Source organism: Antarcticimicrobium sediminis, assembly GCF_004348975.1.
Lineage (GTDB): Bacteria > Pseudomonadota > Alphaproteobacteria > Rhodobacterales > Rhodobacteraceae > Antarcticimicrobium > Antarcticimicrobium sediminis.
The window spans coordinates 170,497-227,611 of the sequence record NZ_SMFP01000003.1; the positions used below are offsets into that span (position 1 = coordinate 170,497).

Annotated in this window: 55 protein-coding genes (1 of these 55 cut by a window edge); 22 read left to right on the plus strand and 33 right to left on the minus strand. The window is 63.8% G+C overall.

All coding sequences use genetic code 11. The features are described from left to right. Window positions 1–1,121, plus strand: partial view of a D-alanyl-D-alanine carboxypeptidase family protein gene (locus E1B25_RS06345; RefSeq protein WP_245510624.1) — the 3' portion only. The gene continues 397 nt to the left of window position 1, outside the view; the window shows 1,121 of its 1,518 coding nt (coding positions 398–1,518); its start codon lies off the left edge, out of view; the stop codon is at window positions 1,119–1,121. A gap of 94 nt (window positions 1,122–1,215) precedes the next feature. Here E1B25_RS06345 and E1B25_RS06350 read toward each other — a convergent pair whose 3' ends face one another. From E1B25_RS06350 to coxB, 12 genes are all read right to left on the minus strand, one after another. Beyond that, window positions 1,216–4,350 carry an efflux RND transporter permease subunit gene (locus E1B25_RS06350; protein WP_132827924.1) on the minus strand — a complete coding sequence of 1,045 codons (3,135 nt, stop codon included), beginning with the start codon at window positions 4,348–4,350 and terminating at the stop codon, window positions 1,216–1,218. A gap of 1 nt (window position 4,351) precedes the next feature. Further along, complete coding sequence (locus E1B25_RS06355) at window positions 4,352–5,692, minus strand: efflux RND transporter periplasmic adaptor subunit (RefSeq protein WP_132827925.1); 1,341 nt, start codon at window positions 5,690–5,692, stop codon at window positions 4,352–4,354. Between the two features lie 129 nt (window positions 5,693–5,821). Next, window positions 5,822–7,237 (minus strand): FAD-binding oxidoreductase, encoded by a 1,416-nt coding sequence (locus tag E1B25_RS06360; protein WP_132827926.1) that lies wholly within the window; start codon window positions 7,235–7,237, stop codon window positions 5,822–5,824. A 198-nt stretch (window positions 7,238–7,435) separates the two neighbouring features. Further along, window positions 7,436–8,020 (minus strand): GNAT family N-acetyltransferase, encoded by a 585-nt coding sequence (locus E1B25_RS06365; protein ID WP_132827927.1) that lies wholly within the window; start codon window positions 8,018–8,020, stop codon window positions 7,436–7,438. A 20-nt stretch (window positions 8,021–8,040) separates the two neighbouring features. Next, a complete protein-coding gene (locus tag E1B25_RS06370) occupies window positions 8,041–9,303 on the minus strand; it encodes a M16 family metallopeptidase (protein ID WP_132827928.1) in 1,263 nt (420 codons plus the stop codon). Beyond that, window positions 9,300–10,688, minus strand: coding sequence for a threonine synthase (thrC, locus tag E1B25_RS06375; protein WP_132827929.1), 1,389 nt, complete (start codon window positions 10,686–10,688; stop codon window positions 9,300–9,302). Before thrC ends, E1B25_RS06370 begins: the two co-directional genes overlap by 4 nt. 5 nt (window positions 10,689–10,693) lie before the next feature. Next, the gene (locus E1B25_RS06380; RefSeq protein ID WP_132827930.1) at window positions 10,694–11,365 is read right to left on the minus strand and encodes an SURF1 family protein; all 672 of its coding nucleotides are present in this window, start codon (window positions 11,363–11,365) and stop codon (window positions 10,694–10,696) included. Between the two features lie 96 nt (window positions 11,366–11,461). Continuing rightward, the gene (locus E1B25_RS06385) at window positions 11,462–12,271 is read right to left on the minus strand and encodes a cytochrome c oxidase subunit 3 (protein WP_132827931.1); all 810 of its coding nucleotides are present in this window, start codon (window positions 12,269–12,271) and stop codon (window positions 11,462–11,464) included. Between the two features lie 22 nt (window positions 12,272–12,293). Further along, entirely contained in the window at window positions 12,294–12,872 is a 579-nt protein-coding gene (locus E1B25_RS06390) for a cytochrome c oxidase assembly protein (RefSeq protein ID WP_132827932.1), read from the minus strand. After that, complete coding sequence (locus E1B25_RS22105) at window positions 12,872–13,042, minus strand: hypothetical protein (protein ID WP_165937562.1); 171 nt, start codon at window positions 13,040–13,042, stop codon at window positions 12,872–12,874. The genes E1B25_RS06390 and E1B25_RS22105 overlap by 1 nt, the downstream gene beginning before the upstream one ends. 1 nt (window position 13,043) lies before the next feature. After that, window positions 13,044–13,985, minus strand: a complete 942-nt coding sequence (cyoE, locus tag E1B25_RS06395) for a heme o synthase (RefSeq protein ID WP_132827933.1) — start codon at window positions 13,983–13,985, stop codon at window positions 13,044–13,046. Window positions 13,986–14,031: 46 nt separating this feature from the next. After that, window positions 14,032–14,919 carry a cytochrome c oxidase subunit II gene (gene coxB, locus E1B25_RS06400; protein WP_132827934.1) on the minus strand — a complete coding sequence of 296 codons (888 nt, stop codon included), beginning with the start codon at window positions 14,917–14,919 and terminating at the stop codon, window positions 14,032–14,034. Window positions 14,920–15,096: 177 nt separating this feature from the next. On the opposite strand from coxB, the gene tldD reads away from it, so the two are divergent. Both tldD and dprA read left to right on the plus strand, forming a co-directional pair. Further along, a complete protein-coding gene (tldD, locus tag E1B25_RS06405) occupies window positions 15,097–16,518 on the plus strand; it encodes a metalloprotease TldD (RefSeq protein ID WP_132827935.1) in 1,422 nt (473 codons plus the stop codon). A 120-nt stretch (window positions 16,519–16,638) separates the two neighbouring features. Beyond that, the gene (gene dprA, locus E1B25_RS06410; RefSeq protein WP_132827936.1) at window positions 16,639–17,826 is read left to right on the plus strand and encodes a DNA-processing protein DprA; all 1,188 of its coding nucleotides are present in this window, start codon (window positions 16,639–16,641) and stop codon (window positions 17,824–17,826) included. A gap of 145 nt (window positions 17,827–17,971) precedes the next feature. On the opposite strand, the gene E1B25_RS06415 is transcribed toward dprA, so the two are convergent. After that, window positions 17,972–18,415 (minus strand): hypothetical protein, encoded by a 444-nt coding sequence (locus E1B25_RS06415; protein ID WP_132827937.1) that lies wholly within the window; start codon window positions 18,413–18,415, stop codon window positions 17,972–17,974. 163 nt (window positions 18,416–18,578) lie between these two features. Between E1B25_RS06415 and topA the strand changes: the two genes are divergently transcribed. The 3 genes from topA to E1B25_RS06430 all read left to right on the plus strand — a co-directional run bounded on the left by topA (window position 18,579) and on the right by E1B25_RS06430 (window position 22,855). Next, window positions 18,579–21,224 (plus strand): type I DNA topoisomerase, encoded by a 2,646-nt coding sequence (gene topA / locus E1B25_RS06420; RefSeq protein ID WP_132827938.1) that lies wholly within the window; start codon window positions 18,579–18,581, stop codon window positions 21,222–21,224. A 299-nt stretch (window positions 21,225–21,523) separates the two neighbouring features. Beyond that, entirely contained in the window at window positions 21,524–22,228 is a 705-nt protein-coding gene (locus tag E1B25_RS06425) for a CoA transferase subunit A (RefSeq protein WP_132827939.1), read from the plus strand. 3 nt (window positions 22,229–22,231) lie between these two features. Beyond that, window positions 22,232–22,855, plus strand: a complete 624-nt coding sequence (locus E1B25_RS06430; RefSeq protein ID WP_132827940.1) for a CoA transferase subunit B — start codon at window positions 22,232–22,234, stop codon at window positions 22,853–22,855. 114 nt (window positions 22,856–22,969) lie between these two features. Here E1B25_RS06430 and E1B25_RS06435 read toward each other — a convergent pair whose 3' ends face one another. Continuing rightward, on the minus strand, window positions 22,970–23,809 hold the full coding sequence (locus E1B25_RS06435; RefSeq protein ID WP_132827941.1) for a lytic transglycosylase domain-containing protein: 840 nt from the start codon (window positions 23,807–23,809) through the stop codon (window positions 22,970–22,972). A gap of 354 nt (window positions 23,810–24,163) precedes the next feature. Between E1B25_RS06435 and E1B25_RS06440 the strand changes: the two genes are divergently transcribed. The 13 genes from E1B25_RS06440 to E1B25_RS06500 all read left to right on the plus strand — a co-directional run bounded on the left by E1B25_RS06440 (window position 24,164) and on the right by E1B25_RS06500 (window position 36,357). After that, entirely contained in the window at window positions 24,164–24,361 is a 198-nt protein-coding gene (locus E1B25_RS06440; RefSeq protein WP_132827942.1) for a hypothetical protein, read from the plus strand. 217 nt (window positions 24,362–24,578) lie between these two features. Further along, a complete protein-coding gene (locus E1B25_RS06445; protein WP_132827943.1) occupies window positions 24,579–24,761 on the plus strand; it encodes a hypothetical protein in 183 nt (60 codons plus the stop codon). Between the two features lie 140 nt (window positions 24,762–24,901). Then, window positions 24,902–25,759, plus strand: a complete 858-nt coding sequence (gene cpaB / locus E1B25_RS06450) for a Flp pilus assembly protein CpaB (protein ID WP_132827944.1) — start codon at window positions 24,902–24,904, stop codon at window positions 25,757–25,759. 214 nt (window positions 25,760–25,973) lie between these two features. Further along, window positions 25,974–27,395: a type II and III secretion system protein family protein gene (locus E1B25_RS06455; RefSeq protein WP_132827945.1), complete on the plus strand. Its 1,422-nt coding sequence runs from the start codon at window positions 25,974–25,976 to the stop codon at window positions 27,393–27,395. 15 nt (window positions 27,396–27,410) lie between these two features. Then, a complete protein-coding gene (locus tag E1B25_RS06460; RefSeq protein WP_132827946.1) occupies window positions 27,411–28,070 on the plus strand; it encodes an OmpA family protein in 660 nt (219 codons plus the stop codon). Window positions 28,071–28,268: 198 nt separating this feature from the next. Beyond that, the gene (locus tag E1B25_RS06465; RefSeq protein ID WP_132827947.1) at window positions 28,269–29,507 is read left to right on the plus strand and encodes a CpaE/TadZ family protein; all 1,239 of its coding nucleotides are present in this window, start codon (window positions 28,269–28,271) and stop codon (window positions 29,505–29,507) included. A gap of 21 nt (window positions 29,508–29,528) precedes the next feature. Then, window positions 29,529–30,983 (plus strand): TadA family conjugal transfer-associated ATPase, encoded by a 1,455-nt coding sequence (locus tag E1B25_RS06470; RefSeq protein ID WP_132827948.1) that lies wholly within the window; start codon window positions 29,529–29,531, stop codon window positions 30,981–30,983. Next, window positions 30,983–31,951 carry a type II secretion system F family protein gene (locus E1B25_RS06475; RefSeq protein WP_132827949.1) on the plus strand — a complete coding sequence of 323 codons (969 nt, stop codon included), beginning with the start codon at window positions 30,983–30,985 and terminating at the stop codon, window positions 31,949–31,951. The genes E1B25_RS06470 and E1B25_RS06475 overlap by 1 nt, the downstream gene beginning before the upstream one ends. A 9-nt stretch (window positions 31,952–31,960) precedes the next feature. After that, on the plus strand, window positions 31,961–32,941 hold the full coding sequence (locus E1B25_RS06480) for a type II secretion system F family protein (RefSeq protein ID WP_132827950.1): 981 nt from the start codon (window positions 31,961–31,963) through the stop codon (window positions 32,939–32,941). A gap of 5 nt (window positions 32,942–32,946) precedes the next feature. After that, window positions 32,947–33,537 (plus strand): tetratricopeptide repeat protein, encoded by a 591-nt coding sequence (locus E1B25_RS06485; RefSeq protein WP_132827951.1) that lies wholly within the window; start codon window positions 32,947–32,949, stop codon window positions 33,535–33,537. Window positions 33,538–33,568: 31 nt separating this feature from the next. Beyond that, window positions 33,569–34,417 carry a tetratricopeptide repeat protein gene (locus E1B25_RS06490; RefSeq protein WP_132827952.1) on the plus strand — a complete coding sequence of 283 codons (849 nt, stop codon included), beginning with the start codon at window positions 33,569–33,571 and terminating at the stop codon, window positions 34,415–34,417. 4 nt (window positions 34,418–34,421) lie between these two features. Then, window positions 34,422–34,916: a prepilin peptidase gene (locus E1B25_RS06495; RefSeq protein ID WP_132827953.1), complete on the plus strand. Its 495-nt coding sequence runs from the start codon at window positions 34,422–34,424 to the stop codon at window positions 34,914–34,916. Between the two features lie 133 nt (window positions 34,917–35,049). Next, window positions 35,050–36,357: an ATPase gene (locus E1B25_RS06500; RefSeq protein WP_132827954.1), complete on the plus strand. Its 1,308-nt coding sequence runs from the start codon at window positions 35,050–35,052 to the stop codon at window positions 36,355–36,357. Here E1B25_RS06500 and E1B25_RS06505 read toward each other — a convergent pair whose 3' ends face one another. Then, window positions 36,358–37,944 carry an MDR family MFS transporter gene (locus tag E1B25_RS06505; RefSeq protein ID WP_245510626.1) on the minus strand — a complete coding sequence of 529 codons (1,587 nt, stop codon included), beginning with the start codon at window positions 37,942–37,944 and terminating at the stop codon, window positions 36,358–36,360. 183 nt (window positions 37,945–38,127) lie between these two features. Here E1B25_RS06505 and E1B25_RS06510 point away from each other — a divergent pair, with 183 nt between their 5' ends. Next, the gene (locus tag E1B25_RS06510) at window positions 38,128–38,736 is read left to right on the plus strand and encodes a MarR family winged helix-turn-helix transcriptional regulator (RefSeq protein WP_245510627.1); all 609 of its coding nucleotides are present in this window, start codon (window positions 38,128–38,130) and stop codon (window positions 38,734–38,736) included. A 91-nt stretch (window positions 38,737–38,827) separates the two neighbouring features. Further along, window positions 38,828–39,490 carry a ligase-associated DNA damage response endonuclease PdeM gene (pdeM, locus tag E1B25_RS06515; RefSeq protein ID WP_245510628.1) on the plus strand — a complete coding sequence of 221 codons (663 nt, stop codon included), beginning with the start codon at window positions 38,828–38,830 and terminating at the stop codon, window positions 39,488–39,490. Window positions 39,491–39,510: 20 nt separating this feature from the next. On the opposite strand, the gene E1B25_RS06520 is transcribed toward pdeM, so the two are convergent. Beyond that, complete coding sequence (locus tag E1B25_RS06520; RefSeq protein WP_165937563.1) at window positions 39,511–40,269, minus strand: LytTR family DNA-binding domain-containing protein; 759 nt, start codon at window positions 40,267–40,269, stop codon at window positions 39,511–39,513. Window positions 40,270–40,529: 260 nt separating this feature from the next. On the opposite strand from E1B25_RS06520, the gene E1B25_RS06525 reads away from it, so the two are divergent. Continuing rightward, a complete protein-coding gene (locus E1B25_RS06525; RefSeq protein ID WP_132827957.1) occupies window positions 40,530–40,946 on the plus strand; it encodes a PaaI family thioesterase in 417 nt (138 codons plus the stop codon). Between the two features lie 30 nt (window positions 40,947–40,976). On the opposite strand, the gene folD is transcribed toward E1B25_RS06525, so the two are convergent. The 17 genes from folD to ruvC form a co-directional block, all read right to left on the minus strand. Then, the gene (folD, locus tag E1B25_RS06530) at window positions 40,977–41,894 is read right to left on the minus strand and encodes a bifunctional methylenetetrahydrofolate dehydrogenase/methenyltetrahydrofolate cyclohydrolase FolD (RefSeq protein WP_132827958.1); all 918 of its coding nucleotides are present in this window, start codon (window positions 41,892–41,894) and stop codon (window positions 40,977–40,979) included. Between the two features lie 13 nt (window positions 41,895–41,907). Further along, on the minus strand, window positions 41,908–42,459 hold the full coding sequence (locus tag E1B25_RS06535) for an invasion associated locus B family protein (protein WP_132827959.1): 552 nt from the start codon (window positions 42,457–42,459) through the stop codon (window positions 41,908–41,910). Beyond that, complete coding sequence (locus tag E1B25_RS06540; protein ID WP_132827960.1) at window positions 42,459–44,135, minus strand: formate--tetrahydrofolate ligase; 1,677 nt, start codon at window positions 44,133–44,135, stop codon at window positions 42,459–42,461. Before E1B25_RS06540 ends, E1B25_RS06535 begins: the two co-directional genes overlap by 1 nt. A gap of 181 nt (window positions 44,136–44,316) precedes the next feature. Further along, the gene (locus E1B25_RS06545) at window positions 44,317–44,892 is read right to left on the minus strand and encodes an MOSC domain-containing protein (protein WP_132827961.1); all 576 of its coding nucleotides are present in this window, start codon (window positions 44,890–44,892) and stop codon (window positions 44,317–44,319) included. A gap of 232 nt (window positions 44,893–45,124) precedes the next feature. After that, complete coding sequence (ftsH, locus tag E1B25_RS06550) at window positions 45,125–47,041, minus strand: ATP-dependent zinc metalloprotease FtsH (protein WP_132827962.1); 1,917 nt, start codon at window positions 47,039–47,041, stop codon at window positions 45,125–45,127. A gap of 76 nt (window positions 47,042–47,117) precedes the next feature. After that, window positions 47,118–48,371: a tRNA lysidine(34) synthetase TilS gene (gene tilS, locus E1B25_RS06555; RefSeq protein ID WP_132827963.1), complete on the minus strand. Its 1,254-nt coding sequence runs from the start codon at window positions 48,369–48,371 to the stop codon at window positions 47,118–47,120. Beyond that, window positions 48,368–49,195, minus strand: coding sequence for a tol-pal system protein YbgF (gene ybgF, locus E1B25_RS06560; protein WP_132827964.1), 828 nt, complete (start codon window positions 49,193–49,195; stop codon window positions 48,368–48,370). Before ybgF ends, tilS begins: the two co-directional genes overlap by 4 nt. Window positions 49,196–49,209: 14 nt before the next feature. After that, on the minus strand, window positions 49,210–49,719 hold the full coding sequence (gene pal / locus E1B25_RS06565) for a peptidoglycan-associated lipoprotein Pal (protein WP_132827965.1): 510 nt from the start codon (window positions 49,717–49,719) through the stop codon (window positions 49,210–49,212). A gap of 96 nt (window positions 49,720–49,815) precedes the next feature. After that, window positions 49,816–51,138, minus strand: coding sequence for a Tol-Pal system beta propeller repeat protein TolB (gene tolB / locus E1B25_RS06570; protein ID WP_132827966.1), 1,323 nt, complete (start codon window positions 51,136–51,138; stop codon window positions 49,816–49,818). Further along, a complete protein-coding gene (locus E1B25_RS06575; protein WP_342635585.1) occupies window positions 51,135–52,175 on the minus strand; it encodes an energy transducer TonB in 1,041 nt (346 codons plus the stop codon). Before E1B25_RS06575 ends, tolB begins: the two co-directional genes overlap by 4 nt. Window positions 52,176–52,208: 33 nt before the next feature. Further along, window positions 52,209–52,682 (minus strand): protein TolR, encoded by a 474-nt coding sequence (gene tolR, locus E1B25_RS06580; protein ID WP_132827968.1) that lies wholly within the window; start codon window positions 52,680–52,682, stop codon window positions 52,209–52,211. A gap of 3 nt (window positions 52,683–52,685) precedes the next feature. Further along, on the minus strand, window positions 52,686–53,381 hold the full coding sequence (gene tolQ / locus E1B25_RS06585; RefSeq protein ID WP_132827969.1) for a protein TolQ: 696 nt from the start codon (window positions 53,379–53,381) through the stop codon (window positions 52,686–52,688). 101 nt (window positions 53,382–53,482) lie between these two features. Then, window positions 53,483–53,872: a tol-pal system-associated acyl-CoA thioesterase gene (gene ybgC / locus E1B25_RS06590; RefSeq protein WP_132827970.1), complete on the minus strand. Its 390-nt coding sequence runs from the start codon at window positions 53,870–53,872 to the stop codon at window positions 53,483–53,485. After that, on the minus strand, window positions 53,869–54,492 hold the full coding sequence (locus E1B25_RS06595; RefSeq protein ID WP_132827971.1) for a hypothetical protein: 624 nt from the start codon (window positions 54,490–54,492) through the stop codon (window positions 53,869–53,871). Before E1B25_RS06595 ends, ybgC begins: the two co-directional genes overlap by 4 nt. A 104-nt stretch (window positions 54,493–54,596) precedes the next feature. Next, window positions 54,597–55,622, minus strand: a complete 1,026-nt coding sequence (ruvB, locus tag E1B25_RS06600; RefSeq protein ID WP_132827972.1) for a Holliday junction branch migration DNA helicase RuvB — start codon at window positions 55,620–55,622, stop codon at window positions 54,597–54,599. Between the two features lie 40 nt (window positions 55,623–55,662). Beyond that, on the minus strand, window positions 55,663–56,349 hold the full coding sequence (gene ruvA / locus E1B25_RS06605; protein WP_132827973.1) for a Holliday junction branch migration protein RuvA: 687 nt from the start codon (window positions 56,347–56,349) through the stop codon (window positions 55,663–55,665). Next, on the minus strand, window positions 56,346–56,849 hold the full coding sequence (gene ruvC / locus E1B25_RS06610) for a crossover junction endodeoxyribonuclease RuvC (RefSeq protein WP_132827974.1): 504 nt from the start codon (window positions 56,847–56,849) through the stop codon (window positions 56,346–56,348). The genes ruvA and ruvC overlap by 4 nt, the downstream gene beginning before the upstream one ends. Window positions 56,850–57,115 lie beyond the last annotated feature (266 nt).

Here is a 57,115-nt window from a genome sequence, read left to right on the forward strand (position 1 = left end):
TGACGCGCACCGCCAAGGCGCTGGGGATGACGAGCACCACCTTCAAGAACGCCCATGGGCTGACGGCGACCGGGCATCTGTCGACCGCGCGGGACATGACCATTCTGGGGCGGCATCTGCTGTATGATTACCCGGAATATTACAACCTGTTCTCGCGCAAGAGCACCAGCGCCGGGATCAAGACGGTCACCTCGCACAACCGCATTCTGAACAGCTACAGGGGCGCGGACGGGATCAAGACCGGCTATACCCGCGCCGCCGGGTTCAACCTTGTGGCCTCGGCACAACGTGGCAACGAACGGGTGATCGCCACGGTGTTCGGCGGCAAATCCTCGACCTCGCGCAACGCACGGGTGGCCGAGCTTTTGGATCTGGGGTTCCAGCGGGCGCCATCAAAGGCGCCTTTGCGCAAACCCACACGGCCGCTTTATGCCGGCAACGCCACGTCGGGCGGTGCTGACAGCGGGACGACGGGCCGGGTCGTGCGCCTGACCGGGGTCGTCAAGAGCAGCCCGCGCCCGATGCACCGGCCCAACCGCGAGGCGGTTCAGGTGGCCGAGGCCGAGGTGCCCGTGGTGGACGACGTCAAGGCCGAGGTGATCGCCGCCGCCGTGGCCGAGGCCATGACAACCGCCGTTCCGGTGTTGGCCGAGAGCGAGGCGCCGGTCGCAGAGTCGATTGCAGAGCCGGTTGCAGCCCCAAGCGAGGCGCCCCGCCCGGTCCTGCGGCCGCAGGATTTGGCGGTGACGATCACCGAGGCCTCGCAGCCCGCGATAGAACCCGAGCCCGCATCCCTGTCCGAGCCCGTGCCCGAGCAAGTGGCCTTGTCTGTGTCCGAGCCCGAAGATCAGGAGATCGTCACCCGGCTCTCGACCTCGGGCGAGCGGCACTGGGGCATCAATGTGGGGCGCTATGCCAACCGCTATCAGGCGGAAAAAACCCTGCTGCGCACCGCGCTGTCGGAAATGGAGACGCTGGACGGCACCCTGCGCAAGGTGGTGCGCAGCACGCGCGGGTTCGATGCCAATTTCATGGGCATGACCGAAGAGACCGCGGATCTGGCCTGCCGCCGGCTGAAGGCGCGCAACGTGGACTGCAAACTATTGGGGCCGTCCTCCTGAGCTGAGGACGCCGCAGGGGAAAGACCAAAGGCGTGACCTGAGGGGCACGCCTTTTTTGTGGCCTATGCGCCAACGCCCCCTCCCCCGGCGGCGGTTATCCCGGCTTTTGCGGGCTGGGCTGCTTTGCCGCCTCCGCGTCGCTGTCGCGGAACTTGCTGATCCAGCGGCGCAGGGAGAAGATGTCGAAATAGATCGCCAGCAGCGACGGGAACACCAGCACCACCAGAATCATCGAGGCCAGCAGCCCGAAGGCGACCGAGACCACCAGCGGCACCATCGTCTGTACCTGCGGGGAAGTGTCGAACATGATCGGCACCAGACCGGCGAATGTGGTGGAGGTGGACAGCAGGATCGGGCGGAACCGGTCGCGCACCGCGTTGAGCGCGGCAGAGACATAATCGTCGCCCTCAAGATGGGTCTGGAAAAAGGTCAGGAACAGGATCGCGTTGTTGACCACGATGCCCGACAGCGAGGCAAAGCCGATCATCGAGGGCATCGACATGTCCAGCCCCATTGCCAGATGCCCCAGCACCGTGCCGATCAGCGCAAAGGGGATCGACAGCATCACGATCAGCGGCAGGGAATAGGAGCGGAACTGGAACGCCAGCACCAGATAGACCCCGACCAGCCCCAACAGCAGCGAGCGCATCATGGATGTCTGCGATTTCTGCTGTTCCTCGGTGGCGCCGCCGATGCGGATGGTGATGTCAGGATAGGCCTTGCGGATGCTTGGGGCCAGCTCGTCCATCGCCACGGCAGAGATCCGGGTCGAGGTGGTGGCGGCACGGTCGATCTTGCCCTCGATCCGGGCGGTGATCTGGCCGGCCTTGCGGGTGATGGAGGGGAAGCTGGCGCTGTGGGTGAAATCCGCCACGCTGCCCAGCGCCACCTGGGCCCCGCTGGGCAGGGTGACGGGGAACAGCTCCAACTCGCTGAGCGAGGCGATGGAGTCGCCCAGTTGCACCCGCACGGTCATGGAAGACGACCCGGAGCGGAAACTGTCGGCCTCGGCACCGGCGAAGGCGGTGCTGAGCTGGGCGGCAAGGCTTTGCGGGGTCAGGCCAACGGTGTAGCCGAAGGGGATCAGCGCCATCTGCACTTCGCGCCGCCCGCCTTGGAGATCGACGAAAGCCTCGGTCACGTCGGCGCGCGATACCAGCGCCACCAGCATGTCATTGGCGGCGGCCTGCACCACCTCAAGATCGCGGCCCAGAACCTCGACATCCAGATCGGCGCCGCCGGGGCCACGTTCGGCCTGCGAAAAGCTGCCTTGCACCAGATCGGGGATCGGCCCGGTTTCCTGCCGCCAAAGCGCCAGAACCGCGTCGGCGGTGACATTGCGCAGCGTGCTTTCCAGCAGATCGACGGTGACGGTGGCGGTGTTGGAGCCGTTGGCGGTGACGTCGCTGTTGACCGCGTATTGCACCAGAACCCGCTCGACCAGTGGCGCGGCGGCTTCGGTGCCGGGGGTCAGTTGGGCATCGACCCGGTCTAGGGCGGCGAGGATATGATCGACCTCGGCCACGGTGCGGCTGCGCGCGATCCCCGGGGTCAGCGCGATGCGGGCGATGATGGTATCGCTTTCGGTGGTGGGAAAGCCGATCACCTTGACCTGCCCCGAGGCGATCAAGCCGATCGTCAGCATCAGCGCGGCGATCACCGTGCCAAAGGTCAGGTAGCGCACCCGCACCAGCCGCGCCGCGATCGGCAGCAGCACGCGATCCTTGAACCGCTCCAGCACCCGGTTAGCGCGCCGCTCGCGCGGGGCAACATCGCCCGCTTTGCCGCCGTGGCTGAGGTGATGCGGCAGGATCAGGAAGCCTTCGACCAGCGACAGGGTCAGGGTCAGCAACAGCACCATCGGGATGAATTTCAGGATCTGGCCGAAATCGCCGGTGATGAACATCAGCGGGCCAAAGACGCAGGCGGTAGTGAGGAACGAAGACACGACCCCCGGCATCACCTCCATCGCGCCGCGCGAGGCGGCCTCGAGCCAGCCCACCTTGCCGCGCCATTTATCGATATTCTCGGCAATGACGATGGAATCGTCCATAATGACGCCCACCGCCATCAGCAACGCCACCAGCGTGATCATGTTGATGGTGATGCCCAGCACACTCATCAGGAACAGCCCGCCGAGGAAGGACACCGGCAGCGAGGCCGAGATCCACAGCGATTCGCGCATCGAAAAGAACAGCCACATGGTGCCGAAGACCAGCACCAGCCCCATGGCGATATTGCGCAGGATGAGGTTGAGCCGTTCCTTGACCACATCGGTGCTGTTGTTGATCACGGTCAGGCGAAACGGGTCGGGATAGCGCGCCTGTTCACGGCTCAGAAGGCTGTCCACCGTCGTGAACACGCGGATGCTGTCATCGTCCTTGGATTTGTAGATCGAGATGATCGCCGCCTGATCGCCATCGATGAAGGATTGCACATCCTCGTCGCTGTCCACCACGATCACCTGCGCCAGATCGCCCAACCGCACCACGCCGCCCTCGGGCGTTTGCAGCACGATCAGATCCTCAAGTTCGCTCACGCTGCGGCGCACGTCGGAATAGCGCAGCACGAAACTGGTGCCGCCCATCGACACATCGCCCAGCGGCTGGCGCAGGCTGCGCGCCTCGATGGCAGTCAGAAGGTCACTGGCAGACAGACCGTAGCGGCGCAGCATCTGCTGATCGAAGACCACGCGCAATTCGCGGTCCGAGATGCCCGAGACCAGCGCCTGCGCCACCCCGTCGAGCGCCAGCAGCCGGTCGGCCAGTTGGTCGGTATATTCGATCAGCCCCTGTTTGCCGGCGATGCCGGAGACGGCAATCAGCGCGACCAGATCGGTCTGGCCCTGAATCTCGACCGTGGGGGTTTCGGCGGCATCGGGGAAATCGGTGATGCCCGACACCGCCGAGAAGACATCGTTGAAAAACTGGATGATATCGCCGCCGTCGTCCAGTTCGGCGGTGGCGCTGGCGCGGCCGTCGAGCGAGACGCAGTCAAACTCGGCCAGGCTGGTGACGCCGGTGACCGCATCTTCCAGCGGGACGCAGACCTCTTCATCCACATCGCGGGCCGAGGCGCCGGGATAGACCACTCCGACGTTGACGGTGGAGGCGGTGAATTCGGGAAAGGTTTCGCGTTCGATCCCGGTGACCACGGCGACGCCGAGGATCAGCACCAGCACCATCAACAGGTTGGCGGCGACCGGGTGGCGGACGAAATAGGCGATCATCTCAGTTGCTCGTGTCAGGGGTGACCGGGATCAGCTTGATCCCCGGCACCGAGGGCGAGGGCGTCGAGAGCACCAGTGTCTCGCCTCCCGTCAGCCCGTCGAGCACAAGCACATCGCCCCCCAGCGCCGGGCCGGTGGTGATCGGACGTACCTCCAGCCGGCTGTCGGCATCGACGAGATAGACAAAAGACGCCCCCGCATCATTCAGGTGCAGCGCGGTGCGCGGCACGGCGATGGCATCCTTGAGCGGCGGCGCGGACAGGGTGACGGTGACGAAACTGCCGGGGTTGAGCGGCGGCCGCCCTCGGCTGGCATCGGCGAGATAGGGGTCATCGACCTGCACCACCAGCCCCATGGTGCCGGTTTCGCTGTCCACCGTGCCACGCAGGCGCAGGATCCGCGCCGCGTATTCCGCCGAGGTGCCCGCCATTTCAATGGTGATGGTGGCGCTCACCCCGCGCTGCTGCAACAGGTCGGTCAGGTGGCTGGTATCCACCAGCACGTCTACGGGCAGATGTTCGCCCATCGCGGCCAGCGCCATGGCGCGAAAGGCGCGCGGGGCGATCTCGGCGGTGATTTCAGCGGTGGCGGCGCTGTCGAGCGTCAACAGGGTCTCGCCGGTGCGGACGAACTGATCCGGCTCGACATTGAGCGTATCGACCCGGCCCCGGAACGGCGCGGTGACCGTGGTCTTGGACAGGGCGCGTTCGGCCTCGGCCAGTTCGGCCTGACGCACCGCCAGCGTCGCGTCGTTCGAGGCGCGCTGTGACGGGTAGAGCGCCAGCGTGTTGGTCACATTGGTCAGCCCGGTCTGCTGGGCAAACAGCACCTTTTCGGCGGTATTGAGCGCCGTCTGGGTACTTGCACCGCTGGCGACCAGAGATTTGACACGCTCGTATTCGGTCTCTGCGACGGCAAGGGTGCGCTGTTCGATTTCAAGGCTCTTGCGGGTATTAGCCTCCTTGCGGTCCAGTTCGGCCAAGGCGGCCTCGGCAGCGGCGATATTGGCCTTGGATTTGCGCACAGCGAGGTCGTAATCGGTGCGGTCCACCTCGACGATGACGGTGCCGGCCTCGACAAAGCTGCCCTCGCTCAACCCCTCGGCCAGACGCGTGATGCGGCCCTCGACCTGCGACACCGCCGACCAACGATGCGCCGGTTCGACCCGGCCATAGCCCTCGGCGCTGGGGATGATCGCGGCGGGTTCCACCGGCATCACCCGCACGGCGACGCTGGCCTCGGGTTCGGATGCGGCAGGCGGCTGGCCGGTTCGCGTCATCCAGAGAAAGCCGATCACGCCAAGCGCCAGCGGCGGCAGGATGAGCAAGGGGCGCAGGTTCATGGGCAGTCTCCCGAAGGTACAGATCCGCTTGGCAGGCCCGGCCCGCCGCGTTTCCTCCGGTATAGCCTGATCCCTGCCCTGCGTGAAAGCGGCGCTTGCGCTTTGGCCAGAATGGCACGAGGGCCGTCGTCAGCCGCGCAGCACCGCCCCAGGGTTCATGATCCCGGCCGGATCGAGCGCCGCTTTGATCGCGCGCATCGCGGCCAGCTTGACCGGGTCGCCATAGCGTTCCAGATCCGCCACCTTGAGCCGCCCAACCCCATGTTCGGCGCTGAACGAGCCGCCCATGGCGTGCACCAGATCATGCACCGCGCCCTGAATCGCATCGCGTTGGTTGGCATGGTCGGCCTTGCTGCGGCCCGCCACCGGAAAGACGTTGAAATGCAGATTGCCGTCGCCCAGATGGCCAAAGCAGTTGATGCGAAACTGTCCCAGCGCCGCGATCACCTGCCCGCCCTGAACAATGAAGTCCGGGATCTGGCTGATCGGCACCGAAATGTCGTGGCTGCAGATCGCGCCGATGCGCCGGTTTGCCGCCGGGATATGTTCGCGCAGGGACCAGAACTGGGCCCGCTGGCTTTGCGATTGCGCGATCAGCCCGTCGCTGACAAGCCCGCGCTCCAGCGCTGCCTCGAACAGACCCGTAAGCGCCGACTCGGGGTCTTGCCCGCGGGGGAGGCCAAGCTCGATCAGCACGCACCAGTCGGGCGGATCGGCGAAGGGCTGGCGGATCTCGGGCAGGGTTTCGGACAGGAAGTGCAGCCCCTGCCCCGCGATCAGTTCGAACGCGCTGACCGCCTCGCCCAGCTGGTCGCGCGCCAATGCCAACAGCTCGATCGCCGCCTGCGGATTCGGCACCACCACAAGCGCGGTGCCCTCTGCCGCCGGGCGCGGGAACAGTTTGAGGGTGGCCGCCGTGATCACCCCCAGCGTGCCCTCGGCCCCGATCAGAAGGTCGCGCAGGTCATAGCCGGTGTTGTCCTTGCGCAGCCGCGACAGCCCGTGCCAGATGCGCCCGTCGGGCAGCACCGCCTCGAGCCCCAGACAGAGCTCGCGCGCATTGCCATAGCGCAGCACGCCGGTGCCGCCAGCATTGGTCGACAGGTTGCCCCCGATCCGGGCCGTGCCCTCGGCGGCGAGCGACAGGGGAAACAGGCGGTCGGCCTGTTGCGCCGCCTCCTGCACATCGGCCAGCACCGCGCCGGCCTCGGCGATCAGCAGGTTTTCGGTGGCATAGACGCCCCGGATCGCCGCCATCCGCTCCAGCGAAATTATCAGCGGGGCGGGGCCGTCGGGCATGACCTGACCGCCAACCAGCCCGGTGCCGCCGCCATAGGGCACCACCGGCACACGGGCGGCAGCGGCTGCGGTCACGAGTGCCGAGACCTCATCGACGTTGCGCGGCAGCGCCAGCACGCCGCACTGTCCGGCCCAGCGGCCACGCGGTTCCTCAAGGTAACGTGGCTCAGTAGGGCGAAACACCGCCTCGGGCAGCGTCTGGCGCAGCCGGGCGGCAAAGGACTCATCAGCAGGGTTCAAGGTCATGCATCGAGTCCTGCCGAAACAGCGGCTGTTGCGCAAGTCTGATTGACGGGGAGCGGTTCCCAGACGGCTGCTCTCCCCAAGGATACGCCCGTTTGGCGCTGAAAAAGGTCCACTGGACCTTTTTCTGGGCGCGCCTTGCCCCGGGGCTCCGCCCGTTCGCGCCTGAACCGCTCCACAGGAGCGGTTCCGAGACGGCGCTCACCCCACGTCGGTACGACCGCGGCGGTCGCTGCGCAGGGCGGCATAGAGCACATGGGTACGCCAGCGCCCGTCGATCTGCAGATAGCTTTGCGCGACGCCTTCGTATTTGAACCCGGCGCTTTCCAGCAACCCGCGCGAGGCGGCGTTTTCCGGCAGGCAGGCGGCCTCGAGACGCGACAGGTCAAGCTGGGCATAGGCATAATGAACCACAGCGCCGATCGCCTCGCGCATATAGCCTTGGCGGGCAAAGGCGGCGCCGGTCCAGTATCCCAGCACTCCCGATTGCGCCGGACCACGGCGGATATTGTCGAGCGTGATCGCGCCCAGCAGCGCATTGTCATCGCGCCGGATCAGGAACAGCGGCAGCGCCGACCCGTTGGAGACCGAGCGTTGCGCCCAGTAGACCCGGTTGGTGAACGCCTTGCGCGACAGGTGGTCCACCGCCCATGATGGTTCCCAGCGGGTGAGGTAGTCGCGGCTTTCCAGCCGCAGCGCACTCCACGGGCGGAAATCGGAATGGGTCGGCGGGCGCAGTGTCAGACGCTCGGTTTCGATCCTCAGCTTGCGTTTGGCCAGAAGCATCGTCGAAATTCCCGGTCGCGTCAGGCGGCGCGCCGCTCCTGCAATTGCGCCAGCGTCGGGGCCGCTTTGACCGGACCGTAGAGCGCCAGGGCGGCGGGTGCGGTGGCGGCCATCTGTTCTGCAAAGGCGCGCACGTCCTGCATCCTTACGGCGTCGATCAGGGCGACGGTTTCTTCAAGCGGCGGGACGGTTTCCCAGATCTGCACCAGCCGGGCCAGACGTTCGGCACGGTTGGTCGGGCTTTCCAGCCCCATCAACATGCCGGCCTTCATCTGGGTGCGGGCGCGGGCAACCTCTTCTTCGGACATATCCTCGGCGGCGCGTTTCATCTCGTCGATGGTGATCCCGGCCAGCTCCGCCACCTGATCGGCAGAGGTGCCGGCATAGATGGTGGTGGTGCCGGTATCGGAATAGGCCCCGGCCTGCGCGAAGATGGTATAGCACAGCCCGCGCTTTTCGCGGATTTCCTGAAACAGGCGCGAAGACATGCCGCCGCCCAGCACGGAGGCATAGATCTGGGCGGTATAGATCGCGTCGTCACGATAGCCCGGGCTTTCCAGCCCCAGCGCGAAATGGGCTTGTTCCAGCTTCTTGGCCTTGCGGTATTCGCCGCCGGTAAAGCGCGCCGGTTCTGCCGTGCTGTCCGGGCCGGGCACCATATCGCCGAACAGCTGTTCGGCCAGTCGCACCAGCGCGTCGTGATCGACGGCACCGGCGGCCGACAGGATCATCTGGCCGGGGCGATAATGTTCCCCGACAAAGGTGGCCAGATCGGCGCGGGAAAAGGCGCTGACCCGTTCGCTGGGCCCAAGAATGGTGCGGCCAAGCGGTTGATCGCGATAGCTGGCTTCTTGCAGCCAGTCAAAGATCACGTCGTCGGGGGTGTCATTGGCCTGACCGATCTCTTGCAGGATGACGCCGCGCTCGACCTCGATCTCGGGCGGGTCGAACACCGGGTTGCGCAGGATGTCGGCGATCACGTCCATTGCCAGCGGCACGTCGGCTTCAAGCACGCGGGCGTAATAGGCGGTCACCTCGCGCGAGGTATAGGCGTTGATATAGCCGCCCACATCCTCGATCGCCTCGGCGATCTGTAGGGCGCTGCGCCGCTTGGTGCCCTTGAACGCCATATGTTCGAGGAAATGCGCAATGCCGTTCTGTTCGATCCGTTCATGGCGTCCGCCGGCGCTGACCCAGATGCCGATAGCGGCCGATTGCAGGCCCGGCATGCGTTCGGTCACGATGCGGAACCCGTTGGGCAATTGAGCTTGCTGCAATGTCACGCGGTGATCTGCCCCTTGATATGGCTTTCGATGGCCGCAAGATCATTGTCGATCCGGCTGACCCGTTCCGGCCTGTCATACAGATCCGCCATCCGCAGGGGAAGGGGCGGACGCACGCCGCTGGCCCGTTCGACCGCATCGGGGAATTTGGCCGGATGGGCGGTGGCCAGCGTGATCATCGGCACCGCCGGATCGCGCAGCTGTTCCGCCACTTTCACACCGACGGCGGAATGCGGGCACAGCAGTTGGCCGCTGGATTTCAGCGTCGCGGCGATGGTGGCGAGGGTTTCCTCCTCGGAGGCGCGGCCCGAGGAGAAGCTTTCGCTCAGCGCCTCCATCGCGCCTTGGCTGACGTTGAAGCCGCCAGTCTGCAATTCGTCCATCAGCTGGGCAACGGCGTTGCCATCCTGCCCATAGGCGAAGAACAGCGCACGTTCGAAATTCGAACTGACCTGAATATCCATCGAGGGGCTGATCGAGGGGATCGTCTCGCCCTTGAAATAGCCCTGCCCGCCAAGGCAGCGGTGCAGGATGTCGTTCTGGTTGGTGGCGACCACCAGCCGGTCGATCGGCAGCCCCATGCGCTTGGCGATATAGCCGGCGAAGATGTCGCCGAAATTGCCGGTCGGCACGGTGAAGCTGACCTTGCGCTGCGGCGCGCCCAGCGACACGGCGGAGGAGAAGTAATAGACCACCTGCGCCAGCACGCGGGCCCAGTTGATCGAGTTGACCCCGGCCAGCTTGACGCCGTCGCGGAATTCAAAATCGTTGAACATGTCCTTGAGCCGCGCCTGACAATCGTCAAAGTCGCCATCAAGGGCGAGCGCATGCACATTGGCATCCGCCGGTGTGGTCATCTGGCGGCGCTGCACCTCGCTCACCCGGCCATGGGGGAACAGGATAAAGACATCGACCGCATCAAGGCCGCGAAACGCCTCGATCGCGGCCGAGCCGGTGTCGCCCGAGGTGGCGCCGACGATGGTCACCCGCTCGCCCCGCCGTTTCAGCGCCACTTCGAACAGCTGGCCGATCAGCTGCATTGCGAAATCCTTGAACGCCAGCGTCGGGCCGTGAAACAGTTCCAACAGGAAATGACCGGGGGCAAGCTGGGTCAGCGGCGCGCGGGCGATGTGGTTGAAATTGGCATAGGCCTTGGCGATGATGTCGCGGAATTCGGCATCGGTGAAGCTGTCGCCGATGAAGGGACGCATCACGCGAAAGGCGGTTTCCTCATAGCTGAGACCAGCCAGCGCGGCGATGTCGTCGTGCGACATCTGCGGGATGGTTTCGGGCACATACAGCCCGCCGTCGCGCGCCAATCCGGTCAGCATCGCCTCTTCAAAGCTCAGCGCGGGCGCCTTGCCGCGGGTGGAGATGTATTTCATTGCTCTCAGCTCCGGGATCGGGCGCGGGTGCGCCACAGGAAATAAAGGGTCATCAGGATCCAGACCAGCGCCAGCCCGAACCATGTCACGGCGTATTGCAGGTGATCATTGGGAATGCCCACGGATGTCACCGGCAGCGGCACGACGTTCGGATCGGTCTGCGAGCGCGCGATCAGCAACACCGGTTCGGTGTCGAGCGCGGCGGCCAGTGTGGGAACCTCGCGCGCGAACCAGATGTTCTTGTCCGGCTCTGGCGCGGGGGTGAAACTGTCGATCTCTTGCGGCCAATGCAGGTTGCCGGTGATTTCCATCGCGCCGGTTTGGCGGACGGCTGTCTTGGCCTCGGTCGGGATGAAGCCCCGATCGATCAGGATGCGGCGGCCGCTGTCGGTGACGAAGGGGGTAATGATGCGATAGCCAGCGCCGAAATCACGGGTAGAGACCAGAACATGCAGTTCCTGCGCGCCCATCGTACCGGCTACGCGCACCGGCAGGTAGCGATCCCGCTCCGGGTCCGGCGCGGCGGGCAGCGCGACAGGGTCGGCGGCGATGCGGGTCTCGATCTCGGCCAGCACGCCTTGTTTCCAGGCCAGCCGGCGCAGCTGCCAGGTGCCAAGCGATAGCAGCAGGCCCCCACCGACGATGCCAAAGACCAGCAGGAACAGAAAGCGGCGCATGGAACGCTCCGATAACCAATGAAAAGGCGCGCGGACAGACCGCGCGCCTTGCTTTAAATGGGACGGGGGCGATTGTTCAACCGCATTCCGCATATGTCACAACCCGGCGGTGCCCCAGATGTAGACGGCGAAGAACAGGAACAGCCAAACCACATCAACGAAGTGCCAGTACCAGGCGGCGGCCTCGAAGCCGACATGCTGCTCTTGGGTAAAGTCGCCCTTGAGCGCACGGATCAGACAGACGGCCAGAAAGATCGTCCCGATGATCACGTGAAAGCCATGAAAGCCGGTGGCCATGAAGAAGTTCGAATAGAACTCGTCGCCGCCGAATTCCCAGCCCGAATGCAGCAGATGCGCATATTCATAGGCCTGCAACCCGGTGAAGGCGACGCCCAGAACGATCGAGATCGCCAAGCCCTGCACCAGCCCCTTGCGGTCGTTGTCATGCACCAGCGCATGGTGCGCCCATGTCACGGCACAGCCCGACAGCAGCAGCACAACGGTGTTGATCAGCGGCAGATGGAACGGGTCGACCGGGAAGATTTCCGGTTTCACGTATTCGGTGCCGAAATATTCGTTCATCGGGTAGATCGCGTGTTTGAAGAACGACCAGAACCAAGCGAAGAAGAACATCACCTCGGACATGATGAACAGCATGAACCCGTAACGCAGCCCGATCCGCACGACGGGCGTGTGATCCCCGGTGCGGCCTTCGACAACCACCTCAGCCCACCAAGCGTACATGGTGTAAAGCACCATCGCGAGCCCGATCAGGAACATGAACGGGGTGATATCATGCATCCACAGCACGGCGCCGAACAGCATGACGAACCCACCGACAGCACCGAACAGCGGCCAAATCGAAGGGCTAAGAATGTGATAGTCGTGATTTTTTTCGTGCGCCATTAAGTGTCCCTCACCTTTCGGCCTAGTTCAGATTGATGTCTGCCTCGTGATCGAGGGCGGCATAGCCCTCGGGCAGATCTATTTCGTAAAACGTATAAGACAGCGTGATCGTGTGTACGTGTTGCGCCTCGGGATCATCGACGATCTCGGGGTCGACGTAAAAGGTAACCGGCATCTCCACGCGTTCGCCCGGCTGCAGAATCTGTTCGGTAAAGCAGAAACAGGCGATCTTGGTGAAATACGACCCGGCGGCATAGGGCGCGACATTATAGCTGGCCTGCCCGGCGATCGGCCGGTTGGTCGGGTTGTACGCCTCGTAGAAGGCGAGCCCGGTTTCCCCGATCCGCAGCTCGACCTCTTGCTGCAAGGGCTTGAAGTCCCAGGGCATGTCGCGCTCTTTCGAGCCGTCGAAGCGGATCTTGATGGTGCGATCCAAAATCGTGTCGGACCCGGTCTCGGCCACGTTGGTTTCACCACCATAGCCGGTGACGCGGCAGAACCAGTTATAGGCCGGGATCGCCGCCCAGGCGAGCGCGCCCATTGTGACGACCACACAGACAAGCTGGATCACCGTTCTGCGGACATTATTGGGAGCAGACATCAGTTTTTTGCCCCGCTGACAGTAGATTTCTTCATCTGGAAATCGCCGCTGGTGACCTTGGCGATTGTCAGCCCGAACACGATTGCGACGAACCCCGCCAGCACCAGCCCGACGCCCAGATTGCGGCCAAAGCGGCGCTTGTGCAGTTCATGCGTTGTCTTGAAGCTCATATCACCAGCCTCCCAGGCCGAAGGGTTTCAACACGGCTTCGATCAGGATCGCGCCGAAGTGGAGGAAAAGATAGAGCAGAGAAAGCCGGAAGAAAGACCGCTCCACGGCGAAGTTGTCGGACTCCGATGCGTCTTCGTCTCGGCGGCTGATGCGCCACGCCCCGCGCAGGAACAGCGCGTTGAGCACAACAGAGACCACCAGATAGATCGGGCCGCCAATGTCGGAGAACCCGGCGCCGACGGCCAGCACCGCCAACAGCCCGGTATAGACAAGGATATGGGTGCGGGTGACGCGGCGGCCATGGGTCACGGTCAGCATCGGCACACCGGCATCGTCATAGTCCGAGCGCATGAACAGCGCCAGCGCCCAGAAATGCGGTGGCGTCCACATGAAGGTCAGTGCGAACATCAGCCAAGGTTCGATCGCCATATCGCCGGTCGCCGCGATCCAGCCGATCACCGGCGGAAAGGCCCCCGCCGCGCCACCGATCACGATGTTCTGCGGCGTCGCCCGTTTCAGCCACATGGTATAGATCACCACGTAGAAAAAGATGGTAAAGGCCAGAAACAGCCCGGCAAACGGGTTGGTGGCCAGCCCCAGCATCACCACGGCAAGGCCCGACAGCGCCAGCCCAAGCACCATCGCCTCGCCCGGCTCGATCTTTCCGGCGGGAATCGGGCGACCGCGCGTGCGCCGCATCACCCGGTCGATATCGGCGTCCCACCACATGTTCAGCGCGCCCGAGGCGCCGCCACCGATGGCAATGAACAGAATGGCGCAAAACCCGACCATCGGATTCACCGGCACCGGCGCGGCCACCAGGCCGACCAGCGCGGTGAACACGACCAGCGACATCACGCGCGGCTTGAGCAGGGCGAAATAATCGCCGAATCCCGCCTCGTCCTCGCGCAGGGTGCTTGCATTGATGCTTGCGTCGCTCATTCGGGTTCTCCGGGTGGGGTGGGCACGCGGCCCCCCCTAGGTCTTATCAGTTGGCAGCGAGCTTGAAGCTTTTGGGCTGACCGGCGTCGGCATATTCTTCGATCGCGCCTTTGAGCCAGTCATCATAGACCTCTTGGCTGACCACTTTGACGGTGATCGGCATGAAGGCGTGATCCTTGCCGCAAAGTTCCGAGCATTGGCCGAAATAGATGCCTTCGCGCTCGGCCTTGAACCAAAGCTGGGCCAGACGACCGGGGACGGCATCCTGTTTCACGCCAAAGGCTGGCATGGCCCAGGAATGGATCACGTCGGCCCCGGTGACGTTCATCACAATGGTCTTGCCGATCGGCACCACCACGGCGGTATCGGTGGCAAGCAGGAATTCATCGCGGCTATACCCGGCCTCGACCAGCTTTGCCTCGACCTCCGGGGTCAGCACATAATTGCCGCCGGTGGCCGGCTGGCCGATCATGTAGCTGTCAAAGCCAAAGCCCGCATCGACATATTCATAGCCCCAGTACCACTGATAACCGGTCACCTTGATGGTGATGTCGGCCTCGGGGATTTCCTGTTGCTTGAACAGCACCGGCAGCGAATAGGCGCCGATGAAAACAAGGATGATGATCGGCACCACGGTCCAGGCAATCTCGACCGGCGAGTTGTGGGTAAAGCTGGCAGGCGTTGGATTCATCCGCTTGTTGTAGCGCACGATCACCCAAGCGATCAGGCCGATCACCAAAAGGCTGATCGCCGCGCAGATGATCACAAGCATATAGTCCAGCGACTGAAGGTCGCGGGCCAGTTCGGTCGCTGCCGGCTGAAAGCCCATGCCACCATTGGTCGGTTTCCCGACGATCTCCAGCGCCTGTTGCGCATAGGCCGGAAGGCCGCTGAGGGCCGCAAAAAGCCCGGAAAGCATCAAAGCATTCTTCATGTCTCGTCCCGATCGGTTGAACCGTTTCTCCCTCGACACCGGGCATGGTTTGTATGCCTTGGCGTACACCCGTTGTCTTTGAGGTCTGTAAAAACCATATTCCGGGGAGCAGATAAAGCGAAATGCTTGCGTCAAAGGGACGCTTTTTTGATCTATGTCAAATTACGGGACTTGAAAATGCCAACAAAATCTTACTGTCCGTTCACTTCGGCGCTGCCCGAGGACGAGGCGCTTTCGATCCTGAAATCGGTTACGGACGGGGCCGACGACGGCGAAATCTTCGTTGAACGGCGCAAATCCGAGGCGCTGGTGTTCGACGATGGCCGGTTGCGCACCGCCAGTTATGACGCGTCGGAAGGATTCGGGCTGCGCGCGGTGCATGGCGAGGTGGCCGGCTATGCCCATTCCACCGAGGTCTCGATCCCGGCGCTGCGCCGGGCCGCCGAAACCGCACGGCTGGCGGTGGGCGCAGGGGGCGGCACGCTGGCGCCACCGCCGCAGCCCACCAACCGGCATCTTTATACCGATGAAGATCCGATCGGCGGCACCCCGTTCCCGGTCAAGATCGAGACCCTGCGCGAGATCGACGCCTTTTCCCGCGATATGGACCCCCGGGTGGTGCAGGTGTCGGCCACGCTGGCAGCCTCGTTGCAAGAGGTGGCGATTCTACGCCCCGACGGGGTGCAGGTGCGCGACGTGCGCCCGATGACGCGGGTCAATGTCTCGGTCATCGTGGAACAGAACGGCCGACGCGAAACCGGCACCGCGGGCGGCGGCGGGCGTGTCGGGCTGGATGGGCTGATCGACCCGCGCGACTGGCAGGCCAAGGCGCGCGAAGCGTTGCGAATCGCCTTGGTGAACCTTGAGGCAGTGCCAGCCCCGGCTGGCGTGATGGAGGTGGCGCTTGGCCCGGGCTGGCCCGGCATCCTGCTGCACGAGGCCATCGGTCACGGGCTGGAAGGCGATTTCAACCGCAAGGGCAGTTCGGCCTTTGCCGGGTTGATGGGCCAGCGGGTGGCGGCAAAAGGCGTCACCGTGCTGGATGACGGCACCCTGCCGGACCGGCGCGGCTCGATCACCGTGGATGATGAGGGCACCCCGTCGCGGCGCAACGTTCTGATCGAGGACGGCATTCTGGTGGGCCTTATGCAGGACCGGCAGAACGCGCGGCTGATGGGGGTGGAACCCACCGGCAACGGGCGGCGCGAAAGCTATGCCCATGCGCCGATGCCGCGGATGACCAACACCTATATGCTGGGCGGCGACAGCGATCCGGCCGATCTGGTCGCCGGGATCAAGGACGGCATCTGGGCGGTGGGATTCGGCGGCGGGCAAGTGGACATCACCAACGGCAAGTTCGTGTTCTCCTGCACCGAGGCCTATCGCGTGCAGAACGGCAAGGTGGGGGCGCCGGTCAAGGGCGCCACCCTAATCGGGGACGGGCCGACCTCGCTGCAGCATATCCGGGCTTTGGGCAACGACATGGCGCTGGATCCGGGCATGGGCAATTGCGGCAAGGCCGGGCAATGGGTGCCGGTCGGGGTGGGCCAGCCCACGGTTCTGATGGGCAAGCTGACGGTAGGTGGGTCCGCCGCCTGAGCCGGAAGCCGAACAGGGAATCGTACTTTTTCGTGGCGGTGTTGCCTTAATTCCGCCACGATTCACCAGTCGTTAACTTCAGGCATCCTACAAAGGTTTCGCAAGCAGGCGGAGCGTAGGATGACCGATACGCAGCAATCTTCCACCCACCCACTGGTCCCACCCACGTCGGAAGGTGATCGGTTTGACTGGCTTCGTCTGCTTCGCTCTTACCGGGTGGGACTTTCCACATTCTATCGGCTGATCAACGCACATGGCACCGCCCGGAGCGCGCTGGAGGCGTTGCCCGAGCTTGCCCGCTCGGCCGGGGTCGATCGCTATGCCCCCTGCCCCGAGGCGCGAATCGATGCGGAGTTGAAGGCGGCGCGCGCCGCCGGGGCGCGGCTGATCTGCATTGGTGAGGCGGGGTACCCGGTGGCGCTGGCAAGAATCGACGATGCGCCGCCGATGCTCTGGTCGGTGGGCGATCCGGCGCTGTTGCAGCGCCCTTCGGTGGCCCTGGTCGGCGCGCGCAATGCCTCTTCGCTGGGAACGCGGATGGCGCGGTCGCTGGCGCGTGAGCTGGGCCAGGCAGGCAATGTCGTGACCTCCGGGCTGGCGCGCGGGATCGATACGGCAGCGCATCTGGCGGCGCTGGAGACCGGGACCATCGCGGTGCTGGCGGGCGGGGTCGACGTGATCTATCCCGCCGAGAACGCCGGATTGGCCGCGGATATCGCGCGCTGTGGGCTCTTGCTGTCGGAACAGCCGATGGGCATGGCCCCGCAGGCGCGCCATTTTCCAAGCCGCAACCGGATCATTTCAGGGCTGGCGCGGGCGGTGGTGGTGGTTGAGGCTGCCGCCCGCTCTGGCAGTCTGATCACCGCGCGGGATGCGCTGGATCAGGGCCGCGAGGTGTTGGCCGTGCCCGGCCATCCGTTCGACGCCCGCGCGGCGGGCTGCAACATGCTGATCCGCGACGGCGCGGTGCTGGTACGCGGCGGGGAGGACGTGATCGCCGCCTTGCCCCCGGAAGAGGCGGGGCAGAGAGAGGCCGCGCCGAGTGTCAGGACACAGAGCGGGTTGGCGCAGCCCGAGCTGCCGCAGATCCCGCCAGCAGGCCCGCCGCCCGACAAACGCAGCCTGCGCGAGACCGCGCAACTGCACCAGCAGATCCTGTCGCGGCTGGGCCCCTCGCCGCTGGCCGAAGACCAGTTGATCCGCGATCTCAAGACAGCGCCCGGCCGGGTGGCGCCGGTGCTGCTCGATCTGGAACTGGAGGGGCGAATCACCCGTCAGGCCGGTGGGTTGCTGGCGCGGTTGCGCTGAAGCGGACCGGAAAACGGGGGCTGCGGAAGGGGTTTCGAGCGTCGGAATTTGAGTATTTGTACCAAGAAGAAGCGAGGGGGGGGGGCGCAAAGCGTCGCGCGCCCAGGGTTTATCTGGGGAGAGATAGCGGCGGAGCCCCTGTGCGCTACATCCCTTGGCAGGCTTCGGGGATCACCGGGCGCCAGATCGCACAGATCGGGGCATAGGCATACCAGACATCGGAGGCGCCGATCGCCCAGTGCACCGCCACCCAGGTCTGGCCCGACCGGACATAGAGCGCCCGCATCGCCACGCCGCCCTCCATGCCTTCGGGATAAAGATCGCCCCGCGCAGAACCGGGTGTCTGCCAGAGCGAGATTTCGCCACCACCGGGGCGTTGCGGAGAGAGTGAGGAAAAGGCCAGATCGCCGCTGACACGCAGATCATGGATCACGAATTGCACCGGCGCGCCCAACAGCCATTCCGCATGTGGGCGCAGCGCATCCATCAGGGCCGCGCGCAGGTTGCTGCCGCGCTGTGGCTCAGACCAGCCCTGGGCCGAAAGCGGCCCGGCAAGCAGGAAGAAGATCAGCAAAAACAGCTGACGCATCGCCGCTCTCTCCTGTGAAAACGGGTGGAAACGGGCGCGGTTTGAGGGCCTGTACCCCGGTAATTGTGCGCCGAAACGGCACGGATTGACAATCGGCTCTTGCGCACCACATGTTGGCCCGCCATAGAAAGCGCCGTTTCCGCCGCAAGAGGTTTTTCGCTAAATGCCCGTAGTTGTTGTAGAATCCCCGGCCAAAGCAAAAACGATCAACAAGTATCTTGGTCCTGACTACGTTGTTTTGGCATCTTACGGTCATGTGCGTGACCTTCCGCCCAAGGACGGATCGGTCGATACCGAGAACGATTTCGACATGAAATGGGAGATCGGCGCGGACAGCCGCAAACATGTCAAGGCGATCGCCGACGCCCTGAAGGAAGACAATTCGCTGATCCTCGCGACTGACCCCGACCGCGAGGGCGAGGCGATCTCTTGGCACCTGCAGGAAACCCTGACCCAGCGGAAGTCGATCAAGAAGGATACCGATGTCAAACGGGTGACCTTCAACGCCATCACCAAGGCTGCGGTGACCGAGGCGATGAAACATCCGCGCGATGTCGATGCGCCGCTGGTCGAAGCCTATCTGGCGCGCCGCGCGCTGGATTATCTGGTCGGGTTCAACCTGTCTCCGGTGTTGTGGCGCAAGCTGCCCGGTGCGAAATCGGCCGGTCGGGTGCAATCGGTCTGCCTGCGCCTGATCGTCGAGCGCGAGATGGAGATCGAGGCCTTCACCGCGCGGGAATACTGGTCGGTCAAGGCAGTGCTTTCGACCCCGCGCGGACAGGAATTCGAGGCCCGGCTGACGGTTCTGGCTGGCAAGAAGCTTGATAAATACGATATCGAAAACAGCACACAGGCCGAGTTGGCGGTGCAGGCGATCACCAGCCGCGACCTGAGCGTGGCCAGCGTCGAGGCCAAGCCGGCCAACCGCAACCCCTCGCCGCCGTTCATGACCTCGACCCTGCAACAGGAAGCCAGCCGCAAGTTCGGCATGGGCGCGCGCCAGACCATGAGCACGGCGCAGCGGCTCTATGAGGCGGGCTATATCACCTATATGCGGACCGACGGCATCGACATGGCCCCCGAGGCGGTGGCGGCGGCGCGCGACGCGATCAAGGAACGCTATGGCGCCGAATACGTGCCCGGCAGCCCCCGCATCTACAAGAACAAGGCGAAGAACGCGCAGGAAGCGCACGAGTGTATCCGCCCGACCGAGATGACCCGCGACGCCGATGCGCTCAAGCTGACCGATTCGGATCAGCGCAAGCTGTATGATCTGATCTGGAAGCGGACGCTGGCCAGCCAGATGGAAGCGGCCCGGTTGGAGCGCACCACGGTCGAGATCGCCAGCAATGACGGTCAGGTCGGGCTGCGCGCCACCGGTCAGGTGATGTTGTTCGATGGGTTCATGCGGGTCTATGAAGAGGGCCGCGACGACGTCACCGACGAGGACGACAAGCGGCTGCCGCAGATCACGCAGGGCGAGCCCGCCGACAAGCGCGCGGTCAACCCGGAGCAGCATTTCACCCAGCCGCCGCCGCGCTATACCGAGGCGACGCTGGTCAAGCGGATGGAAGAACTCGGCATCGGGCGGCCCTCGACCTATGCCAGCATCGTCACCACGATTCAGGATCGTGGTTATGTCCGCAAGGAAAAGAACCGCCTGATCCCCGAGGACAAGGGCCGGTTGGTGATCGTGTTCCTGCAGAATTATTTCAGCAAATACGTCGGCTATGACTTTACCGCCGAGCTTGAGAACGAGCTGGATCACGTCAGCGCCGGCGAGGCCAACTACAAGGATGTGCTGGCCAAGTTCTGGCGCGATTTCTCGGCCGCGATCGCCGAGACATCAGAGCTGCGCATCACCGATGTGCTGGAAAAGATCAACGAGGTGCTGGAACCGCATCTGTTCCCGGCCAAGGAGGATGGCAGCGACCCGCGGCTGTGCCCGAACTGCGGAAAGGGACGGCTGAGCATGCGCACGGCGCGCTCTGGCGGGGCCTTCATCGGCTGCTCCAACTATCCTGAGTGTCGCTATACCCGGCCGTTTGGTCCGCCGGGGATGGCGGGCGACGAGATCGGCCCGGACGGAAAGGTTCTGGGCTATGACAATGACGAGACCATCAGCCTGCGCAAGGGCCGGTTCGGGCCCTATGTGCAGCGCGGCGAGGCCACCGAAGAGGTGCCGAAACCGCCGCGCGCCTCGATCCCCAAGGGGTGGGAGCTGGACGATGTCGATCTGGACAAGGCGCTGATGCTTCTGAATCTGCCGCGAGAAATCGGCGCGCATCCCGAGGATGGCGAGATGATCGAGGCCGCGATCGGGCGCTATGGGCCCTATGTGAAGCACGGCAAGGTCTATGCCAACCTGAAGGACGTCGAGGACGTCTTTACCATCGGCATCAACCGCGCCGTGGACGAACTAGCCAAGAAGGCGGCGCGCGGTGGGCGCGGGGCGGCGGCGACACCGCTCAAGGAGCTGGGCGAACACCCCACCGAGGGCGGACCGGTGAACGTGATGGATGGCCGCTATGGGCCTTACGTCAAATGGGGCAAGGTCAACGCCACCCTGCCCAAGGAAACCGAGCCGGCGGATCTGACGATGGAGCAGGCGGTTGTCTTGATCGCCGAGAAGGCGGCCAAGAAGCCTGCGCGCAAGACCGCCGCGAAAAAGCCTGCTGCCAAGAAGCCCGCAGCGAAGAAACCGGCCGCCAAAAAACCCGCGGCGAAGAAGCCCGCAGCAAAGAAACCGGCAGCGAAAAAAACCGCCGCGAAAAAGCCGGCGGCGGAGGACGCAGCCCCGGAGGAGTAATTCCGGCGCATGTCGATTTGATGTGAGAGCGCGTCGCCTAGGGGGCGGCGCGCTTTTGCGTTCCGGGGTTTTGGGCGCCGGGTTTTGGGCGCGCCGCCTCCCCCGAACACGGTGTCAACGCACCGACATAGGGGCGCGCTGGGAGCGGCGCTGCCCCCTCCCCCCGTATTTCTACGTATTGGCCGATGGGGGCTGGCTGGGCTAAAGCCTCCCCAGTGGGCACGCGACCGGGGCGCAACATTGACTCTTGCCGCGCCCCCCGGCAGTGATTGCCCAACCTGGGTTTTAGGGAGTGATCCATGAGTAAGATATACGCCAACGCCGCCGACGCGCTGGACGGCGTCCTGTTCGACGGCATGCTGATCGCTGCGGGAGGTTTCGGCCTGTGCGGCATTCCAGAGCTGCTGATCGACGCCATCCGCGACGCCGGAACCAAGGATCTGACCGTTGCCTCCAACAACGCGGGGGTTGATGATTTCGGGCTGGGTGTGCTGCTGCAGACCAAGCAGGTCAAGAAAATGATGTCGTCCTATGTCGGTGAGAACGCCGAGTTCATGCGCCAGTATCTGGCCGGTGAACTGGAGCTGGAGTTCAACCCGCAGGGCACGCTGGCCGAGCGCATGCGCGCCGGTGGCGCGGGCATTCCGGGGTTTTACACCAAGACCGGGGTCGGCACCGTGATCGCCGAGGGCAAAGAGGTTAAGGTTTTCGACGGCGAGGAATACATCCTTGAACGCGGGATCTTTGCCGATCTGGCCATCGTCAAGGCGTGGAAGGCCGACACCACCGGCAACCTGATCTTTCGCAAGACCGCGCGCAACTTCAACCCGCCAGCGGCGATGTGCGGCAAGATCTGCGTCGTCGAGGTTGAAGAGATCGTCGAACCCGGCACGCTGGACCCCGATGGCATCCACCTGCCCGGCGTCTATGTGCATCGCATCGTGCAAGGGACGCACGAAAAGCGCATCGAAAAAGTGACCACCCGCAAACGTGAGGAGGCTTGATCCATGGCTTGGGACCGCAACCAAATGGCCGAGCGCGCCGCGCAAGAGCTGGAAGACGGCATGTATGTGAACCTTGGCATCGGGATTCCGACGCTGGTGGCGAACTATGTCGGCGACAAGGACATCACGCTGCAATCGGAAAACGGCATGCTGGGCATGGGCCCCTTCCCCTATGAGGGCGAAGAGGATCCTGACCTGATCAATGCCGGCAAGCAAACCATCACCGAGCTGGCGCGCACCTCGTACTTTGACAGCGCCACCTCGTTCGGGATGATCCGGGGCGGCAAGATCGCCGCCGCGATCCTGGGCGCGATGGAGGTCAGCGAAAACGGAGATCTGGCCAACTGGATGATCCCCGGCAAGCTGGTCAAGGGCATGGGCGGCGCGATGGATCTGGTGGCCGGGGTTGGCCGCGTGATCGTCGTGATGGACCACACCAACAAGGCCGGCGAAAGCAAGGTGCTGAAAGAGTGTACGCTGCCGCTGACCGGCAAGGGCGTGGTGGATCGCATCATCACCAATCTGGGCGTGCTGGATGTGGAGCACAAAGGGCTGCATATCGTGGACCTTGCCCCCGGCGTCACCCGCGAGGACATGATCGCCGCGACCGAGGCGACCATCATCTAAGATAGCGCCCTCCAAGATACTGCTAAGTAGACTACGCCCCGGCCACCGCGCCGGGGCGTTTCGTTTTTGCCGAATTTCGGTCTTTCCTGATGCCGCTCTTGCCGCGGGGGCCGCTCAGTTCAGCGCGGCAAAGACGCAGCCGTCCGAGATCAGTTCCGGCGGGGTCAGGCACAGCCCGCGCGCGACTTGGAACGCGGCCAGCACCTTGGGCACGTAATCGCGGGTCTCGGCAAAGGGCGGCACACCGGCGTGATCGCGCACCGCGCCCGCCCCCGCGTTGTAGCCTGCGAGCACCAAGATCGGATCGTTGTCGAATTTCTGCATCAGCCAGTCGAGATATTTCACCCCACCGGCGATGTTATCCTCGGGCACAAGGCTGTCAGAGACACCGAACCGCGCCGCGGTATCGGGCATAAGCTGCATCAACCCCTGCGCCCCGGCCCCGCTGACCGCATCCGGTTTGCCCGCCGATTCCACCGAGATCACCGCCAGTACCAGCGCTGGCGAGACCTGCGTGCCCACCGTTGCCGTCAGGATCGGGATGCCGCGGGCGCGGGCGATCTCTTGCAACGCCTGAAGACGCGGGGCCGCCACCTTTTGCGCGCCGCTGAGCAGTTGCAGCGCGTCATGCAGCCGCGCCGGGCTGGATTGGGCCAGATCGGGTGAAACCCCCTCCCAGAACCAGTCATAGCGCCCCAGCGACGCCTTGGCAGTGGGGGTCGCATCGGGATCGGCGCCTGCAGTCGTGCTCTGCTGTTTCGGCACGGCGGCACGGCGCTGCTGTTCCTCTGGGTCGATCTGGACATTGATCCGCCGGGCCGTGCCCGGCGCTGGCGGTTTGACCCGGCGGGCCTGAAATTCGGGAAACGGCGCGGCAGGGTCGGCCCGGACAGGCCCCCCCAAGAACACCTGCGAAAAAGCCGCCACCGCCGCCGCGATAACTCGGAGCCTCATAGGCGCGCCTCATGCCTCACAACGTTTTCCGGAGTCTCGTTCAAAACCCGCCCCAGAACCAGAGAATCCGGGCGAATTTTGTCATTTCTGCCCAATTTGGTTCGGATTCGCATCGCGCATTTTCCAGGATGATGCGTGGATTGCATTTTTAATCGATCAATAACAATGCATTAAGTAGTAAACATAAGATTTATGCGGGAGCTCTGAAAAATCCGTTTTTTGGCCCAATTCCTGCCACGACCCTCAGGCTATATGAGGTCATACCACGACGGACGGAGCCGATGAGAGAGCAAGGTTCAAACGGACGCCGCGGGTTATGAACACAAACGAAAGATCCTTTGGAGGGACCAAACCATGATCAAACTTTTCAAAAACTTCCGCGCAGACGAAGCTGGTGCCGTGACTGTTGACTGGGTTGTGCTGACCGCCGCAGTCGTCGCCCTGGCCGGCGCCGCATACACCACGATTGGTGCCAACACGAAAACCCTGTCGACCGCCATCGGCGCTGAAATCACAGCCCAACAGGCAGCGACCATCGGTGCTAGCAAATAAGGTTGTTCAATGAACACCTGACCATTCATGCCGCGCCTCTTCTGAGGCGCGGCATTATTCATTTCTGCACCCAGACTAGATCCGGAAAACCCGGCGCGTGACAGGTTTCGCAAAAACCCGCATCGCGCCAAATTTGTGCCGCATTGAGCGGCTTTTTTGGTGCAACGAAGATGAGCCGGCCGTCAGGCTGGAATGACCACCAGCCACGGAGGCCATAATGAGTAACCTGTTCCACAGTTTCGCCAGGGATGAAGACGGCGCGGTCACCGTCGACTGGCTCTTGTTGGTCGCGACTGTCGTCGCCCTGAGTGTTTTGGTGATTCCGCCCATCCTGCTTTCCGCTGGCGATCTGGGCACCAAGGTGGCCGCTGCGATCGCGGCGCTGGACTTTGATTGGTGAGCTGTGGCGCGACCGTCAAATTCCCCGCATCGGCCCTGCAACCTCCCCTATTTCGCCACATTCCCTGACTAGAATGTAATCAGACGACAACGCGCTCGACCGGCCTCTGCCGGACCGGGCCATGGGTGAAAGGAACTGTCATGCGTGCAGTTTTCGGTCTTGTTCTGGTCATCGGGGTCGCCTTGGCAGGCGGTGCCGTTTATATGGCCAAAAATTATATCACGAATTACCAGCAGGCGCTGGCGAAGGAACGCGCAACCAGCGTGCCCGTCGTGCCCACCCGCGAGGTCTATGTCGCGAAACGCGCGCTCCGCTACGGCGAGGCGGTGACAAAAGACAGCGTGCGCAAGGTGAACTGGCCACAGGATGCGATCCCCGAAGGCGCCTTCACTGATTTTGCCGCCCTGATCCCCGAAGATCCGGACAAGGCCCGCGTGGTGCTGCGCGCGATGGAAAAGGACGAGGCGATCCTGACGGTCAAGGTGACCAAACCAGGACAGGAAGCCGGGCTGACCTCGCAATTGGAACGCGGCATGCGAGCCTTTGCCATCCGGGTCGACGTGGCCTCGGGCGTGTCGGGCTTCCTGCGCCCCGGCGACCGGGTTGATGTCTACTGGACCGGCTCTATCCGCGATACGGCTGAGGGGGCGCGTGGCGACGTGACCCGCCTGATCGAAACCGCCGTGCAACTGATCGCTGTGGACCAGACCGCCAGCGAGGATGTGAACGGCGCCACCATCGCCCGCACGGTCACGGTGTCGGTGCGCCCACAACAGGTGGCGGCACTGGCCCAGGCCCAAACATCAGGACGGCTGTCGCTGGCCCTGGTCGGGATTGATGACGACACCATCATTGATGCGATCGAAGTCGACCAGCGCGCCCTGCTCGGGCTTGAAGATGAGGTACTGGCCGCCCCCGACCTGAAACCCGAGGTCTGCACCATCCGCACCCGGCGCGGGTCAGAGGTGGTGGACATCCAGATCCCCTGCACAAACTGAGAAAAATGACCGACGAAGGTCAGACCGGGGGCGGTTCGCACAGGCGGGCCGCCCCCGACGCACTGTACCGCCGCGCACCTCTGTTGCGTCTTATCCACATCAGGGGATCGTCCGAAATCATTGATTCTTGAAAAAAAATCGCTTATGCCTCACAGTGGCGCAAAGAGCGGGCATAAAGACCCGGCACCGAGGCGTGATCGGAGAGGCAGGTCACATGGCACTAAATCGATGGATGAAGGCCGCCCTGATGGGGCTGGCGCTGGGCTATATGCCCGCAGCAGGGACTCCGGTGCAAGCCGAGATGCTCCGCATTGTCAAAAAAGGAACGGCAACCACACTGGATGTGCCGATGAATCGCGCCGTCGTGGTCGAAAGCGACGTCCCCTTTTCCGAACTGAGCATCGCCAACCCCGGCATCGCCGATATTTCGTCGTTGTCGGACAGCACCATCTATGTGCTGGGCAAATCCCCCGGCACGACCACATTGACATTGCTTGATGCGGCCGGTCGGCTGATCACCAATGTCGAGGTCAAGGTCGCGGCTGACGTTGCAGAATTCAAGGAACGGCTGCGCCAGATCATTCCCGGTGAACAGATCGAGGTGCGCACCGCAAATGATGGCATCGTGCTGTCCGGCACGGTGTCAAGCACACAGAAACTCCAGCGCGCACTGGATCTGGCCGAACGCTATGCGCCCGAGCGGGTCTCGAACCTGATGAGCGTGGGCGGTGTGCAACAGGTAATGCTCAAGGTCCGCTTTGCCGAGATGCAGCGCAACGTGTCGAAATCGCTCAGCTCTTCGTTGGGGATCACGGGCGGAAGCAGTGTCGGCGTCAATGGCGGCACCGGCACGCTGGGCAACCAGTCTGCGCTGACCAACTCGCTGGCCGGCAACATCCCGACATCGAATGACAATGCCGGCGCGGTCGTCTTCGGGTTCAACGCCGGCGCGTTTCAGGTCAACCTGTTGCTTGAGGCATTGGAACAGAAGGGCGTGTCGCGCACCTTGGCCGAGCCCAATCTCTCTGCCCTGTCGGGGCAAGAGGCGAAATTCCTCGCTGGCGGCGAATATCCTATCCCGGTGGCGCAGAGTGACGGTGTCTATACCGTCGAATACAAGCCTTATGGCATCGAACTGGCCTTTGTCCCGCGCGTGGTCGACGGAGATCTGATCAATCTGGAGCTCAAGGCGGCGGTTTCGTCCATCGACAGTTCCAACAGCGTCACGGTCAACGGATCCGAAGTCGGCGCATTCTCGCGGCGCGAAACATCGACCACGGTCGAGATGCGCGACGGCGAAAGCTTTGCCATCGCCGGCCTGATCCAAGACAATTTCCTGGACAGCGCGGCGCAAATCCCCTGGCTGGGAGATGTGCCGGTGCTGGGCTCCTTGTTCCGCAGCGCCGACTATCAGCGCAACCAGACCGAATTGGTGATCATCGTTACCGCGCATCTGGTCACGCCGACGCGCGGCGAGGCGCTGGCGCTGCCCACCGACCGGGTAAAGCCGCCGACCGAAAGCGATCTGTTCCTGTTCGGGCGCACTGGATCGACCGATCGGCTGCCGCGTGGCGGTGCCGCTAGCGAGGTTGCCAAGCAGGACTTTAGTGGCTCTTATGGTTATGTGATGGATTAAGCAGGGATGGCTGGCATGCATAAGCTGATTGCAGGTCTCGGACTGACGCTGGCACTGGGAGCCTGCGGTCAAACTGCGGGCCCCGTCCCCAACAGCTTCCTGCGCGAGGCGGGGTCGCAGGTCGATACCGGCCTGTTCGGCGACGCCACCATGAACAACACCATGATCATGAACGGCGAAAAGGACTATGTCGTCAGCCTCGCCAACCGCTTTGCACAAGAGGTGCCCAGCACCATCACCTTTGCCTTTGACAGCGCCCAGCTCGACGGGGCGGCGCAGGCCGTTCTCGACCGGCAGGCCGACTGGATCCGCCAATTCCCCGAGATCCGCTTCCGGGTTTACGGCCATACCGACGCGGTCGGCTCGACAGCCTATAACCGCAATCTGGGGCAACGGCGCGCCAATGCGGCCGTGGCCTATCTGGCGACGCGCGGAATCAGCCGCAGGCGGCTTGAGGCGGTGGTGTCATACGGCGAAACGCAACCGCTGATCGTGAGCCAGGGACGCGAGCGGCGCAACCGCCGCACGGTGACCGAGGTTTCCGGGTTCCTCAAGCGCCATCCCACTGTTCTGGATGGAAAATATGCGCAGGTCGTTTATCGCGAATATGTCGCGAGCGCGAAGCCTGCCTCGGACGTTGCCAGTACGAATGCAGCGCTGGAAGCCATACAATAACCGTGTGAAAGCCAAGATCGTCTCCGATTTCCCTACAATTGGAGTTTTTTGGCCCAAATCTCGCCCTGATTGTCCACGACATTGCTCCTAATGAGAAATGTGTGACCACACCGAGTCGCACGTCGGGTGCCACTTGCAACGCGATAGGGAAACCTCCCGACTTGCCGCCCTGTGGTCACTGAGCAAAGGAAATTGGCAATGGGCAGCGCAGTAGTGCAAACGGAATTCGCCCCAATCGTGGCCTGCACAATCAGCCGCGATGTGCAGAATTTCGACCTTCTGATCGAAGATATGGAGGCCGCCCTTGGCGAGAGCTGGGGCGATCTGGGATTTGCCGAGGCACTGGCGTTCTTCAGCCAACCCGACGCCCACGCGCTGGAATTCGTCGCCTTGGCAATCGACCGCAACGACGAAGACAATCTTGTCCTGTTGGACGAGATCATCACCCAGGCCAAATCGCGCGGGATCAACGTCATTCTGATCGCCGAGGATGTCACCCCCGCCTCGCTGCACCAGCTCCTGCGCAAAGGGGCCGATGAGTTCGTCCCCTACCCCCTGCCCGAGCATGAATTGCAGGAGGCGATCGACCGGATCAAGGCCCAGAATGCCGGGCCTGCGCTGGTGCCCGCAAAGCAGAAGCCGTTGGATGCGGATAGCGAAAAAGAGGGGGCGGTGTTCGTCGTACACGGGCTTGCCGGGGGCAGCGGGTCGACCACGATGGCGGTGAACCTGGCCTGGGAACTGGCCAATATCGACGGCAAGGACAGTCCCCGCGTCTGCCTGATTGACCTCGACCTGCAATACGGATCGGTCGCGACCTATCTGGACCTGCCGCGCCGCGAGATCGTGTTCGACATGCTGTCGGACACCCAAAACATGGACGATGACATTTTTGGCCAGGCGCTTCAGATCTTTGAAGACAAGCTGCATGTGCTGACCGCACCGGCGGATATGGTGCCGCTGGACCTGATCACGCCCGAAGACGTCCAAAGCGTGATCACCATGGCGCGGCGCCATTTCGACTATGTCGTGATCGACATGCCGAAAGCCGTGATCCAGTGGTCCGAGACCACCTTGCAGGCGGCGCATGTGTATATCGCGCTGATCGAACTCGACATGCGGTCTGCTCAAAACACATTGCGACTGAAACACGCGCTGCAATCCGAAGATCTGCCCTTCGACAAGTTGCGCTTTGCGTTGAACCGGGCGCCGAAGTTCACGGATCTTTCGGGCAAGAGCCGGGTTCGGCGCATGGGCGACTCGCTGGGGATTGCAATCGATTTGCATCTTCCCGATGGCGGCAAACCGATCACACAGGCCTGCGACCACGGTCAACCACTGGCCGAATCCTGTGCCAAGAATCCTCTGCGTAAGGAAATCGCCAAACTGGCCCGGTCGTTGCACGACCTTGGCCGTGAAGAGGCCGAAGCGGCCTGACTGTGACAAGGGGCAGATAACGTGTTTACCAAATTCCGGAAAGAAGTCGCGGCAAGCGGCGCCGCACGACCCGCCGCCACCAAGGCAAAGGCGCCCGCCCCGCAGCCCGAGCCGGAGGCGAAACCCGCTGCGCGGCTGCGCAAGCCGACGATCAAGATCGCAGCCAAGGCGGCACCGGAGGACCGGGACCGCAAGCGCAAGGAGCGGCTGGGCGACATCAAACTGGAACTGCACCGGGCGCTGTTGGAAAATCTCAACCTCGCCGCGCTGGAGCATGCCAGCGAGGCCGATCTGCGGGTCGAAATCAACGCGATCGCCAGCGAAATTCTCGACGAAAAAGGCATCGTCCTCAACCGCGAAGACCGCCAGACGCTCAACAAGGAACTGTATGACGAGGTGACGGGCCTCGGTCCGCTGGAAACGCTGTTGCGCGACGACTCTGTCAACGACATCCTTGTCAACGGCCCGCATCAGATCTTTGTCGAACGGGACGGCAAGCTGGAACTCAGCGGCGTCACCTTCAAGGATGAACGCCACCTGCTGCGCATCATTGACAAGATCGTTTCGGCAGTCGGACGGCGGGTGGATGAATCCCACCCCTATGTCGACGCCCGTCTGGCCGACGGCTCGCGCTTCAACGCGATGGTCCCGCCGATTGCGGTGGACGGATCGCTGGTCTCGATCCGGAAATTCAAGAAAGACAAGCTGAGCATTGATGAGCTGGTCAATTTCGGCGCCTTTTCCGAAGAAATGGCCGCCTATCTTCAGGCTGCGGTCGCGACACGGCTGAACATCATCGTCTCGGGCGGGACCGGGTCGGGCAAAACCACGACGCTGAACGCGCTGTCGAGCTTTATCGATCATTCCGAACGGATCCTGACCATCGAGGACACCGCCGAACTTCAGCTCCAGCAGGTTCATGTGGGCCGGATGGAAAGCCGCCCTCCCAATGTGGAAGGCAAGGGCGAAGTCACCGCGCGCGACTGTCTGAAAAACGCGCTCAGGATGCGCCCTGACCGCATCATCGTCGGCGAGACCCGCGGCGAAGAGGTGATCGACATGTTGCAGGCCATGAACACCGGCCATGACGGTTCGATGACCACGATCCACGCCAACTCGGCCCGCGACGCGGTGAGCCGGTTGGAAAACATGATCGCCATGGCCGGGATCGAAATGCCGATCAAGGCCCTGCGCAGCCAGGTTGCCAGCGCCGTCAATCTGATCGTGCAAGCCAGCCGCCTGCAGGACGGATCGCGCCGGATGACCTCGATCTCCGAGATCACCGGCATGGAGGGCGACGTGATTTCGATGCAGGAAATCTTTCGCTATCAGCGCGTCGGTCTTGGCCCGAACAACAAGATCATCGGCCATTTCACCGCCACCGGCGTACGCAGCCATTTCTCGGAACGGTTCCGCATGTGGGGCTATGACCTGCCTACGTCCGTCTATGAACCCACAACAATGGAGATGTCGTGATGCAAATGGGTATCGAAGCCCTGATCTACCTGCTGATTTTCGTTGGTGTGCTGGTTCTGGTCCAAGGGATCTATCTGGTCGCTTTCGGCAAGTCGATCAGCCTGAACAACAGGGTCAACCGCCGGTTGGCGATGCTCGACAAGGGGATCGGGCGCGAACAAGTGCTGGAGCAATTGCGCAAGGAAATGCGCCAGCACCTGAACGCCAAGTCGATCCCGCTTTATTCTCTGATCGCGGAAAAGGCACAAAAGGCCGCCATCGCCTTTAGCCCACGCCAGTTGATCATGATCATGGGCGGGCTGGTGGTGCTGGCCTATCTCGGGCTGACTATCGGCACCGATACCTCGCCAGTGGTCCGTCTTGTGGCCTCGCTGGGGATCGGCATCGGCGCGGTCTATCTCTGGATCAGCAGCAAGGCCAAAAAGCGCATGGCGCTGATCGAAGAACAGCTGCCCGATGCCATCGAATTGATGGTGCGCAGCCTGCGGGTGGGGCATCCGTTCACCTCGGCCATCCAGATCGTCGCGAAAGAGATCGAGGATCCGCTGGCCACCGAGTTTGGCATCATCTCCGACGAATCCGCCTATGGCCGCGATGTCGGCGAATCGCTCAAGGAAATGGCCGAGCGGCTAGACATGCAGGATATGCGCTTTCTCGCGGTGGCTGTGACCATCCAGCAGCAATCAGGCGGCAACCTGGCCGAGGTTCTGGACGGGCTGTCAAAGGTGATCCGCTCGCGGTTCCGCCTGTTCCGCAAGGTCAAGGCGATCACCGCCGAGGCGCAATGGTCGGGCAAGTTCCTGTCGGCGTTTCCGCTCCTGTGTCTGATCGGAATCCTGGTCCAGAGCCCGCATTACTATGACGACGTCTTGGACCACCCTTGGTTTATTCCCGCCTGTTTCATCGTTGGCACCATGCTGGGCATCAACCTGATCGTGATGCGCGTTCTGACCAACATCAAAGTGTGAGGACCTGACATGGACTTTCTGAACAGCATTAGCGATTTCCTGACCGGGCAACTGGGCGAATTCGGACCGCTGATCGTGGTCGGCGCACTGGGTCTGTTCATGATCCTCGTGACCATTCCACTGCTGCTGAACCAGCCCGAGGATCCGCTGAAAAAGCTTAAGCGCAACAGCGAAAACGCGGCCAAGCCGACCTCGAAGAAAGAGCAACTGCGCCAGCGCGGGCGCAACGAAAAGCTGGAACGCTTTGCCACTTTTCTTGAACCTCAGAACGCCGAAGAGCTTTCGGCGATGGAACTCACGCTGCGCCAAGCCGGTTATCAGACCAAAGATGCGGTTCGGTACTTTCACTTCGCCCAATTCGCACTGGGGATTCTGGGGCTTTTGCTTGGGTTTCTCTATGTTTTGTCACTGGAGGGCGGCGACGGGCTGACCCCCAAGCAATTGCTCATGTATGTGATCGGGCCGGGCGCGGTGGGTTATCTGTTGCCGAAATACTGGATCACCCGCCGCGTCGCGGAGCGCAAGGAAGAGATTTCCAGCGGCTTTCCCGACGCTCTCGACATGCTGCTGGTCTGCGTCGAAGCGGGCCAATCGCTGGACCAGTCCATCGTGCACGTCGCGAAAGAGCTGCATGCCTCTTACCCGGCGTTGGCCGATGAGTTCGAGATTGTCGCCTATGAGATGAAGGCCGGCAAGGACAAGGACAGGGTGATGCGCGACATGGCCACGCGCTGCGGGGTGCAGGATATCTCGTCCTTTGTGACGGTGATGATCCAGTCGGCCACCTTCGGCACCTCGATCGCCGAGGCGCTTCGGGTCTATGCCAGCGAGATGCGCGACAAGCGTGTGATGCGCGCAGAAGAAGCTGCAAACAAGTTGCCAACCAAAATGACCCTTGCCACAATGATGCTGACGGTTCCGCCGCTGCTGATCATTCTGGTCGGCCCGTCGGTCAAGGGCATCATGAATTTGGGGGCGATGGGCAACTGACACAAATGGCACCAGCGGATGCGACACAGGCTGCATCGTTGATCAGATTGATTTCGGTCCTCTTCGCTGCTGCGGCGGTGGCCGGTTGCGCGCCCACCCCGATCACCGGGGCCGACGGCGGCCCCTTTGCTCCGGGCGTCAACCTACGGGCCGAGGCCGAGGACGGTGTCGAGGTCGCCAATCGGCTGATGGCGGCAGGAGAATATGATCTGGCACTCGATGCCTTTACCCGCGCGGCGCTGGTTGACGGCATGACCCCGGACATCCTGACCGGGCTGGGATCGGCCAATCTTGGGCTGGGCCGACTGGGCCAGTCCGAAGAGTTGTTGCGCCACGCCGTCGAGGCGGCCCCGGACTGGCCCGAGGCGGCGAACAACCTGGGTGTGGTGCTGATGGAGCGTGGCAAACACGCCGAAGCCAGCGAGTTCTTTCGCCGGGCCTACGCATTGGACAATGGCGAAAGTGACGCAATCCGCGACAATTTGCGCTTAGCACTCGCAAAATTGGAAAATCCTGTTAACAATGAGCCACAAAAGCAAGAATACAAATTGGTGCAGCGAGGCAGAAGCGACTTTCTGATCCGCAAGACACCATGATCGAGGCGAGAGCAGTACAAGGACGCACATCATGCGCCACTTTCTTCTTATTCCGGGCTGTCTTGCGGTCGGGTTGACCCTTTCGGCCTGCGCTGAAAAGGGCGGCGATACCGTCGAACGCGCCTTTCAGGACGTCAATGTGATCGATGAGACCGACCTCAACGATGTGATGCTGACCGTGGCTGATCCGAACGAGGCGGTCGATTACTTCGCCCGCGCGATCAAGACCAAGCCGGAAAAGATCGAACTGCATCGCGGCTTGGCCAAATCACTGGTTCGCGCCAAGCGCAACACCGAGGCTGTCGGGGCCTGGTCCAAGGTTGTCGAGATGCCCGGCACCAAAGACGATGACAAAGTCGATTTCGCCGACGCGCTGATCCGCAATGGCGATTGGGAGCGCGCGAAAAAGACGCTGGATGCCGTACCGCCAACCCATGAGACGTTCAAACGCTACCGACTGGAAGCCATGGTTGCCGACGCCAATCGCGAATGGAAGCGCGCCGACAGTTTCTATGAAACGGCCGTGGGGTTGACCACCCGGCCAGCGGGCGTGCTGAACAACTGGGGCTATTCCAAGCTGACGCGCGGCGATTTCAACGACGCCGAACGCCTGTTCGGGGACGCAATCCGACGAGATTCAACCCTGTTCACCGCCAAGAACAACCTGATTTTGGCCCGTGGTGCGCAGCGCAACTATTCCCTGCCCGTCATTCCGATGGACCAGAGTGAACGCGCCCAACTTTTGCATACGCTGGCGCTGTCAGCGATCAAGCAGGGCGATGTCAACACCGGCAAGGGGCTGTTGCGCGAGGCAATCAGCACCCACCCGCAGCACTTCGAAGAGGCGGTCCGCTCGCTACGCGCCCTCGAGGCGAGCTAAGCGGATGTCCATCGCCAGCGTGGCGGCGTTGTGGTTCCTGCCCTTCGCCCTGCCAATCTGTCTTTATGTCTGTTTCACCGACCTCAGCCAGATGCGCATCACCAATCAGGCGGTTCTGGCGCTGGCGGCGGTCTTTGTGATCGTCGGCCTGATCGCCCTGCCCCTGCCGGTCTATGGCATGCGGTTGGCGCAATTGTTCGGGGTGCTTCTGGTCGGCTTTGTGCTGGCTGCGGCGGGTGCGATGGGGGCGGGCGACGCCAAATTCGCCGCCGCCGCCACCCCCTTTATCGCGGCGGGCGACCTGCGGCTTTTGCTGGCCCTGTTCGCCGCCAATCTGCTGGCCGCCTTTGCCACCCACCGGCTGGCCAAATACACCCCCCTGCGCCGCATCGCGCCAGAGTGGAAAAGCTGGAGCGCGGGCCGGAAATTTCCCATGGGCTTGTCTCTGGGCTCTACGCTGGCGCTGTATCTGATCCTGGGCGCATTCTATGGCGTCTGAGCGCGGGTTTCAAAACAGTGCCCTGCCCCTGCCCCTGTGATGCCACAATGACCCGTCACCTTGACGCGCAAAGGGGGCGGTCCTGACGGCCCCGGATCACATCAACCGGACCACGTCGTCAAAGGGCCAGACCATGAACATGCAGACCAGCCCGGCGCTTGCGCCGCCTTCGCCTCGCAGCCTCGACGAGCTACAGCTTCCCGCCGTGATGATGCGGGATATTCTGCTCAAGACGATGTTCCGCAAGAGCAGCGAAACGATCAGCGAAACCGCGCAGGCGCTCTGCCTGCCGGTCCCGATCACGCAGGAACTGATGGATCTGGCCCGCACCCAACGTCTGGTGCAGGCCACCGGTTCGCTGAACGCGAATTCCGGTGGCGAAATGGGCTATCAGCTGACCGACGCCGGCAAGGCGCGGGCGCTGGATGCGCTGGCACAGTCGGAATATTTCGGGGCGATGCCGGTGCCGCTCAAGGTCTATGAGAAACAGGTCAAACGGCAGTCGATCCGCAACATCCAGGTGGCGCGCACCCAACTCACCGAGGCGATGGGGCATCTGGTACTGCCTGACAGCCTGCTGAACCATCTCGGGCCAGCGGTCAGCGCCGGGCGCTCGATCCTGATGTATGGCCCGCCGGGCAACGGGAAATCCTCGATCTCCAACGGCATTCGCAGCGCCTTGGGCGATCGCATCTATGTGCCGCTCGCAATCGAATACTCGGGTCAGGTGATCACCGTCTATGATCCCATCGTGCACAACGCCATCGAACAGGCCGCCGACGCCCCCAACAGCCTGCGCCGGAGCAAGCGGTTCGACGCCCGCTATGTCTGTTGCGAGCGCCCCACTGTGGTCACCGGGGGCGAGCTGACGCTGAACATGCTCGATCTGGTCTACAACCCCACCGCGCGCACCTATCAGGCACCGCTTCAGCTGAAAGCGACCGGCGGCATCTTTATCGTCGACGATCTTGGGCGTCAGGCGGAATCGCCACAGGCGCTGATCAACCGCTGGATCGTGCCGCTGGAAGAAAACAAGGACATCCTTGGCCTGCAATCGGGCGAAAAGTTCGAGGTGCCGTTTGACACCCTGGTGATCTTCTCGACCAACTTCCACCCCAACGAGATCTTTGACCAGGCGGCGCTGCGACGGATCTTTTTCAAGATCCTGATCGACGGGCCGAACCAGGAGGATTTCCTGAAGATCTTTGCGCTGGTCGCGCACAAGAAAGGGATGAAGCTGGACGAGCGGACGCTGATCTATCTGCTGAAGGAAAAGTACCCCACCATCGGCAATGTCTATGCCAATTATCAGCCGGTTTTCCTGATCGACCAGATGATCTCGATCTGCGAATTCGAGGGGATCCCGCACCAGATGTCGCCCGAGTTGATTGACAGGGCCTGGGACAACATGTTCGTGCGCGACGCCGAGATCGTCAGGTAATCACTCCGCCGCGGTGCGCTCCGGTTCCGGGGCCGGGTCCGGCTGCGACCCTGCGCGATGCACGATCAGAACGTCCTCCAACGGTCGCTCGCGCATCAAAAGCGCGGCGGCGCTGGCCAGCAGCCCCAGCAGTGCCGCACTCCAGAACACCGGGTGCAACGACTCCGCGATGGCGGCCACGACACGGGCATGGGCCTCGGGGGCAAGCGCGGCCAGCGCCGCGCCGGTTAGCCTGCCGCCCGGCCCGATACCGTCGATCCCCAAGGCCGCCAGCCGCGTTGCCAGCCCGGTGGCAAACATCGCCCCGAAAACCGCGGTGCCGATCGAGCCGCCGATCAGCCGGAACATATTGGCGCTGGCCGTGCCGACGCCGACGGTTTCGCGCGGAACCGCGTTCTGGATCGCGGTGACGCCAATGCTCATCACCGGGCCGATCCCCACCCCCGCGACAAACACGAACAGCAGGATAAGCCCGTTCGGCGTGGCCGCATCGATGGTTGCCATCCCGGCCATGCCAAGCCCCAGCAGCAGCGTCGAGAACACCGGCATCATCCGATAGCGCCCGGTGCGCGCCATGATCCGCCCCGCCAACGCCGAGGTGCCGACCAGCCCCAACATCATCGGCGTCAGGAACATCCCCGACGGCGACGGGGCCATGCCTTTGACCACCTGCATGAACATCGGGATAAAGGTGATGGTGCCAAACATCGCACCACCCACGATCAGCCCGACCAGATTGGACACCACGAAATTGTTGATCCGAAACAGCGACAGCGGCAGGATCGGCTCCTTTGCCGCCCGCTCGGTCAGGATGAATCCCGCCAGCGACAGCACCATCCCGGCGGCAAGCGCGGCCATGCCCAGGCTGGCCCAGGGCAGGTTGACGCCTCCAACGGAAAAGATCAGCACCGCGCAGGACAGCGTGACCGCCAGCAGCACCGCACCCAGATAGTCGATCGAGGGGCGCGCCCGCGACGGCCGTGCCTCCAGCGCGAGGCTGAGCACGACAAAGGCCGCCAGCCCCACCGGCAGGTTGATCCAGAAGATCCACTGCCATGTCAGATGCTGGACAAGAAAGCCGCCGGCCAGCGGACCGACCACGGTCGACAGCCCGAACACCGCCCCCAGCGCGCCCTGCACCCGGCCACGTTCGCGCGGCGGCAATACATCGGCGACCGTGGCCATCGCCACCACGATCAGCCCGCCGCCGCCAAGCCCCTGAACAAAGCGGCCCGCCACCAGCGCCCACATGCTGGGGGCCAGTGCGCAAAAGACGGACCCGGTCAGAAACACGCCGATCCCCGCCTGCAACACCGCACGGCGCCCGAACAGATCGCCCAACTTGCCCATCACCGGCGCCCCCACCGTAGAGGCCAGCAGATAGGCGGTGATCACCCAGGTGATATGATCCAGCCCGCCCAGTTCCCCGACGATGATCGGAAGCGCCGTCGAGACACTGGTCTGGCCCAGAGAGGCCAGAAACAGCACCGTCGCCGCCGCCGTGATGGCCAGACGCACACGCATCTTTTCGCCCGGTTCGCTCGGCATCGGCGCGGCGGTCTTCATATCGGGGGGGGAAGCTGTCACGTCAAATAATCCCAGAAAAAATGGCGGCCCGTCGGAAAAGCCACAAGCAATTCCACAGGCCGCCAAGGCGGGGAGTTCACTTGTTTCCAGCATTTATGTGCAACATACATTTACATGTCAATAGCATGTAATTGACAAATCCGCCCGATCACGTCAGAGACAGGGGCAGGCAAGGGGGCGGCGATGGCTTCGTGTGATGACGGAATGCGGGATTACCTTTACCGGGCGGGCATAGATCCCGAAGCGGTGGAGTCTGCGTTGGAAATCGACGCTGTGATGCAGCAATGGCGCCGCCGGTTCCGCAAGCGTGAACTGGGCGCAAGCGCGCTGCGCGACCTGCAACTGGCCGATTGGCTTGATCTGGCACATCTCGACGTGCTGATCGCGATCTCGGCCCCCGCGAACGAATTTGGCGACCGCGAGGGGCAGGAAACCATGGTCTGCACCGTGGCCGAACGGCTGGCGATCGACCCGTCGCGCGCCTCGCGACTGGTCAGCGACCTGATCTCGAAAAAGCTGGCGCGACGCACGGTCAGCCAACAGGATGCGCGGCGCACCATCGTCGAGTTGAGCGAGAACGGCAAAGCCGTGGTGCGGGCGGTTCGGCAGTATAAATTCCTGCTGATGGGCGATTTTCTCACAGGTTGGAGCAAGGAAGAACGCGACAGGTTTCTGCCGCTGCTCGATCGGTTTTCCAGCTGGACGGACGAGGCCCCGAAGATGGGCACGGCGCAGTTCAGTGGCGAGGTCGCGGCCCTGGTTGCCGGGTTGCCGCCGCTGGACACGGACTGAGCAGGGCACGCCCGAAAGGTCGCGCCAAGGCCTATCGCCCCGCGTGCAATCTGCCTTGCCTTTTCCACCCCCGCCCGGCATGGATCAAAGTGTGAACGGGCATTCTTTCACCCTCGCCGGCGTTTCGCTGGTGGCCTTGGGCACCGGCGCACTGTGGTGGCCGGAGCAGGGGGTGCTTTGCGTGGCGGACCTGCATCTGGGCAAATCGGAGCGGATCGCCCGACACGGCAGTGGCCCCCTGCCCGCCTATGACACCCGCGACACGCTGACCCGTCTGGCCGCCGATCTGACGCTGCATCAGGCGCGCACCGTGATTTGTCTGGGCCACAGCTTCGACGATCTCGCCGCTGCCCGCGCCCTGCCCGAGACCGAGCGTGCCTGGATCGCCAAGCTACAGGCCGGGCGGCGCTGGGTCTGGGTCGAGGGGCGCCACGATGTCGGGCCGGCGGATCTGGGCGGCACCTCGCTGGCCGAGCTGCCGGTGGCCCCGTTGAGCTTTCGCCCGATCGCACGGCCCGGGGCCAGCGGCGAGGTGTCAGGCCACTACCACCCCAGCGCAAGGGTAGAAAGCGGCGCGCGCATGATGACGCGGCCGGCCTTTTTGCTGGATCGCGACCGGGTGATCCTGCCAGCCTATGGCATCTATACCGCCGGACAGCAAAGCCATGATGCAACGCTCAGGGCGTTGATGCGGCCCGAGGCGCTGGCGCTTCTAACCGGGCCAGAGGTGCGTGCGATCCCGATGCCGCGCTAGGCATCATGCCGCGTTAGACATCACAGCAGGCCGGACTTTTCCAATTCCGGGCGATAGGTCCGGCTGACCGGCACAAGGTCGCCGTTGGTCAGGCGCAGCAGAACGCGGGCGCCGTCGCGTTCATCCCCTTTGATCGCGTCCCGCGCCACCCAATGCGACCGGTGGGTATAGACGCCCTCGACCGGGTCCATCTCGTCGACGGCATCGGCAAAGCGCATGCGCAGACGATGTTCATCCTCGGGCGCGATCACATCAACAAAGTGGTCCTGCACCGTCAGCCGCAGGATCGGACCGGTGAAATCCGGCGGCAGCCGGCGCATCAACCGGGGCTGCGACGGCAGTTCGGGATCAGATTCAGGTGCAACCTTGGGGGCGGGTTCGGCATCAGGGTGCGGGCCGTCGTTCTCTGGCGATTTGCCAAGATTCAGGCCCAGAACGAATTTGGGCAGCACCCGCCGCGCGGTCGCGACCCCCAGCGAAAGGATCGCCACAAACTGCGCAAAGACGAACATCTCGGAAAAGCTGGCAATCTTCACCGTCAGGAAAGACGTGGTAAGCTCGGTCAGAACCGGGGTGAAAAAGGTGGTCATCAGCACGACAAGAACCAGATCCTGCCGCAGATGGCGTCCCGGACCAGCAATCCGATGCGCCACGCGCGCAAAGACGTTGGCCATCAGCGCCGATATCACAACCACCAGCGACCAATAAGCCAACCGGTGCCCGAACCCGAGGCTAAAGGTGCCGAAAGGGCCGGTATAGGCGACGAAAAAGGAAACCAACGGCAGGGAAACGGCCTCGCCCCGCGAAAAGGGCCAAACAAAGCCACTGCGGAAAAGTCGGTTCGAGAAAGTCTTCAATCGACCGCCACTCAATTGCATCTAATAAATTGACCTTAAAACGCAAACCGGTCAGATAACATTATGTTTTGCCTCAAATATCCGTGAGGTCAAGGCATTAAGCCCCCCGGGCACATATGCTGTGTTTGGCATTTATAATCGGGACGGGGCCCCTCTTCGTCCATGACAGGAGATCGCAGCCTATGGAGCGACAACAGCGGATCAAAGACAGTTTTTCGCGCCAGAGCATGATGGAAACGCTGGGCGCCCAAATTGACAGCGTTTCGGCGGGACAGGTAGTGATCTCGGCACCGATCCTGCCCGGCAGCCGTCAACAACACGGGGTCGCCCACGCGGCGCTGAGTTTTGCGCTCGGCGATACCGCCGCTGGCTATTCTGCGCTGAGCGTCATGCCCGAGGATACCGAGGTGATGACGGCAGAGATCAAGATCAACCTGCTGGCCCCGGGGCGGGGCGAGCGGCTGCGCGCGACCGGCCGGGTGATCAAACCGGGCCGACGATTGGTGGTCGTCTCGGCCGAGGTCCATGCGATTGACGGCGACACCGAAACGCTGGTGGCGGTGTTGACCGGCACCATGGTTCCGGTGCCGGTCGCTTAGATCAACCGCGCTGGGTCTGACAGCACCGGATCAGACGGTCAGCCCTTCGGGCTCCGCCAGCCCGTTGGCGCGACAGCAAGCGGTGAGCGTGTTCGCCAGCAGGCAAGCGATGGTCATCGGCCCGACCCCGCCGGGCACCGGGGTGATGGCCCCCGCCACCTCGGCGCAGCTGTCAAAGTGGCAATCGCCAACCAGACGCGTCTTGACGCTGCCATCCGCGTTGGTGCCCTTTTCCGGCGCGTCGATGCGGTTGATACCCACGTCGATCACGGTCGCGCCGGGCTTGATCCAATCGCCGGTGACCATCTCGGGGCGGCCCACGGCGGCGACGACGATATCGGCGCGCCGCGTCACCTCTTGAATGTCCTTGGTGCGGCTGTGCGCGATGGTCACGGTGCAGCTGTCACCCAACAGTAGTTGCGCCATCGGTTTACCAACGATGTTGGAGCGCCCGACCACAACCGCGGTCATCCCTGACAGCGATCCATGATGCTCGCGCAGCATCATCAGGCAGCCCAGCGGCGTGCAGGGCACCATTGCCTTTTGCCCCGTCGCCAACAGCCCGACGTTGGAGATATGAAAGCCGTCCACATCCTTGGCCGGGTCGATGGCGTTGATCACCAGCGCCTCGTCCAGATGGCCCGGCAGCGGCAGTTGCACCAGGATGCCATGTACCGCCGGATCGGCGTTCAGCCGGTCGATCAGGGCCAGCAGATCGGCCTCATCAGTGTCGACGTCAAGCTTGTGCTCATAGGAGGTCATGCCGACCTCGACCGTCATCTTGCCCTTGGAGCGCACATAGACCTGACTGGCAGGATCCTCGCCCACCAGCACCACCGCAAGGCCCGGGGTGATGCCGTGATCGGATTTCAGACGCGCCACGTGGTCAGCGACCTGGCCGCGTACCGTGGCGGCAAAAGCTTTGCCGTCGATGATCTGTGCTGTCATGTTCAGTCCTTTTTTACTCCTGCCGAGCGAGAACGCGGGCCTCTGCCGCGTTCATCGCCGCCGTCACCCCGCGCAGGGGAAAGCTGGCGCTTCCGTCGCCCTCGCCTGTCGGCGCATAGGTGACGTTCACCCGGTTACCCGCCTTCATACGCGCGACAAGGGCGTACGCAAGGTCGGGATCGCGGATCGTGACCGTGTCTGAGGCATTGGCCGAGCGCATGTCGCCCACGGCCCAGCCTGCGGGCGGCACCGTGACCTCCTGCCCGTCGAACCTGAACCGCAACTCGGTCAGCGCGGCGGCGGGCATGCCGCGGTCCATCACCTCGATCGCCCAGTCGGGCGAGTTGTCGAGCCGGTGCGCCGCCAGCCTTTGGTCGAAATAGGCGTTGGAGCCAGGGTCCACCCCGGTCTGCACCACGCGGCAGGGACCGTCGCCGCCATCGTCACAGACCGCGAGCCAGTCGCCGTGATAGGCCCGGAGTTCGCCGTAGTCATGCAGGAACCACTGCTGCGCAGAGGCAGGTACCGCCAGAAGTCCACATGCCAGCGCCAGCCGGGACATCATCAGAACAGACCTTCGATCTGCCCCAGATCGTTCAGCATGATCGTCTCGGCCGAGGGCACGCGCGGCAGGCCCGGCATGGTCATGATCTCGCCGCAGATCACGACGACAAAACCGGCCCCCGCGCTGAGCCGCACCTCGCGCACCGGGACACTATGCCCGGTGGGTGCGCCGCGCCGGTTGGGATCGGTGGTAAAACTGTACTGGGTCTTGGCCATGCAGACCGGCAGATTGCCATAGCCCGCCGCCTCCCAGTCCTTGAGCTGGTTGCGCACGCTTTGATCGGCCAGCACCTCGTCGGCGTGATAAATCCGCTTTGCGACACACTCGATCTTCTCGAACAGCGACAGATCATCCTCGTAGAGCGGCGCGAACTGGCTGATGCCGCTGTCGGCAATCTCGGCCACCCGCGTCGCCAGCGCAATGGCGCCTTTGGAGCCTTCGGCCCAATGGGTGCACAGGATCGCCTCAGAGCCTTGGGTCTCGACATAGTCAATCACCGCCTGCACCTCGGCCACGCTGTCGCCGGAAAAATGGTTGATCGCCACGACAACCGGCACACCAAAGGATTTCAAATTGCCGATATGACGGCCCAGATTGGCGCAGCCTTCTTGCACGGCAGCGACATCCTCGGTGCCCAGATCGGCCTTGGCGACGCCGCCATTCATCTTCATCGCGCGCACGGTCGCCACCAGGACCACGCAATCGGGGGCGAGCCCGGCTTTGCGGCACTTGATGTTCATGAACTTCTCGGCCCCCAGATCGGCGCCAAACCCGGCCTCAGTCACGACGTAATCGGCGGTCTTGAGCGCGGTGGTGGTGGCGATCACGCTGTTGCAGCCGTGGGCGATATTGGCAAACGGGCCGCCATGGACAAAGGCGGGGTTGTTCTCGAGCGTCTGCACCAGATTGGGTTGCATCGCATCCTTGAGCAGCACGGTCATTGCGCCATCGGCCTTGATGTCGCGGGCATAGATCGGGCTTTTGTCGCGGCGCGACGCGACGATGATATCGCCCAGCCGCTGCTGCAGATCCTTCAGAGAGGTGGCCAGACACAGGATCGCCATCACTTCAGACGCGACGGTGATGTCGAACCCGGTCTGGCGCGGAAAGCCGTTGGCGACGCCGCCAAGCGAGGTCACGACATCGCGCAACGCACGGTCGTTCATGTCCAGCACGCGGCGCCAAACCACCCGACGCTCGTCGATCTCCAGCTCGTTGCCCCAATAGATGTGGTTGTCGATCATCGCCGCCAGCAGGTTGTGGGCGCTGGTGATGGCGTGGAAATCGCCGGTGAAATGCAGGTTCATCTCTTCCATCGGGACGACCTGGGCATAGCCGCCACCAGCCGCGCCCCCCTTCATCCCGAAACAGGGGCCAAGCGAGGCCTCGCGGATGCAGATCGCCGCCTTCTTGCCGATCGCGTTCAACCCGTCGCCAAGGCCCACGGTGGTGGTGGTCTTGCCCTCGCCCGCCGGGGTCGGGTTGATCGCGGTGACCAAGATCAGCTTGCCGGTCTTGTTGCCCTGAACGCTGTTGATGAAGGCCTGACTGACCTTGGCCTTGTCGTGGCCATAGGGCAGCAGGTCGTCGGACGTCATGCCCAGCCGGGCGCCGATCTCTTGAATGGGTTTCTTGTTCGCCTCGCGGGCGATCTCGATATCGGATTTAAAGCTCATTGGCGCGGTCCCCCCAGGAAATGTCCCTCAAGCCCGGCTCTCTGCGCCGAGTCCTGCAATCCATACCGCCCGGGGGGTGGGGCGTTAAAGAGGTTTCCGACCTTTTCCCGTCTTGAAGCGGCGAAAGCCCGGCCAGAGAAAGGAAATTGGTCTGCGGGGGGCGCTGCAGGGGCGGGTCGCGTCAGGGCGTCCAGGCCCGCTGCGCCGGGATGAACAGACGCAATCGGTCCCCCAGCAACAGCGGGCCGGGGCGTTCGACCCAGGCGGTGACGCCGCGCCGCCCCTCGGCCGCGGGCTTGAAGGCCCCGCCCTTGCCCGGACGCTCCTTCTCGATCTCGCGGCCCGGCAGCACGCAGGGAAGGTTCTCCATATCCACTGTCAACGTGGTGCCCGCGCCCGATTGCAACCGTGAAGACGGCGGCACATGGGTGAAATCGGGAATGCCGCGCAGTACGATGGAAACGCCCAACAAAGCCGGATCAAGGCTGTCTTCGCCCATGGCGGCGGCGATGCGGGCCAGTTCCTTTTCCGACAGGATGGTGAGCTGGCGCACATTGCGGATCTCGGTGCCACGCGGATAAAGGTTCAGCACCCGCGAACAAGAGGGGCGCAACATCCCGTCATGGCGCCCGCCCGCGACGCCGGAAAAGCCCAGATCCAACCGTTCGACCGGCTGCGCCCGCAGCGATCCACCGGCTGGCACATGGCCCAGCCAGACCACCTCGCCCTCGTGTTCCGTCTGCTGCAGTACCGCCATGTCGCCTCCTCTTGGGTCCCGGCGCACATCAGCCCGGATCAGTCCCCGGGAACCTGCACCAGAAAGAACCGGGGCCGATAGGGGAAAAGCGCCGCCCCGCCTGCATTGCTGGACCAGACGGCGAGAATGCCTCACCGGGAAACGCTGGACCGCCGCACAAACGGGCCCGCGCCATGAAAAACGGCCGGGGAGATCCCCGGCCGCCTGTCTGTTTGCCTTGAGCCGCCGCGCCTTATGCGCTGGGTTCGGGTTCCATTCCGCCCTCGGGCGGGGTTTTCTTGGGCTTGGTCTTGGGGATCGCGGTGACACTTGCCGCGCCACCCTGATCGGTGCCGCTGGCCCCGTCATCGTCCACGTGCGGTGGCTCGCCCTTCATGACGCGCTTGATCTCTTCGCCGGTCAGGGTTTCATATTCCAACAGCCCTTGCGCCAGACGCTCCCATTCCTCGCCCTTGTCGGTCAGGATTCCAACTGCGCGCTCATAGCCCGCCTGAATGAAATCGCGCACCTCGTCCTCGATCAGCTCCTTGGTATGGGCCGAGACCGAGAAACCGCCGGTATTGCCGCTGTAGCCTTCATGCGCCTCGGCATAGTCGATATTGCCGATCTTGTCGGACATGCCCCAGCGCAGAACCATGGCGCGGGCCAGTTGGCTGGCCTGTTGAATATCGCCGGCAGGGCCGTTCGACACATGATCCTTGCCATACTTGAGAACCTCGGCCGCCTTGCCGGCCATGGTCATCGCCAGTTTCTGCTCGCACTCGTCCTTGTGCCAGTTCAACCGGTCCATTTCCGGCAGGCTGACCACCATCCCCAGCGCACCACCGCGCGGGATGATCGTGGCCTTATAGACCGGATCGCACATCGGCAGGTGCATCCCCACCACCGCGTGGCCGGACTCGTGATAGGCGGTCTTTTCCTTTTGATCGGCGGTCAACACCATGCTGCGGCGTTCGGCCCCCATCATCACCTTGTCCTTGGCGTTCTCGAAGTCCTCCATCGTGACAAACCGTCGTCCGATGCGCGCCGCCGTCAGCGCCGCCTCGTTCACCAGGTTGGCCAGATCGGCCCCGGAAAAGCCGGGTGTTCCGCGCGCGATGATGCGCAGATCCACATCCGGGCCCAGCGGGGTTTTGCGCGCGTGCACGCCAAGGATCTTTTCGCGGCCCTTGATGTCGGGGTTGCCCACCGTCACCTCACGGTCGAACCGGCCCGGGCGCAACAGCGCGGGGTCCAGCACGTCCTTGCGGTTGGTGGCGGCGATGATGATCACACCCTCGTTGGCCTCGAAGCCGTCCATCTCGACCAGCAGCTGGTTCAGCGTCTGTTCGCGTTCGTCATTGCCGCCGCCATAGCCGGCGCCACGGTGGCGCCCCACGGCGTCGATCTCGTCGATGAAGACGATACAGGGCGCGTTCTTTTTCGCCTGTTCGAACATGTCGCGCACGCGGCTTGCGCCCACACCCACGAACATCTCGACAAAGTCCGACCCCGAAATGGTAAAGAACGGAACCCCTGCCTCGCCCGCGATGGCGCGCGCCAGCAAGGTCTTACCGGTGCCCGGAGGCCCCACCAGCAGCGCGCCCTTGGGGATCTTGCCGCCAAGGCGCGAGAATTTCTGCGGGTTGCGCAGGAATTCAACGATTTCCTCAAGCTCTTCCTTGGCCTCGTCGATGCCCGCGACATCGTCAAAGGTGACGCGCCCCTGTTTCTCGGTCAGCATCTTGGCCTTGGACTTGCCAAAGCCCATGGCACCGCCTTTGCCGCCGCCCTGCATCCGGTTCATGAAATAGATCCAGACACCAATCAGCAGCACGAAGGGCAACAGCGTGATCAGAAACGACTGGAACCCCGATTGTTCCTGTTTTTCGGCCCGGAGGGGGACGTCGTTGGCGATCAGCAGATCGGTGACCTTCGCGTCTGCGGGTCTGATGGTAACGTAGTCTTGTCCGTCGGTTCCGCGAAAGCGGACCTGTTCGCCGTCCAGGGTGGCCTGGCTGACCTCTTTGCTCGTCACTGCGCTGACGAAGTCGGAATACGTGACTTCCCGACTCTGCAGCGTGCTGCCACTGCCACTGAACAGATTGAACAGCGCCAGAATCAACAGGAACAGAACGACCCAGAAGGCGATATTTCGTGCGTTGCCCAAGGAAACTCTCCTAAATGCGCGGCCGCCTTAGGGCGACCGTGTGTCAGTGGTTAAAATAGAGATCATTGGGGCAGGTTCAATGCGATAAAAGACCGGCGGGAAAGCCGGGGCCCTCTGCGGCCGATTCTGCGCGCCATCCTGCGCCCCAACCGGCCAGCGGTGCGGCGATCAGAGCACCCCCGCGCCAGACCGCCGGGCTCGGCTCCAACGCGGCGCGAGGCAACCCGGTTTCGGCCCGATCCGGGCATTGCGCCAAGCCTGCCGCGCCCAAAGCGGCGATCTCGCACCCCTTTGGCTGTGGCCCCGTGACACGCCAGCGCCGATCCCAAAGCGCACCCGGCGCCACGCGGGCGTCATGGAGTGCCTTGACCTCGCGGCAGATCCATATTTCGTCACGATGATGCACCACGCGACAACCCGCCAATGTAGCGGGGCGGCCCTGATGCAAATCCTCCAGCAAGGCCGCCAGCGGGCGGCGGCGCGGTGGATAGGCCCCGCCCCCGACCCAGCCCAGCGCCCCGAGCAACAGCCGGCGCGCGATCTCTTCCGGCATCAGGCGCAGGGCGCGCGGGGCCAACACGACGCAGCCCGCCACCACGCGGGACGCGTGGCGCGCGGCCTCGAAGGCGGCCCAACCCAGCGCCTCATCCGCGCGGGCCATGTTGCGCGCGACACTGGCCAGCGCGGCGGGCGTGACATCGAGCGGCGCCAGATCCGCCATCGCCGCGCGCGCGCGCACCCGAGTGTATCGCAGATCCTGATTTGAGGGATCCTCGGCCCAGCTCAGCCCGTTGCGCCGCAGATAGGCGCGTAAATCGGCACGCCCGATATCAAGCAAGGGGCGCAGAATCATCACCCCGCCGCGCAGCCGCCGCGCCGGGATACCTGACAGGCCCGCAACCCCCGCCGCGCGCCCCAGCCGCATCAGCAGGGTTTCGGCCTGATCATCGGCGGTATGGGCGACGGCCAGCGCGCCGATTCCCTGTGCCTGCGCCCAGTCGCACAGCAGGTCATAGCGCGCGGAACGGGCGACATCCTGAAGGTTTCCCCTTCCCTGCCATCCGCGCCAACGCAAAACGGTATGAGCCACCCCCAGTGCGGCGGCCTGTTGCCCGGCCTGTTCGGCCTCCTGCGCCGCTTCGGCGCGCAGCCCGTGATCCACGGTGGCGGCAAAAAGCTGGACCTGACCCGGCGCAAAGGCCCGCGTCAGGATGTGAAGAAGCGCAACGGAATCGCCGCCGCCCGACAGGGCGATGGCAAGTTTTGCAGGAGGCACCGGGCCAAACCAGCCCCGCACCAGCGCCAGAATATCGTCGTCGGATGGGGTCAAGAACAGCCCAGCTTGGCCATTTCCTGACGGGCCAGCGCCACTGCTTCGGCGGCAGGAAAGCGAACCCCCACCTCGCCCAGCGTGACACAGGCCTGATCGACCTGACCCAGACGGCCCAGCGCCGCGCCCAGTTCATACAGCGCCTCGGGCGCGGTGGGGCCGGAATCGTCGCTGGTGAAGGCCCCGAGATAAGCGCGCGCAGCCTCGCGCGTGTCGCCCAGCCCATCCAGCGCCCGGCCCTGCCCCAAATGCGCACGCGGCGCCAGCGGAGATCCGGGATAAGCGCTGTTGAACGCAGCGAAACGATCGGCAGCACTGCGGAAATCGGTGCCCTGCAACGCGGCATTGGCGGCATCGAAATCTGCCTGTTCGCCCATCGCCAGCTCGGACGCGCCACTGTCAGCCTGTACCGGCACGGCCGGGGCCGCCGCCGTCGCGGCGGGGCCACCGCCCAGCGTCGTGGTCTCGCCCAGCTTGCTCACATCGCCGCCTTCCAGCTCGACCAGCCGAAACTCCAGATCGCCGATCCGGTTGGTGCCATCCTCGACGATCCGTCCGATACGATAATCCAACTCCTCGGTCTGAGAGGTCAGGCGTTGTAGCTCGCTCTCGATCGCGCCGACACGGTCCAGCACGCTGTCGCCCCCGGTTGCGAGCTGTGGCGCGCCGGTAGTCGACAGCTCCCGCTTGAGCTTTTGGATCTCGACATGGAGCACCGTCAGCTCCTGCCGGATATCGGCCAGCGTCTCGCTCTGCTGCGCCGCGCCGGGCGCAGCGTGCAGTGAGATCAGAACCCCGAGGGCCAGCAGCGGCAGAACGCGCATGTCTCGCTCTCCCCTTACCCGGTCAACCCACCGGCCAGCACCGTGACGGCGCGGCGGTTCTTGGCATAGCAGCTTTCGGCGCTGCAGATTTCAAGCGGGCGTTCCTTGCCAAAGCTGACGGTCTTGAGCCGGGCGCCGGACACCCCGCGCGAGACCAGATATTCGCGCACCGCGTTGGCCCGCCGTGCCCCCAGCGCAAGGTTGTATTCACGGGTGCCCTGTTCGTCGGCATGGCCTTCGATCACGGCGGTATAATCGGTGTTGGACATCAGCCAATCGGCCTGCGCCGTCAGCAACACGCGCCCGGCATCGTCCAGCGTCGATTGATCGACCGCGAACAGCACCCGGTCGCCAATCGCCTCTTGGAAATAAGCCGGCGAGCGCGGGTCTGCGGAACTGCCAGCCGCGCCGCCCACGCCCGATCCACCGAGGTCAACAGAATTGGTATCGTCAAGATAGGAGTTGGAACAGCCCGCGACCGCCGCAACGGTACAGGCCAGAATCAGGGTACGAATGGATTTCATGCCAATTGCCTCTCACTATGCATTTCAGTCTGCTTTTCAGTCTGCTCGTGTCATCGTCGTTCTAGCATATCCGCCCAGAGTTGTGAACGCGCGGGCTTAGTTCTGCAAAGGCGACCAGGATGGGTCCGAGGCACCGCCGGGTGTGCGCACCGGGCGCAGATTCCGACCGGTGATATCGACGGTATACAGGGTCGTTTCCCCGCGCGCGCCCTTTGTTTCACGGGCGAACATGATCACCCGCCCGTTCGGCGCCCAGGTCGGCCCCTCGTCCAGGAACGAGGCGGTCAGCAACCGTTCTTCACGACCATCGGTGCGCATCACGCCGATGTGAAACCGGCCCTTGTTCTGTTTGGTGAACGCGACAAGATCGCCGCGCGGCGACCAGACCGGGGTGCCATAGCGCCCCTGTCCAAAGCTGATCCGCTTGGCATCGCCCCCCGATGCCGGCATGATGTAAAGCTGCTGCGTGCCCGAGCGGTCGCTTTCGAACACGATCCGGCTGCCGTCGGGGGAATAGCTGGGCGCGGTGTCGATCGAGGGCGACGAGGTCAGCCGCGTGGTGCCGCCGCTGGTGATATCCATGATATAGATGTCGGTATTGCCGCCCTGCTCCAGCGAGAACACCACCGTCTGCCCGTCCGGGGCAAAGCGGGGGGCGAAACTCATCGTGCCCTCTTTGGATTCCAGCACGCGGCGCTGAACCTTGCCCACGTCCAGCACATAGATGCGCGGAAAGCCGGTTTCGAAACTGGTATAAAGCACCCGGTCGCCAGAGGGCGAAAACCGCGGTGCCAGCACAATAGAGGCGCTGTCGGTCAGGTACTGCACATTGGCGCCATCGTAATCCATGATCGCCAGCCGCTTCTTGCGGTCATTCTTGGGCCCGCTCTCGGACACGAACGCGACCCGGCTGTCGAAATAGCCGCCCTCGCCGGTGATCCGGCTATAGACCGCATCGGCCACCTTATGCGCCATGCGCCGCCAGCCGTCGCGCGAGCCGGCAAATTGCAGCCCGTTGCCCAGTTCCGCACCCGAGAACACGTCCCAGACCCGGAACCGCACCGTCACCCGGTCGCCAGAGGACGAGACAGCGCCAGTCACCAGCGCCTGCGCGTTGATCGCCTTCCAGTCGGCGAACTGGATCGGAGCGTTGAAATCACTGACCCGGCCGATATGCGCCTCGGCCGGAATTTCCCGGAACAACCCGGTTCCGGCAAGGTCTGCGGCGATCACCCGTGCAATCTGGCTGGCCACCTCGGTCGCGGCGGGGCTATCGGGAACAAAATCGGGGACCGCAAAGGGCATCGGCTCGATCACGCCTTCGGTGATCTCGATCCGCAACGGGCCGCCGTCCTGTGCCGCGGCCGAATGGGCGACAAAGGCCCACCCCAGAAGGAAGCACAGCAGAAATCTCGTCATTTGATCCGCATCCTCTCCGGATTGAATGTCATCTCAATATTGCGCCAATGGTCGTATTTCGCCACCGGCAGATCGAATCCTTTGGCGCCGCAACGGATAATCGCCCGGCGCGCCGCCTCGAACGCCTGTTTTGCCGCCGCCTCGCTGCCGCCGGAATGCGACGCCATGCGGATCGTCTCCCCCTGCGGTTTACCATCCTGACTTAACGATACGGCGACAACCACCGTCGTGGCCAGTGCATCAGAGGACAGCGAGCCGACATTCCAGCACGAGGACACCGCCACGCGCAGCGCCTCTTTCTCGCCCGCGCTCATCGGCGGACCGGAAGGGGCCGCGGGCGCGGCGGGGGTCGCATCCCGCGCCCCTGCCATCGCCTCGGTCAAGGCGGCGGTGACCGCATCCTCGGTTTTGGCGGCGGTTTCGGTCGCTGTGTCTGTCGCTGTTTCTGTTTCTGACGCGGGCGCAGTCTCCGGCGCGGGCGTCGGGCGGCGCGGCGGGCGCGCCGCGGGGCGCGGTGACCGGGTCGGGGCCAGCACGGCGGTTTCCTCGGCCTCGGTCACGATTTCTGCGGCAGCCTCTTCCGGCGCGGTGGCGTCCTGCGCCTCCTGCGGGGTGTCGGCCTGCGCCTCGGGCGTCACCTGTTCCCGCTCGACCGGGTCGGGTCGGGCCTCGGGCGGTGGCGGGGCGACCGGTTCGGGCGCGATCCGCTCAGAGGCGCGCTGCGGCGGGCTCGGCGGTTCCGGCACCAGCGCGGCAATCTCGGGGGTAATCTCGGGCGCGGGCGGAGGCGGTGGTGGGGTCGGCTCTGGCCGCGCCTTGGGCGGAACGGACTCGGATACAGGATCGGGGCGCTGCTCGACAGCTGGCTCTGCTGTTGGTTCGGGTGCGGGTTGCGCCTCGGACGCGGCACTGCGCCCGGCGATCCGGTCGAACTCCTCGGCGCTGATCATGGTCACGTCCTGCACCTCGAAGGGAAGCGGGTCAGACCGGAACGCCCCGCCCAGGAACGCCCAGGACAGCAGCAGCCCATGTGCCACGGCCGAAATTTTGGTGCCGGTTTGCACGCCGCCTCACCCGGCATCGTCCAGGGTGGGCCCGCCGCTGTCGGTCACAAGCCCCACGTTGGAGAACCCGCCCGCGTTCAGCGCGCCCATCACCTGCATCACCAATTCATAGGGGATCGAACCATCCGCGCGCAGGAACACCCGGTCACTGGCGCGTTCGGCGGCGATGGCGCGCAGCTTGCTCACCAATTGTGCGCGCGGCACCTCGGTGGTCTGGACCTCGATCCGCCCCTCGGCGGTGATGGTCACGGTCAGCGGCTCTTCCTCGTCCCCCGGCAGCGCGCTGGCGGCGGTCTTGGGCAGCTCAACGGGCACGCCCACGGTCATCAACGGTGCCGCCACCATGAAGATGATCAGCAGCACCAGCATCACGTCAACAAACGGCGTGACGTTGATTTCGGCCATCGGTCGGGTCCGGCGACGGCCGCGACCGCGCCGACGCGGCCCGCCCTGATCCTGGGGTTGAACGCCCGCGCCCATCCGTCACGAATCCAACTGGCGGCTGAGGATGGTGGCGAATTCGTCAGCAAAGGCCTCATAGCCCCCAAGGATCCGGTCACTGTCCGCGCTCAGCTTGTTATAGAAAATCACCGCCGGGATCGCCGCCAACAGCCCCAAGCCGGTGGCCAGCAGCGCCTCGGCGATGCCCGGCGCCACCACGGCAAGGTTGGTGTTTTGCTGCTCGGCAATGCCGATAAAGGCATGCATGATGCCCCAGACCGTGCCGAACAACCCGACAAACGGCGCGGTGGACCCCACCGTCGCCAGCACCGGCAGACCCTTTTGCAGCGTCTCGGCCTCTTTGGCGATGGCCACGTCCATGCTGCGGTCGATCCGCGCCTGAGCGCCCGCGATCAAACCGCCATCGGTGCGATGCGAGCGCCGCCACTCCACCATGCCGGCGGCAAATATCTTCTCCGAACTGCCCGCCGGGGTCGGCCCGATCTCTTCGAACAGCCCATCAAGGGGTTCGCCCGACCAGAAAGCCCGATCAAACGCCGCCGACGCGGCCCGCGCCGCGCGATAGGTGATCTGTTTCTGAATGATGATCGCCCACGCCCAGAACGATGACAGCACCAGAAGGCTCATCACCAGTTTCACGATCGGGGTCGCGCGCGCAAACAATGCCCACAGGGAGAAATCCATCTCCTGCGCCAGCGCCAGAGTTTCTGCTTCCATCCGCCTGCTCTTTGCCTAACGGCCGGTTATTGTTTCGGCCTTGTTAACCCGAATCTAGCGCAGTTCGATGACAAATACCATTCCCACGAAACGCGGCGCCCTCAGCCCTGCATCAATGCGCGAATCTCCGCTGGAAGACGCACCGGCCGCCCCGCCGCATTCATGCAAACCGCGGTCACCGCGGCGGTAAAGATCGTGGTCTCGCCGCGCTTGACGATCTGGTCCATGGTCAGCCGCACGCCAGAGATCTCCCGCAGGGTGGTTTCGACCATCAGCTCGTCTTCGAATTTCGCGGTGGTGATATAGTCAGCCTCGATCCGGCGCACCACCCAGACGATGCCAGCGTCGCGCATGGCATTCTGGTCATTGCCCAACTGGCGCACCCAGTCGCTGCGGGCGCGTTCGATATAGCGCAGGTAATTGGCGTGATAGACGATGCCGCCCATGTCGGTGTCTTCATAAAAGACGCGCACCGGAAATCTGTGGATCATTGCTCTGCCTCCATCCGCGCAAACAGCCGCAAGGCCTGCGCCGGTTCTCGTGTCGCCGCTGGCAACACCGGGTCATAGGCGGCCCGGATCAGCCCGGCGATCTGCGGGTGCAAAATGGTCTTGCCCCCGGCCTGCGCCAAGGGGGAGCGGGTGCGAAACGCCCCGTCGGACCACAACAGGATGCACTGCACCACCTCGTTCAGGGCCAGCACATCGGCCGGAACCTCGGACAGCGCCGGGGTCATCCGCAAAAAGACAAAGGCCGCCTTGATCGCGCCCGCCGCGTCGAACCGGAACATCCGGTACTGATTGGCATCCGCCGCCGCGAGACGCGCGACCAGCGGGACCAGATCAGGAACCAGCCGGTCCATGCCCGGCACCTGCGGCAGCTCTTCCCAGTCGCGCAAGAAGAACACCATGCAATTGCTGCCCAGCTCCGGGTCGGTCTCGGCCAGATGATGGCCCGCCAGCGCCGCCACCGCCTCGAATGCGCCCTTGACGACCGCCAGCGTTTCATCCTCGACGCCGAACACTACCGGGGCGATCGGCCGCCCCCAACGGGCAAACAGAAACTCTCCGCTGTCGCGGGTAAACAACGCCTCGATCTCTTGCGGTGTCACGCAGGGCCTCCTGTGGGTCTGATCATCCCAGCCATAAAACCCTGCCACCGCCACTGCAACCGGGCCGCGACGTCGCATCGGCGGCACAGCGACGCGGTCGCGCCCTAGCCAAACATATCGCCCTGCCGTTTCGGCTTTGGCATCGGCAGGCCAAGATGATCCCACGCCCGCTGTGCCAGCATCCGCCCCCTTGGCGTGCGCTGGATCAACCCCTGTTGCAACAGGAACGGCTCGATCACCTCTTCCAGTGCATCGCGGCTCTCGGACAGCGCCGCTGACAGCGTCTCGATCCCCACCGGCCCGCCGGAATAATGTTCGGCGATCAAGGTCAGATAGCGCCGGTCGGCCCCATCCAGCCCGATCCGATCCACCCCCAGGCGGGTCAGCGCATTGTCGGCGAGCGCGCGGGTGATGGTGCCGTCGCCCTCGACCACGGCAAAATCAACCACCCGCCGCAACAGGCGACCGGCGATGCGCGGGGTGCCACGGGCGCGCCGGGCAATCTCGCGCGCGCCGTCGGGATCGGCGGGCGCACCCAGCTTGAACGCGTTGCGGATAACGATCTCGTACAGCTCGTCCTCGGTATAGAATTGCAACCGCGTCGGAATCCCGAAGCGATCGCGCAGCGGCGTCGTCAACAGCCCCATCCGGGTCGTCGCCCCGACCAACGTAAAGGGCTGCAGCTCGATCCGCACGGTGCGCGCCGCCGGCCCCTCGCCGATCACCAGATCCAGCTCGAAATCCTCCAGCGCCGGATAGAGGATCTCTTCGACCACCGGGTTGAGCCGGTGAATCTCGTCGATAAAAAGAACGTCGCGCGCCTCCAGATTGGTCAGGATCGCCGCCAGATCGCCCGCCTTGGCCAGAACCGGGCCCGAGGTCATGCGAAAATTCACCCCCAGTTCCCGCGCCATGATCTGCGCCAGCGTGGTCTTGCCCAGACCGGGCGGGCCGTAAAACAGCGTGTGATCCATCGCCTCGCCGCGCTGTTGCGCCGACTGGATAAAGATCTTGAGATTTGCGCGCGCCTCGGCCTGACCGATAAAGTCATCCAGCATCCGCGGGCGCAGTGCGCGGTCATTGTCCTCGGGCAGCGGATCGGGCCGCAGGGTGGGGTCGGGATCGGTCATCGCACCGCTCTCGCATCAACTATCGACATGCAGGCATTCCCTATCCCTTTGGCGCAAGAAGTTTCAACGCGGCGCGGATCAGCCCGGCCTCGCCCGCTTCGGGATCTGCATTGGCGGCCTCGGCCACGGCAGCAGCCGCTTCCGAGGGACCATAGCCCAGATTGGACAACGCCGAGAGCGCGTCCGCCTGCGCGCTGGCGCGTGACGGCGCGCGCGGGGCCGGTTTGCGCATCGCCCCGGTTTCGGCCACATCCACCACCTCGACCACGGGCGCCGGCTCCGGCCCTTCCATCGCCTCGGTGATGGAGCCGCCCAGCGCCATCACACCGGGGGCCTTGTCCTTGAGATCGAGAACGATCCGTTGCGCGGTTTTTTGCCCCACGCCCTTGGCCACCTTGACCGCCGCCCAATCGCCCAACGCGATGGCCCGGCCCACGCCCTCGGGCCCTAGCGCCCCGAGGATCGCCAGCGACACCTTGGCGCCGACGCCCTGAACGCTCATCAGCAGCCGGTGCCATTCCTTTTCCACCAGCGTGGTAAACCCGAACAGCTGCAACAGATCCTCGCGCACCACCAGTTCGGTATAGAGCGAAACCGCCTCGCCCACACCGGGCAGCGCCGAGAGCGTGCGATCCGAGCAATAGACAAGATAGCCGACCCCGCCCACGTCAAGCAGGATGTGATCCTCGGCCCGATAGCCGATCCGCCCGGTCAGCCGCCCGATCATGCCCGCACCTCGCGCAGGCGCATCGCCCCGTTGGTGCCGCCGTAAAGAGCATGGCAGATCGCGATCGCCAAAGCATCCGCCGCATCCGGCCCGGCCGGGTTGCAGCCGGGCAGTTGTATCTTGACCATATGCAGCACCTGATCCTTTTCCGCGTGTCCCACACCCACGACCGTCTTTTTCACCCGGTTGGGGGCATATTCACCTATCGGAAGCCCGGCCTGCGCCAGCGTCAGCAAAGCAACACCGCGCGCCTGCCCCAGTTTGAGCGTCGCAACACCGTCCTTGTTGACAAAAGTCTGTTCGATACCGGCCTCGTCGGGGGCAAATTCGGCGATCACCGCGGCGATCTGGCGGTTCAGCGACAGCAGCCGGATGGCAAGATCATCGCTGGCCTGCGACTTGCACAGACCATTGGCCACATGCCGCAATCGCCCGTTCTGCGATTCGATCACGCCCCACCCAAGGGTTCTCAACCCCGGATCAATGCCCAGAATTCGCATGTGCTGCCCCGCCCGCTCGAAATTTGTTGCTTTTTTGATGCAGTAGCACGAAACGCGAACACGATCCAAGCAATTCAGGCGGAAAATCAGATCACACCAAAAACGACACCCTTCTTTTCCAAAAACGACACCCGAGCTGAAAGCGACACCTCCCCAGCCTGAAAACGACACCAAAAGCGACCAAAACTCACGATTATTTCAGAGTCTTTTCAGCCGCGGCGACCCATGCACAAACCGCATAGGAAATATGCACTTCCGACGTCTTG

Bases quoted from the DNA above. Each gene is read 5' to 3' on its own strand.
- E1B25_RS06390 (WP_132827932.1), bottom strand. From the start codon at position 12,872: ATGTCTGCTCCCAATAATGTCCGCAGAACGGTGATCCAGCTTGTCTGT.
- E1B25_RS06500 (WP_132827954.1), top strand. From the start codon at position 35,050: ATGAACATGCAGACCAGCCCGGCGCTTGCGCCGCCTTCGCCTCGCAGC.
- E1B25_RS06495 (WP_132827953.1), top strand. From the start codon at position 34,422: ATGTCCATCGCCAGCGTGGCGGCGTTGTGGTTCCTGCCCTTCGCCCTG.
- E1B25_RS06385 (WP_132827931.1), bottom strand. From the start codon at position 12,271: ATGGCGCACGAAAAAAATCACGACTATCACATTCTTAGCCCTTCGATT.
- topA (WP_132827938.1), top strand. From the start codon at position 18,579: ATGCCCGTAGTTGTTGTAGAATCCCCGGCCAAAGCAAAAACGATCAAC.
- cpaB (WP_132827944.1), top strand. From the start codon at position 24,902: ATGCGTGCAGTTTTCGGTCTTGTTCTGGTCATCGGGGTCGCCTTGGCA.
- dprA (WP_132827936.1), top strand. From the start codon at position 16,639: ATGACCGATACGCAGCAATCTTCCACCCACCCACTGGTCCCACCCACG.
- E1B25_RS06545 (WP_132827961.1), bottom strand. From the start codon at position 44,892: ATGGCGGTACTGCAGCAGACGGAACACGAGGGCGAGGTGGTCTGGCTG.
- tolB (WP_132827966.1), bottom strand. From the start codon at position 51,138: ATGACGAGATTTCTGCTGTGCTTCCTTCTGGGGTGGGCCTTTGTCGCC.
- pal (WP_132827965.1), bottom strand. From the start codon at position 49,719: ATGAAATCCATTCGTACCCTGATTCTGGCCTGTACCGTTGCGGCGGTC.
- E1B25_RS06435 (WP_132827941.1), bottom strand. From the start codon at position 23,809: ATGAGGCTCCGAGTTATCGCGGCGGCGGTGGCGGCTTTTTCGCAGGTG.
- E1B25_RS06425 (WP_132827939.1), top strand. From the start codon at position 21,524: ATGAGTAAGATATACGCCAACGCCGCCGACGCGCTGGACGGCGTCCTG.
- E1B25_RS06350 (WP_132827924.1), bottom strand. From the start codon at position 4,350: ATGATCGCCTATTTCGTCCGCCACCCGGTCGCCGCCAACCTGTTGATG.
- E1B25_RS06525 (WP_132827957.1), top strand. From the start codon at position 40,530: ATGGAGCGACAACAGCGGATCAAAGACAGTTTTTCGCGCCAGAGCATG.
- E1B25_RS22105 (WP_165937562.1), bottom strand. From the start codon at position 13,042: ATGAGCTTCAAGACAACGCATGAACTGCACAAGCGCCGCTTTGGCCGC.
- cyoE (WP_132827933.1), bottom strand. From the start codon at position 13,985: ATGAGCGACGCAAGCATCAATGCAAGCACCCTGCGCGAGGACGAGGCG.
- tldD (WP_132827935.1), top strand. From the start codon at position 15,097: ATGCCAACAAAATCTTACTGTCCGTTCACTTCGGCGCTGCCCGAGGAC.
- E1B25_RS06460 (WP_132827946.1), top strand. From the start codon at position 27,411: ATGCATAAGCTGATTGCAGGTCTCGGACTGACGCTGGCACTGGGAGCC.
- E1B25_RS06510 (WP_245510627.1), top strand. From the start codon at position 38,128: ATGGCTTCGTGTGATGACGGAATGCGGGATTACCTTTACCGGGCGGGC.
- E1B25_RS06430 (WP_132827940.1), top strand. From the start codon at position 22,232: ATGGCTTGGGACCGCAACCAAATGGCCGAGCGCGCCGCGCAAGAGCTG.
- ybgF (WP_132827964.1), bottom strand. From the start codon at position 49,195: ATGCGCGTTCTGCCGCTGCTGGCCCTCGGGGTTCTGATCTCACTGCAC.
- tolQ (WP_132827969.1), bottom strand. From the start codon at position 53,381: ATGGAAGCAGAAACTCTGGCGCTGGCGCAGGAGATGGATTTCTCCCTG.
- E1B25_RS06440 (WP_132827942.1), top strand. From the start codon at position 24,164: ATGATCAAACTTTTCAAAAACTTCCGCGCAGACGAAGCTGGTGCCGTG.
- E1B25_RS06455 (WP_132827945.1), top strand. From the start codon at position 25,974: ATGGCACTAAATCGATGGATGAAGGCCGCCCTGATGGGGCTGGCGCTG.
- folD (WP_132827958.1), bottom strand. From the start codon at position 41,894: ATGACAGCACAGATCATCGACGGCAAAGCTTTTGCCGCCACGGTACGC.
- E1B25_RS06445 (WP_132827943.1), top strand. From the start codon at position 24,579: ATGAGTAACCTGTTCCACAGTTTCGCCAGGGATGAAGACGGCGCGGTC.
- ruvA (WP_132827973.1), bottom strand. From the start codon at position 56,349: ATGATCGGGCGGCTGACCGGGCGGATCGGCTATCGGGCCGAGGATCAC.
- ruvC (WP_132827974.1), bottom strand. From the start codon at position 56,849: ATGCGAATTCTGGGCATTGATCCGGGGTTGAGAACCCTTGGGTGGGGC.
- E1B25_RS06540 (WP_132827960.1), bottom strand. From the start codon at position 44,135: ATGAGCTTTAAATCCGATATCGAGATCGCCCGCGAGGCGAACAAGAAA.
- tolR (WP_132827968.1), bottom strand. From the start codon at position 52,682: ATGGGCGCGGGCGTTCAACCCCAGGATCAGGGCGGGCCGCGTCGGCGC.
- ruvB (WP_132827972.1), bottom strand. From the start codon at position 55,622: ATGACCGATCCCGACCCCACCCTGCGGCCCGATCCGCTGCCCGAGGAC.
- E1B25_RS06360 (WP_132827926.1), bottom strand. From the start codon at position 7,237: ATGACCTTGAACCCTGCTGATGAGTCCTTTGCCGCCCGGCTGCGCCAG.
- E1B25_RS06490 (WP_132827952.1), top strand. From the start codon at position 33,569: ATGCGCCACTTTCTTCTTATTCCGGGCTGTCTTGCGGTCGGGTTGACC.
- E1B25_RS06535 (WP_132827959.1), bottom strand. From the start codon at position 42,459: ATGATGTCCCGGCTGGCGCTGGCATGTGGACTTCTGGCGGTACCTGCC.
- E1B25_RS06485 (WP_132827951.1), top strand. From the start codon at position 32,947: ATGGCACCAGCGGATGCGACACAGGCTGCATCGTTGATCAGATTGATT.
- E1B25_RS06475 (WP_132827949.1), top strand. From the start codon at position 30,983: ATGCAAATGGGTATCGAAGCCCTGATCTACCTGCTGATTTTCGTTGGT.
- E1B25_RS06355 (WP_132827925.1), bottom strand. From the start codon at position 5,692: ATGAACCTGCGCCCCTTGCTCATCCTGCCGCCGCTGGCGCTTGGCGTG.
- ybgC (WP_132827970.1), bottom strand. From the start codon at position 53,872: ATGATCCACAGATTTCCGGTGCGCGTCTTTTATGAAGACACCGACATG.
- coxB (WP_132827934.1), bottom strand. From the start codon at position 14,919: ATGAAGAATGCTTTGATGCTTTCCGGGCTTTTTGCGGCCCTCAGCGGC.
- E1B25_RS06415 (WP_132827937.1), bottom strand. From the start codon at position 18,415: ATGCGTCAGCTGTTTTTGCTGATCTTCTTCCTGCTTGCCGGGCCGCTT.
- E1B25_RS06365 (WP_132827927.1), bottom strand. From the start codon at position 8,020: ATGCTTCTGGCCAAACGCAAGCTGAGGATCGAAACCGAGCGTCTGACA.
- E1B25_RS06380 (WP_132827930.1), bottom strand. From the start codon at position 11,365: ATGCGCCGCTTTCTGTTCCTGCTGGTCTTTGGCATCGTCGGTGGGGGC.
- E1B25_RS06480 (WP_132827950.1), top strand. From the start codon at position 31,961: ATGGACTTTCTGAACAGCATTAGCGATTTCCTGACCGGGCAACTGGGC.
- E1B25_RS06465 (WP_132827947.1), top strand. From the start codon at position 28,269: ATGGGCAGCGCAGTAGTGCAAACGGAATTCGCCCCAATCGTGGCCTGC.
- thrC (WP_132827929.1), bottom strand. From the start codon at position 10,688: ATGAAATACATCTCCACCCGCGGCAAGGCGCCCGCGCTGAGCTTTGAA.